Annotated in this window: 49 protein-coding genes (1 of these 49 only partly in view); 32 read left to right on the top strand and 17 right to left on the bottom strand. The window is 54.3% G+C overall.

All coding sequences use genetic code 11. From position 1 onward, the window contains the following. Positions 1 to 624, bottom strand: partial view of a BON domain-containing protein gene (locus AAC086_RS11120; RefSeq protein ID WP_339778735.1) — the 5' portion only. It extends 12 nt beyond the left edge of the window; 624 of the gene's 636 nt are visible here — the first part of the coding sequence; its start codon is at positions 622 to 624; its stop codon lies off the left edge, out of view. 263 nt (positions 625 to 887) lie between these two features. Next, complete coding sequence (gene putA / locus AAC086_RS11115; RefSeq protein WP_339778734.1) at positions 888 to 4,697, bottom strand: bifunctional proline dehydrogenase/L-glutamate gamma-semialdehyde dehydrogenase PutA; 3,810 nt, start codon at positions 4,695 to 4,697, stop codon at positions 888 to 890. 230 nt (positions 4,698 to 4,927) lie between these two features. Between putA and AAC086_RS11110 the strand changes: the two genes are divergently transcribed. From AAC086_RS11110 to AAC086_RS11085, 6 genes are all read left to right on the top strand, one after another. Next, on the top strand, positions 4,928 to 5,401 hold the full coding sequence (locus AAC086_RS11110) for an Lrp/AsnC ligand binding domain-containing protein (RefSeq protein WP_339778733.1): 474 nt from the start codon (positions 4,928 to 4,930) through the stop codon (positions 5,399 to 5,401). Between the two features lie 130 nt (positions 5,402 to 5,531). Further along, positions 5,532 to 6,128, top strand: a complete 597-nt coding sequence (locus AAC086_RS11105; RefSeq protein ID WP_339778732.1) for a 2-hydroxychromene-2-carboxylate isomerase — start codon at positions 5,532 to 5,534, stop codon at positions 6,126 to 6,128. A 459-nt stretch (positions 6,129 to 6,587) separates the two neighbouring features. Next, positions 6,588 to 8,195, top strand: a complete 1,608-nt coding sequence (locus AAC086_RS11100; protein ID WP_339778731.1) for a carboxyl transferase domain-containing protein — start codon at positions 6,588 to 6,590, stop codon at positions 8,193 to 8,195. A gap of 15 nt (positions 8,196 to 8,210) precedes the next feature. Continuing rightward, complete coding sequence (locus AAC086_RS11095; RefSeq protein ID WP_339778730.1) at positions 8,211 to 9,017, top strand: enoyl-CoA hydratase/isomerase family protein; 807 nt, start codon at positions 8,211 to 8,213, stop codon at positions 9,015 to 9,017. A gap of 4 nt (positions 9,018 to 9,021) precedes the next feature. Beyond that, a complete protein-coding gene (locus AAC086_RS11090) occupies positions 9,022 to 11,022 on the top strand; it encodes an acetyl/propionyl/methylcrotonyl-CoA carboxylase subunit alpha (RefSeq protein WP_339778729.1) in 2,001 nt (666 codons plus the stop codon). Positions 11,023 to 11,024: 2 nt separating this feature from the next. Next, positions 11,025 to 11,948: a hydroxymethylglutaryl-CoA lyase gene (locus tag AAC086_RS11085; RefSeq protein ID WP_339778727.1), complete on the top strand. Its 924-nt coding sequence runs from the start codon at positions 11,025 to 11,027 to the stop codon at positions 11,946 to 11,948. Between the two features lie 75 nt (positions 11,949 to 12,023). On the opposite strand, the gene AAC086_RS11080 is transcribed toward AAC086_RS11085, so the two are convergent. Beyond that, positions 12,024 to 13,688 (bottom strand): methyl-accepting chemotaxis protein, encoded by a 1,665-nt coding sequence (locus tag AAC086_RS11080; protein ID WP_339778725.1) that lies wholly within the window; start codon positions 13,686 to 13,688, stop codon positions 12,024 to 12,026. A gap of 588 nt (positions 13,689 to 14,276) precedes the next feature. On the opposite strand from AAC086_RS11080, the gene AAC086_RS11075 reads away from it, so the two are divergent. Then, the gene (locus tag AAC086_RS11075; RefSeq protein WP_339778723.1) at positions 14,277 to 14,711 is read left to right on the top strand and encodes a helix-turn-helix transcriptional regulator; all 435 of its coding nucleotides are present in this window, start codon (positions 14,277 to 14,279) and stop codon (positions 14,709 to 14,711) included. Between the two features lie 924 nt (positions 14,712 to 15,635). Here AAC086_RS11075 and AAC086_RS11070 read toward each other — a convergent pair. The 3 genes from AAC086_RS11070 to AAC086_RS11060 are packed head-to-tail and all read right to left on the bottom strand — an operon-like array spanning position 15,636 to position 18,111. Further along, positions 15,636 to 16,163: a DUF934 domain-containing protein gene (locus AAC086_RS11070; RefSeq protein ID WP_339778721.1), complete on the bottom strand. Its 528-nt coding sequence runs from the start codon at positions 16,161 to 16,163 to the stop codon at positions 15,636 to 15,638. Further along, a complete protein-coding gene (locus AAC086_RS11065; protein ID WP_339778718.1) occupies positions 16,150 to 17,805 on the bottom strand; it encodes a nitrite/sulfite reductase in 1,656 nt (551 codons plus the stop codon). Before AAC086_RS11065 ends, AAC086_RS11070 begins: the two co-directional genes overlap by 14 nt. A 12-nt stretch (positions 17,806 to 17,817) precedes the next feature. Next, the gene (locus AAC086_RS11060) at positions 17,818 to 18,111 is read right to left on the bottom strand and encodes a DUF2849 domain-containing protein (protein ID WP_339778716.1); all 294 of its coding nucleotides are present in this window, start codon (positions 18,109 to 18,111) and stop codon (positions 17,818 to 17,820) included. Between the two features lie 206 nt (positions 18,112 to 18,317). On the opposite strand from AAC086_RS11060, the gene AAC086_RS11055 reads away from it, so the two are divergent. Further along, a complete protein-coding gene (locus tag AAC086_RS11055; protein ID WP_339778714.1) occupies positions 18,318 to 18,734 on the top strand; it encodes a DUF1489 domain-containing protein in 417 nt (138 codons plus the stop codon). Positions 18,735 to 18,786: 52 nt separating this feature from the next. Here the strand turns inward: AAC086_RS11055 and AAC086_RS11050 are convergent, their stop codons facing one another. After that, on the bottom strand, positions 18,787 to 19,746 hold the full coding sequence (locus AAC086_RS11050; RefSeq protein ID WP_339778712.1) for a transcriptional regulator GcvA: 960 nt from the start codon (positions 19,744 to 19,746) through the stop codon (positions 18,787 to 18,789). A 211-nt stretch (positions 19,747 to 19,957) separates the two neighbouring features. Here AAC086_RS11050 and AAC086_RS11045 point away from each other — a divergent pair, with 211 nt between their 5' ends. The 3 genes from AAC086_RS11045 (at position 19,958) to AAC086_RS11035 (ending at position 22,573) form a co-directional block, all read left to right on the top strand. After that, positions 19,958 to 20,239 carry a DUF1127 domain-containing protein gene (locus AAC086_RS11045; RefSeq protein ID WP_339778710.1) on the top strand — a complete coding sequence of 94 codons (282 nt, stop codon included), beginning with the start codon at positions 19,958 to 19,960 and terminating at the stop codon, positions 20,237 to 20,239. A gap of 113 nt (positions 20,240 to 20,352) precedes the next feature. Then, positions 20,353 to 21,522 (top strand): polyphosphate kinase 2, encoded by a 1,170-nt coding sequence (gene ppk2 / locus AAC086_RS11040; protein ID WP_339778708.1) that lies wholly within the window; start codon positions 20,353 to 20,355, stop codon positions 21,520 to 21,522. A gap of 181 nt (positions 21,523 to 21,703) precedes the next feature. Then, on the top strand, positions 21,704 to 22,573 hold the full coding sequence (locus AAC086_RS11035; RefSeq protein WP_339778706.1) for an NAD(P)-dependent oxidoreductase: 870 nt from the start codon (positions 21,704 to 21,706) through the stop codon (positions 22,571 to 22,573). Between the two features lie 142 nt (positions 22,574 to 22,715). Here the strand turns inward: AAC086_RS11035 and AAC086_RS11030 are convergent, their stop codons facing one another. Continuing rightward, entirely contained in the window at positions 22,716 to 24,272 is a 1,557-nt protein-coding gene (locus AAC086_RS11030) for a S41 family peptidase (RefSeq protein WP_339778705.1), read from the bottom strand. Between the two features lie 320 nt (positions 24,273 to 24,592). On the opposite strand from AAC086_RS11030, the gene AAC086_RS11025 reads away from it, so the two are divergent. From AAC086_RS11025 to rsmA, 7 genes are all read left to right on the top strand, one after another. Continuing rightward, complete coding sequence (locus AAC086_RS11025; protein ID WP_339778703.1) at positions 24,593 to 26,407, top strand: acyl-CoA dehydrogenase; 1,815 nt, start codon at positions 24,593 to 24,595, stop codon at positions 26,405 to 26,407. 226 nt (positions 26,408 to 26,633) lie between these two features. After that, a complete protein-coding gene (gene lptF / locus AAC086_RS11020) occupies positions 26,634 to 27,764 on the top strand; it encodes an LPS export ABC transporter permease LptF (protein WP_339778702.1) in 1,131 nt (376 codons plus the stop codon). Then, the gene (lptG, locus tag AAC086_RS11015) at positions 27,761 to 28,864 is read left to right on the top strand and encodes an LPS export ABC transporter permease LptG (protein WP_339778701.1); all 1,104 of its coding nucleotides are present in this window, start codon (positions 27,761 to 27,763) and stop codon (positions 28,862 to 28,864) included. Before lptF ends, lptG begins: the two co-directional genes overlap by 4 nt. 4 nt (positions 28,865 to 28,868) lie before the next feature. Further along, positions 28,869 to 31,103 (top strand): LPS assembly protein LptD, encoded by a 2,235-nt coding sequence (gene lptD, locus AAC086_RS11010; RefSeq protein WP_339778700.1) that lies wholly within the window; start codon positions 28,869 to 28,871, stop codon positions 31,101 to 31,103. Between the two features lie 6 nt (positions 31,104 to 31,109). Then, positions 31,110 to 32,390, top strand: a complete 1,281-nt coding sequence (locus AAC086_RS11005) for a peptidylprolyl isomerase (RefSeq protein ID WP_339778698.1) — start codon at positions 31,110 to 31,112, stop codon at positions 32,388 to 32,390. Between the two features lie 32 nt (positions 32,391 to 32,422). Next, a complete protein-coding gene (gene pdxA, locus AAC086_RS11000) occupies positions 32,423 to 33,484 on the top strand; it encodes a 4-hydroxythreonine-4-phosphate dehydrogenase PdxA (protein ID WP_339778696.1) in 1,062 nt (353 codons plus the stop codon). Next, positions 33,477 to 34,349: a 16S rRNA (adenine(1518)-N(6)/adenine(1519)-N(6))-dimethyltransferase RsmA gene (gene rsmA / locus AAC086_RS10995; RefSeq protein WP_339778694.1), complete on the top strand. Its 873-nt coding sequence runs from the start codon at positions 33,477 to 33,479 to the stop codon at positions 34,347 to 34,349. Before pdxA ends, rsmA begins: the two co-directional genes overlap by 8 nt. 63 nt (positions 34,350 to 34,412) lie before the next feature. Here the strand turns inward: rsmA and gmk are convergent, their stop codons facing one another. Together gmk and AAC086_RS10985 are read right to left on the bottom strand one after the other, a co-directional pair. Further along, on the bottom strand, positions 34,413 to 35,045 hold the full coding sequence (gene gmk / locus AAC086_RS10990) for a guanylate kinase (protein ID WP_339778692.1): 633 nt from the start codon (positions 35,043 to 35,045) through the stop codon (positions 34,413 to 34,415). A 24-nt stretch (positions 35,046 to 35,069) separates the two neighbouring features. Further along, on the bottom strand, positions 35,070 to 35,951 hold the full coding sequence (locus AAC086_RS10985) for a YicC/YloC family endoribonuclease (RefSeq protein ID WP_339778690.1): 882 nt from the start codon (positions 35,949 to 35,951) through the stop codon (positions 35,070 to 35,072). Positions 35,952 to 36,144: 193 nt separating this feature from the next. Between AAC086_RS10985 and AAC086_RS10980 the strand changes: the two genes are divergently transcribed. After that, a complete protein-coding gene (locus AAC086_RS10980) occupies positions 36,145 to 36,915 on the top strand; it encodes an SDR family NAD(P)-dependent oxidoreductase (RefSeq protein ID WP_339778688.1) in 771 nt (256 codons plus the stop codon). Positions 36,916 to 37,101: 186 nt separating this feature from the next. On the opposite strand, the gene mltG is transcribed toward AAC086_RS10980, so the two are convergent. From mltG to AAC086_RS10950, 6 genes are all read right to left on the bottom strand, one after another. After that, on the bottom strand, positions 37,102 to 38,085 hold the full coding sequence (mltG, locus tag AAC086_RS10975) for an endolytic transglycosylase MltG (RefSeq protein ID WP_339778686.1): 984 nt from the start codon (positions 38,083 to 38,085) through the stop codon (positions 37,102 to 37,104). A gap of 20 nt (positions 38,086 to 38,105) precedes the next feature. Continuing rightward, positions 38,106 to 39,365: a beta-ketoacyl-ACP synthase II gene (fabF, locus tag AAC086_RS10970; protein WP_339778684.1), complete on the bottom strand. Its 1,260-nt coding sequence runs from the start codon at positions 39,363 to 39,365 to the stop codon at positions 38,106 to 38,108. Positions 39,366 to 39,451: 86 nt separating this feature from the next. Then, entirely contained in the window at positions 39,452 to 39,688 is a 237-nt protein-coding gene (locus AAC086_RS10965; RefSeq protein ID WP_073956513.1) for an acyl carrier protein, read from the bottom strand. A gap of 167 nt (positions 39,689 to 39,855) precedes the next feature. Then, the gene (fabG, locus tag AAC086_RS10960; RefSeq protein WP_339778680.1) at positions 39,856 to 40,596 is read right to left on the bottom strand and encodes a 3-oxoacyl-[acyl-carrier-protein] reductase; all 741 of its coding nucleotides are present in this window, start codon (positions 40,594 to 40,596) and stop codon (positions 39,856 to 39,858) included. Positions 40,597 to 40,633: 37 nt separating this feature from the next. Further along, positions 40,634 to 41,575: an ACP S-malonyltransferase gene (gene fabD, locus AAC086_RS10955; protein ID WP_339778678.1), complete on the bottom strand. Its 942-nt coding sequence runs from the start codon at positions 41,573 to 41,575 to the stop codon at positions 40,634 to 40,636. A gap of 272 nt (positions 41,576 to 41,847) precedes the next feature. Beyond that, positions 41,848 to 43,641 (bottom strand): chloride channel protein, encoded by a 1,794-nt coding sequence (locus AAC086_RS10950; protein WP_339778677.1) that lies wholly within the window; start codon positions 43,639 to 43,641, stop codon positions 41,848 to 41,850. Positions 43,642 to 44,086: 445 nt separating this feature from the next. Between AAC086_RS10950 and rpsF the strand changes: the two genes are divergently transcribed. The 12 genes from rpsF to AAC086_RS10890 all read left to right on the top strand — a co-directional run bounded on the left by rpsF (position 44,087) and on the right by AAC086_RS10890 (position 55,560). After that, positions 44,087 to 44,455, top strand: coding sequence for a 30S ribosomal protein S6 (gene rpsF / locus AAC086_RS10945; RefSeq protein WP_339778675.1), 369 nt, complete (start codon positions 44,087 to 44,089; stop codon positions 44,453 to 44,455). Positions 44,456 to 44,478: 23 nt separating this feature from the next. Next, the gene (gene rpsR, locus AAC086_RS10940) at positions 44,479 to 44,712 is read left to right on the top strand and encodes a 30S ribosomal protein S18 (protein WP_085583988.1); all 234 of its coding nucleotides are present in this window, start codon (positions 44,479 to 44,481) and stop codon (positions 44,710 to 44,712) included. 104 nt (positions 44,713 to 44,816) lie between these two features. Further along, a complete protein-coding gene (locus AAC086_RS10935; protein ID WP_339778671.1) occupies positions 44,817 to 45,704 on the top strand; it encodes a DUF2232 domain-containing protein in 888 nt (295 codons plus the stop codon). Further along, positions 45,704 to 46,297, top strand: coding sequence for a 50S ribosomal protein L9 (gene rplI, locus AAC086_RS10930; RefSeq protein WP_339778670.1), 594 nt, complete (start codon positions 45,704 to 45,706; stop codon positions 46,295 to 46,297). Before AAC086_RS10935 ends, rplI begins: the two co-directional genes overlap by 1 nt. A 196-nt stretch (positions 46,298 to 46,493) precedes the next feature. Beyond that, complete coding sequence (locus AAC086_RS10925) at positions 46,494 to 48,035, top strand: replicative DNA helicase (RefSeq protein WP_339778668.1); 1,542 nt, start codon at positions 46,494 to 46,496, stop codon at positions 48,033 to 48,035. A gap of 29 nt (positions 48,036 to 48,064) precedes the next feature. Beyond that, positions 48,065 to 49,186: an alanine racemase gene (gene alr, locus AAC086_RS10920; RefSeq protein ID WP_339778666.1), complete on the top strand. Its 1,122-nt coding sequence runs from the start codon at positions 48,065 to 48,067 to the stop codon at positions 49,184 to 49,186. Between the two features lie 58 nt (positions 49,187 to 49,244). Next, the gene (locus tag AAC086_RS10915; RefSeq protein ID WP_339778664.1) at positions 49,245 to 50,018 is read left to right on the top strand and encodes an ABC transporter permease; all 774 of its coding nucleotides are present in this window, start codon (positions 49,245 to 49,247) and stop codon (positions 50,016 to 50,018) included. A 17-nt stretch (positions 50,019 to 50,035) separates the two neighbouring features. Beyond that, positions 50,036 to 50,812, top strand: coding sequence for an ATP-binding cassette domain-containing protein (locus AAC086_RS10910; RefSeq protein ID WP_339778662.1), 777 nt, complete (start codon positions 50,036 to 50,038; stop codon positions 50,810 to 50,812). 123 nt (positions 50,813 to 50,935) lie between these two features. Then, on the top strand, positions 50,936 to 52,348 hold the full coding sequence (radA, locus tag AAC086_RS10905; protein WP_339778661.1) for a DNA repair protein RadA: 1,413 nt from the start codon (positions 50,936 to 50,938) through the stop codon (positions 52,346 to 52,348). Positions 52,349 to 52,462: 114 nt separating this feature from the next. Then, entirely contained in the window at positions 52,463 to 53,149 is a 687-nt protein-coding gene (locus AAC086_RS10900; protein WP_339778659.1) for a CvpA family protein, read from the top strand. A gap of 240 nt (positions 53,150 to 53,389) precedes the next feature. Next, complete coding sequence (gene purF / locus AAC086_RS10895) at positions 53,390 to 54,850, top strand: amidophosphoribosyltransferase (RefSeq protein WP_339778658.1); 1,461 nt, start codon at positions 53,390 to 53,392, stop codon at positions 54,848 to 54,850. Further along, complete coding sequence (locus AAC086_RS10890; protein WP_339778656.1) at positions 54,847 to 55,560, top strand: SDR family NAD(P)-dependent oxidoreductase; 714 nt, start codon at positions 54,847 to 54,849, stop codon at positions 55,558 to 55,560. The genes purF and AAC086_RS10890 overlap by 4 nt, the downstream gene beginning before the upstream one ends. Positions 55,561 to 55,612: 52 nt before the next feature. Here the strand turns inward: AAC086_RS10890 and AAC086_RS10885 are convergent, their stop codons facing one another. Beyond that, positions 55,613 to 56,527 (bottom strand): LysR family transcriptional regulator, encoded by a 915-nt coding sequence (locus AAC086_RS10885; protein ID WP_339778654.1) that lies wholly within the window; start codon positions 56,525 to 56,527, stop codon positions 55,613 to 55,615. A gap of 100 nt (positions 56,528 to 56,627) precedes the next feature. Here AAC086_RS10885 and AAC086_RS10880 point away from each other — a divergent pair, with 100 nt between their 5' ends. After that, positions 56,628 to 57,671: an aldo/keto reductase gene (locus AAC086_RS10880; protein ID WP_339778653.1), complete on the top strand. Its 1,044-nt coding sequence runs from the start codon at positions 56,628 to 56,630 to the stop codon at positions 57,669 to 57,671.

Genomic DNA, 57,671 nt, shown 5'->3' with positions numbered 1-57,671 from the left:
CGAGACATGGCTGACCACTTTGGTCACACCCTTGATCCGGCGAACAATGCTGAGCACCTTGTCATATTCGGTTTTATTGGCCGACTCGCCCATGATGTAGACAACATTGCCAACCGACTGCCAGCGGTAATTAACAGACCGCACGCCCTTTTCTGCCAGCAACAATGCCTTGATCTGGCTTTCGATCCACACATCAGAAACCGATTGCCTGGCCGAATCGGCAGGTACGGCATTCTCTTCGCCATACTTTTTTTCTGCATCGCGATATTCTGCAACTGTCCGGGCATCGGCGATCTGAAGGTGATCGTAGATCTTCTTGATCCGTTTATCCTGCCGGATAATCGACATGACGTCGTAATATTTACCCTTGGAATCAACCATACCGGTCACCATGACCTGCTGTTTCCAAATATCGACGTTCACATCAATCAGATAGCTATGATCGACCTTGGCAAATTCCCCCAAAATCTCGGTTTTGATTTTGGTATCAAGCCATTGATCATCCCCTGCCCGGTTTTCGACCGGCATTTGCAATGGCCCGCAAGCAGCCAGCGGGGCGCTAAAAACAATCCCCAGCGCAACCACCTGCAATGTCCGGCGCCAACCTCGTGAAGTCCTCGTCATCGCGATACTCCTGTTTTACGTGCCTGTGTGGCCGTCAGTCAAATTTGCCAAATATCCAAACAATCCGCCCGGCAGGCCAGTTCGACGTGACCATGTTATTTTTGCTTTCATACCAACACATTATGACAAAATAAGTCCGCGATTATGGCAATTCAAAATATCTTCGGCAATTGTCAGGTTTTTGTAAAATTTTCCAGACAAAAATGCCTGCAACATCGTGTTGCAGGCATTTTTGCCGTTATCGAAAACGGATAATGATGAAATCAGGCTTCTTCCATCGACATCAGCGAGGCATTGCCGCCAGCCGCCGTTGTATTGATCGTGACGGTTTTTTCAGTGGCAAACCGGTGCATGAACATCTCGCCTGGCAAGGCCCCGTCATCTTCAATCCCGCTATCGGAAATCAATGACAGAATCGCCCCGTCACGCCGCGCCAGCACCTGCTTGAACACCGTGACACGGGGCAAGGGTGCCACACAGGACACACCGGCAATTGCGCCACCATACATGGTTGCCAACCCGGCATCATCGCCAACAACCCGCAGCAATGATTTTGGCAGGTCATGTGCCGCAAACTGCTTTTCCAGGCGCGACAGCCATTTATCGTTGCCTGCAAGCAAAACCGCGTTGCCCGCTGCCACCGCCGCCGCAACATGGCGCATCACACGGCCGGGTTCAGCACCTTGATCCGCCTGGACCAGATAAACCCCGCGCCCCAGCAATTCCAGATCATTGGTTTCTCCCGTCGGCCCAGGCAACCGCACTGGTGCCACAAAGCCATTTTGCGAAATTCCGGCAAAATCGGCAAAGTGCTGCGCCCCTTTTGCCAGTTCATCACTGCCTTCGGCCAGCAGCGCCGATGCAAGGTCTTCCAGCATCTTCATGCGTTTATCACCGGGCGTTTCTTGCCATTCAATCTGGCTTTTGGCCAGTTGGCTCAACACGCTGGCCGGGACCGGCGTATTGACAAAAATGGTTTCGCGATCATCGGCCAACGACGCATCACCAACGACCACCTTGCCCTGATCCGCAACCGGTTTGGCAAAGCGGGCAACATAATGCGGCCCACCGGCCTTTGGACCGGTACCTGATTTACCCTGTCCGCCAAACGGCTGCACACCCACCACTGCCCCAATCATGTTGCGGTTAACATAGCAGTTGCCAACACGCAATTTCCGGGCGATGTGGCGTGCGGTGCCATCAATGCGCGAATGCACACCCAGCGTTAAGCCATAGCCCGCATCGTTAATCTGATCCAACACCTTGTCCAACTCGCGCGCCTTGAACCGCACGACATGGACAATCGGGCCAAACACCTCGCGCTCGAGCACATCAAGGCTGGAAATTTCCACACAATGCGGGGCAAAGAACGTGCCTTTACCGGTTTCTGGCAACATCTCGCAGGCATACAGCAATTTTGCCTCGCGTTTCATGCGATCGGCATGTTTTTGCAACATCGCCTGTGCTTTGTCGTCAATTACCGGCCCGACATCAATATCGAGATAGGCCGGGTCGCCAACGCGCAATTCCTTCATCGCGCCAACCAGCATGTGGCATAGTTTATCGGCAATGTCTTCTTGCACAAACAACACCCGCAAGGCTGAACAGCGCTGCCCGGCTGACTGGAAACCCGATATCACCACATCCTGAACCACCTGTTCGGGAAGGGCCGTTGAATCGACAATCATGGCGTTCTGACCACCGGTTTCGGCGATCAGCGGTACCGGCGCACCGGGCCGCCTGGCAAGGTTGCGGTTGATCACCTGGGCGGTTTCGGTCGACCCGGTAAAGGCCACACCGGCCACCCGACGATCATTCATCAGAATATCACCCAGTTTGCGCCCCGACCCTGGCAGCAACTGAAACGCGCTTCCTGGCACACCTGCTGCCAAAATCAGCTCGGCGGCCCTGGCGGCAATCAGTGATGTTTGCTCCGCAGGTTTGGCAATAACGGCATTACCGGCGGCAAGGGCCGCTGTAACCTGGCCCAGGAAAATCGCCAGCGGAAAGTTCCACGGGCTGATGCAAACAAACACCCCGCGCCCTTCCATCACGCTGCCTTCACGGTACAATTCTTCGCACCGATTGGCATAATAACGGCAAAAATCCACGGCCTCGCGCACTTCGGCGACCCCATCGGAATACAGCTTCCCGGCTTCGCGCTGGCACAGCAATATAAACGTATCAAGGTTGTCTTCCAGCAAATCGCCAAGGCGACGCAGGCAGGCCGCCCGTTCGGCGGCGGATGTGGCATTCCAGGCGGGATAACCGGCACTGGCCGCGACAAGGGCGGCTTCGACCTGTTCGGCCCCGGCCATAACCACAGTACCGACCTTTTCGCTGCGATCCACCGGGCTGATCACGTCATGGCTTTCGCCATCCTGCCATTCGCCATTAATCAGCGGAGCGGCGCGCCAGTCATTTTTCGCCAACTCTTTCATATGATCTTCAAGCGGCACCAGCCTGGTCGGGTCGGTCAAATCCATCCCGCGTGAATTGATGCGCCCTGCCCCGTACAAATCAATCGGGGCCGGAATTTTCGGATGCGCCTTGCGCGGCAAGGCCGCCATTTTCTCAACCGGATCGGCAATCATTTCCTCGATCGGCAGTTGATCATCCTGAATACGGTTCACAAAGCTGGTATTGGCCCCGTTTTCAAGCAGACGGCGCACCAGATAGGCCAGCAAATCTTCATGAGTGCCAACCGGGGCATAAACACGACAGGGAATGTTTTCGCCGGTTTTGCCCACAATCTGTTCATACAGGGCCTCGCCCATGCCATGCAGACGCTGAAATTCAAAACTGCGGTCATTGCCCGCCATTGCCAGAATGGCCGCAACAGTGTGGGCATTGTGGCTGGCAAACTGGCAATAAAATGCATCGCGGCGCGACAGCATCAACCGCGCACAGGCAATATAGGACACATCGGTCGCGGCCTTGCGGGTAAAAACCGGGTACCCCTCAAAACCGTTTTCCTGGCTGTTTTTAACTTCGGTATCCCAATAAGCCCCTTTGACCAGACGCACCATCATCTTGCGCCCCACCCGGACTGATAAATCAGCCAGCCATTCCAGCACATGATAAGCACGTTTCTGATAGGCCTGCACCGCCAGACCAAAACCTTCCCAACCATCCAGGTCGGGGTCGGCAAACACCGCCTCAATCACATCAAGCGACAGGTCCAGACGGTTGGCTTCCTCGGCATCGACGGTAAAGCCGATATCGTGTTTTTTCGCCATCATCACCAGCGCCTTCAGACGCGGGACAAGTTCGTCCATCACCCGGTCGCGATTGGCAAAATCATAGCGCGGATGAATGGCCGACAGTTTTACCGAAATACCGGGGCTGTCAATGGGCCCGCGCCCTTTGGCGACCTTGCCAATTTCAGCAATGGCGTCTTCGTAGGATTTAAAATAACGATCGGCATCTTCCATGGTGCGGGCCGCTTCGCCCAGCATGTCATAGGAATAACGATAGCCTTTTTCTTCGTTGGCCCGGGCGCGCTCGGCGGCTTCGGCAATGGTGCGGCCCATCACAAACTGGCGGCCCATTACGCGCATGGCCTGGTTAAAGGCACGGCGGATAACCGGTTCGCCCGAACGGGCGATCATGCGTTTGATCAGGGCGCCGGGGTTGGCACGTTCTTCACGGCCAAAACGGATCACCCGGCCGGTCAGCATCAGCCCCCAGGTCGAGGCATTGACAAAAAAGCTGCCGCTATGGCCCAAATGGCTGTTCCAGTCGGCGTCGTACAATTTGTCCTGGATAAGTTTATCGGCGGTAACCGCGTCTGGCACGCGAAGCAGGGCTTCGGCCAGGCACATCAGAATAACGCCTTCCTTGCTGGTCAGTTCATATTCATGCAGCAATGCGTCAATGCCGGTTTTGCCCGTATCTGCGGCGCGCACGTTCGCCACCAGTTGATAGGCCTTTTCCTGCACCCTTGCCTTGTCATCTAACGACAATGTCGCCTGCTCGATCAGATTATTAACAACGGCTTCTTCATCACACCGGTATGTGGCCCGGATCTGGTCCCGCCGTTTATCGGTTGCAGGCAAAGGGGAACGAAACATCACGCAAAAAACTCCCTGTTCACTAAGACACAGCCCGCAATCAAGCGCATCAATCAGACGAGGCGGTTATCATCCGCATTTTCCCGACAAGGTTGAAACGCTCGGGCCTCTATAATGGCTCCAGAATAATAACGATTTAGAAAAATATGCTGCCATTTTTCCCAAATTTGCGATATATCATCCACATTAACTTCAAAATTGCAGTTTTAAACACTGGCTAGGCGTTATAAATGCAGAAGAATATCAAAAACCTCGATAAGATCGACAAACAGATCCTGCGCGAACTGCAACACGATGGCAGAATGTCCAATGTCGAACTGTCCCGACGTGTCAATCTTAGCCCGACGCCCTGCCTTGAACGTGTCCGCCGCCTTGAACAGCAAGGCTTTATCATCGGCTATATGGCGCGGCTCGACCCTCGCAAACTTGACCAGTCACTGGTGGTGTTTGTCGAAATCACGCTGGATCGCACCACCCCCGATGTTTTTGACAAATTTTCCTCTGCCGTGCGTAAACTGTCCGAAGTCGAAGAATGTCATATGGTTGCTGGTGGCTTCGACTATCTGATGAAATCGCGGGTATCTGATATGTATGCCTACCGCGAATTTCTTGAACGCCTGTCGTCCGTCGAAGGTGTCAGCCAGACCCACACCTATGTGGTGATGGAAGAGGTCAAAGTGCGCCCCGGAATCACAATTATATAGCCGGGCTAATCCGCAATTTCGGCTAAACCAGCCTTGTGAAAATTGCGCACGTGTCATTTTAAAGTAGCATATTTGCCAATAAATCCGTAACGATCAAAGAAAACAAACTGATCAGCAGGGATGGTAAAAAATGCCGGAATTGGATTTTTACTTTGATTTCTCATCACCATACGGCTATCTCGCCAGCGAACGGGTAGATGCATTGGCCGAACGCTGCGGTCTTAGCGTCTATTGGCGACCGTTTCTGATCGGGACGGCCTTCAAGCAAACCGGGCAAAGCCCCCTAACCGAACAACCGATTCGCGGCGATTATTTCCGCCATGATATGGACCGCTGTGCGCGCCTTCAGGGCACACCGTTTAAACTTCCCGAAAAGTTCCCCTACGCGGCAGTGGCCCCGTGCCGGGCTTTCTACTGGATCAACAGCTTTGACCCCAAACTGGCGCAAAAATTCGCCCATGATGTATATCGCGGCTATTTCGCCGATGGCCTGGATATGAGCAACCCGGAAACCGTGATCGCCACGGCCACCCGCCATGGTATCGATGCTGGCAGAATTCGCCACGCCATGACCGACCCGAAATGGAAGCAGCATCTGCGCGAGGTTAACGAACAGGCCATCGAACGGGGCGCTTTTGGCTCGCCGTTCTTTTTCTACAAGAACGAACCCTTTTTCGGCAATGACCGCATGGATCAGCTCGAACTATGGATTAAAAGTCAGGCCTGAAAATCAAACAACGGGCAGAACAAAACACTGCCTGTTTTCTTTTTTGCCGCTGACATAAACCTGATCCCTGCCATCAAACCAACCTGTCGTGCGGCTCTTACGCTCCGTTTATTTACCGGAACATAACCGGTCACAACGCCGGATAACGGCGCTGGTGCAACAGAAAAAACGGGCCGAGACAATCCCCAATTGCTTTCACACGCATCGGATATAGAGATAAATCCTGTTTAAAATCAAATCAGTATCAACAAAATCCTTCCCTTCTTGACGGGAAAATATCACGCGCAGAACCCATATACGTATATTCGGTACTGAAATACCAATTTATGCTTGCCGTTTACGTAAACTTCCGCCATAACAGGCGCATGGCCAACCGGCCAGAACAACATTTATGTGGGCCGCGCCGCCTGCCGCTTGGCTGGCCCGGAACGGTTCGGTTTCGACCCAGCAGGACGGGACATGCAGATAAAATCCGCCATCAATATCCGCACCGAAGATTTTCGCCGCAATGCCGACCAGATGGAAAAACTGGTTGCCGATTTGCGCGATCAGATCAGCAAAATCAAACTGGGTGGCGGCGAACGTGCGCGTGACCGCCATACCGGTCGGGGCAAATTGTTGCCCCGCGAGCGCATTCGCCAGTTGCTAGATGTCGGATCACCCTTTTTAGAGCTATCCCAACTGGCTGCCTGGGGCATGTATGATGACGAAGATGTCCCGGCGGCGGGCATCATCACCGGCATTGGCCGCGTTTCGGGCGTTGAATGCGTCATTGTTGCCAATGATGCCACAGTCAAGGGCGGGTCCTATTACCCGATGACGGTTAAAAAGCATTTGCGCGCCCAGGAAATTGCCCTGGAAAACCACCTGCCCTGTGTTTATCTGGTTGATAGTGGTGGTGCCAACCTGCCCCGACAGGACGATGTTTTTCCCGACCGTGATCATTTTGGCCGCATCTTTTTTAACCAGGCCAATTTATCGGCCAAGGGTATTGCGCAAATTGCTGTGGTTATGGGGTCTTGCACCGCTGGCGGAGCCTATGTGCCTGCCATGTCGGACGAAAGCATTATTGTCCGCGATCAGGGCACAATCTTTTTAGGCGGGCCGCCATTGGTAAAGGCCGCAACCGGCGAAGTTGTGTCCGCCGAAGATCTGGGCGGGGCCGATGTGCATTGCAAAATATCAGGCGTGACCGACCATTACGCCCAGGACGACTCCCACGCCCTGTCGATTGCGCGCACCATTGTCAAAAACCTGAACTGGACCAAAAACCCCGGCATCACCCTGCACGCGCCCGCCGCCCCGGCCTATGACCCGCGCGAGATTTATGGTGTGATCCCGAAGGATGCCAAAAAACCCTATGACGTGCGCGAAATTATCGCCCGCATTGTTGATGGTTCTGACTTTGACGAATTCAAGGCCCTGTATGGGACCACTCTGGTCACCGGCTTTGCCCGGATTTTCGGCTATCCGGTGGGCGTTATTGCCAATAACGGCATCCTGTTTTCTGAAAGCGCGCTTAAGGGGGCGCATTTCATTGAACTATGTGCACAACGCGGCATTCCACTGGTGTTTTTACAAAACATTACCGGCTTTATGATTGGCCAAAAATACGAAAGCGGCGGCATTGCCAAGGATGGCGCCAAACTGGTCACCGCCGTTGCCACCGCCAAAGTCCCCAAATTTACCGTCCTTATCGGCGGGTCATTCGGGGCGGGCAATTATGGTATGTGTGGCCGCGCCTATAGCCCGCGCTTTTTGTGGATGTGGCCCAATGCCCGCATTTCGGTGATGGGCGGGGAACAGGCCGCCAATGTGCTGACCCAAATCAAGACCGACGCCCTGGAAAAACGTGGCGAAACCTGGCCGCAAACCGAACAGGATGCCTTCAAGGCCCCCATTCGCGACCAGTACGAAGAACAAGGCCACCCCTATTACGCCTCTGCCCGTCTGTGGGATGATGGCGTAATTGATCCGGCCGATACCCGCATGGTGCTGGGCCTTGGCCTGTCGGCGGCATTAAACAAACCGGCGGAAGAAACCCGGTTTGGCGTTTTCCGCATGTGATGCAGGGGAAATAACATGTCAAAAGTTAACGGCGACACCAAAGCCCTGATCTGCACCATCGATCAAAACGGTATTGCCCGGGTCACGCTGAACCGCCCCGACATTCACAATGCCTTTGACGATGCCCTGATCCGCGATTTGACTACCACGCTCGCCACCCTTAATGCCGACACTACCGTGCGTGTGGTGCAACTGACCGGGGCGGGCAAAAGTTTTTCCGCCGGAGCCGACCTTAACTGGATGAAACGCATGGCAACCTATAGCCATGCCGAAAATCTGGCAGATTCGCGCCATCTGGCAACGCTGATGAAAACCCTTAATTTCATGGGCAAGCCCACCATTGCCATGGTTAACGGGGCCGCATTTGGCGGCGGTGTTGGCCTCGCGGCCTGTTGCGACATTGTGATTGCCTCGGACCGAGCAAAATTCTGCCTTTCCGAAACCCGCCTAGGGCTGATCCCCGCCGTGATTTCCCCCTACGTAATCGAGGCCATCGGCACGGCACAGGCCCGGCGTTATTTTATCAGTGCCGAACGGTTTGATGCCACAACCGCGCAAAAGATTGGTTTGGTTCATGAAATCACCGATGCCGACGACCTGATCGCCAGGGGCGACGAAATGGCACAATTATTACTGCAAAACAGCCCTGGCGCCATGGCCGCTGCCAAGGACCTGATTTACGCCGTCGCAAATCGCCCGATTGACGACGCCATTATTGAAGAAACCGCCACCCGCATCGCCGATCAACGCGCCAGTATTGACGGCCGCGAAGGGGTTAGTGCCTTTCTTGAAAAACGATCCGCTTTCTGGATTAAGGAATAAACACATGCTGCGCAAACTTCTGATCGCCAATCGCGGTGAAATTGCCTGCCGGGTTATTGCCACTGCCAAACGCATGGGCATGATCACCATTGCCGTTTATTCCGACGCCGATGCCGATGCCCTGCATGTGCAACAGGCCGACGAGGCCTGGCACATTGGCGGTGCCGCCCCGACCGACAGCTATTTGCGAAGCAACCGCTTGCTCGATGTTCTGGCGAAATCCGGTGCCGATGCGGTGCATCCCGGTTATGGATTTCTATCCGAAAATGCCGATTTTGCCGATGCCATCGCCGCCGCCGGTGCTGTTTTTGTGGGTCCACCGGCCAGTGCCATCCGGGCGATGGGATCAAAATCCGAAGCTAAAAAGATCATGGCGAAGGCTGGCGTACCACTGGTGCCGGGCTATCATGGGGCCGATCAGGATGTTGCACTTTTGGCCAACGAGGCCGATAAAATCGGTTATCCGGTGCTGATCAAGGCATCAGCTGGCGGCGGGGGCAAAGGGATGCGCGCGGTTGAAAGTGCTGCCGATTTTGCCGATGCCCTGATCAGTTGCAAACGCGAAGCCCGGTCCAGCTTTGGCGATGACCATTGCCTGATTGAAAAGCTGATCTTGCATCCGCGCCATGTCGAAATTCAGGTGTTTGCCGATGCCCATGGCAATGCGGTTTACCTGTTTGAACGCGATTGCTCGTTGCAGCGCCGCCATCAAAAAGTAATCGAAGAGGCCCCTGCCCCGAATATGCCCGAAGGCCTTCGTGCCCGCATGGGCAAGGCTGCGGTCGATGCCGCGCGCGCCATTGGCTATCAAGGCGCGGGCACGGTGGAGTTTCTGCTTGATGCATCGGGTGCCTTTTATTTCATGGAAATGAATACCCGCCTGCAAGTCGAACATCCGGTGACTGAAATGATCACGGGTGAAGATCTGGTGGAATGGCAATTGCGCGTGGCTGATGGCGAAACCCTGCCTAAAACGCAAGAACAGCTAAAAATCAACGGCCATGCCTTTGAAGTTCGCCTCTATGCCGAAGACCCGCATAATGATTTTCTGCCTGCCACCGGCAAACTGGTTCATATGCATATGCCAAAAACTGGCCCGCATGTGCGCATTGATACCGGGGTTTATCAGGGCGGAGTTGTTTCGATCCATTACGACCCCATGATCGCGAAATTGATCGTCTGGGATCAGGACCGGACATCGGCCTTGCGGCGTTTGTCCAACGCGCTGGATGACGTACAAATTGTGGGGGTAACCACCAATACCGGCTTTTTGGCCAATATCGCCCGCCATCCTGCCTTTGAACGTGCCGAGGTCGAAACCGGGTTTATCCCGACATATCTGACCGATCTGATCACGCTCGCAACACAGCCCGACAATGAAGCATTGTGCTTTGCTGTTCTGGAAATTTTGCACCAGCGTGATTGTGAATCCCGCCTCTATGCCAATGCCGGCACCGACCCGTGGTCACCGTGGCATCACACCAATGGCTGGCGCCTGAATGATGATAACCATCACGATATTATCCTGCGTCACAATGATATTGAGCTGACCGTCAAGGTTCACTATCGCGATTTTGGCTATATTTGCGACCTGCCAGACGGCGGCACCGTGCGCGTGGAACAGGCCCGGCATGACGATGGTAAAGTCAGCGCAACACTGGATGGCATTCGTAAACGCGCCGATATACGCCGGGTTGCCAACAGCCTGACAATTTTTCGCCCCGGCAAGATCGACAGGCTGGAAATTTTTGATCCCGCCCAAAATGCCGGTGCCAATGCGGGCAATGGCAGCAACCTGAACGCCCCTATGCCCGGCAAGATCATTGCGGTTATGGCAAAAACCGGCGATGCTGTATTGGCAGGAGATAAACTGGTAATCATGGAGGCGATGAAAATGGAACATACCATTACGGCCCCCGTTTCAGGAACCGTCCGTGAGGTGTATTTTGCCGTCGGCGACCAGGTGGGCGACGGGAATGAATTGATCGCAATCGAGGAGGCCTGACCATGCCACGACGCACGCTGGGAAATTTGCCCAAACAGGTGAAGATTGTTGAAGTCGGCCCGCGTGACGGTCTGCAAAATGAAAAGGCGATGGTTTCCACCGCCACCAAAATCGAGTTGATCCATCAATTGGGCGAAGCAGGGCTTTCCGTAATAGAGGCCACCGCCTTTGTCAGCCCCAAATGGGTGCCGCAAATGGCCGACGCCCACGATGTGATGACCCGGATCAGCCGCACGGAAGGGGTGACATACCCGGTACTGACCCCCAATCTGAAAGGGCTGGAAGCCGCCATTGCCGCCGGGGCGACCGAAGTTTCGGTTTTTGGCTCGGCCTCGGAAAGTTTTTCGCAAAAAAACATCAATTGTTCCATCGCCGATAGCTTGAAACGGTTTCGCCCGGTGATTGACAAGGCCAGCAAAAACAATGTCGCGGTGCGAGGATATGTTTCATGCGTGCTGGGCTGCCCCTATGAAGGCGATATCGAACCGGCCAAAGTCGCAAGCGTGGCACAGGAACTTTATGACATGGGCTGTTACGAAGTCAGCCTTGGCGATACCATAGGCACCGGAACGCCCGTCAAGGTACAGGATATGATTGCCGCCGTGTCGCAAGATATTCCGATGGAAAAACTGGCCGCCCATTTCCACGATACTTATGGCCAGGCGCTGGCAAACCTGCTGGCCGCATTGCAAATGGGCATCGCCACCATTGACAGCTCGGTGGCCGGGCTGGGCGGTTGCCCCTATGCGCAGGGTGCAAGTGGCAATGTTGCCACCGAAGACGTGGTTTATATGCTCAATGGCCTTGGCATTAAAAGCGGCGTTGACCTGGAAAAGCTGGTGGCAACCGGCCACTGGATTTGCAGCCGGGTTGGCCGACCCTCTGCCTCAAAGGCGCAACTGGCGATATCTGCCCATTTGATGTGATGCTTTAAAACAACGCCACAGCATATTGCCATGCTGCGGCGTTTTCTCTGGCTTCAAGCCCGCGTCATGTGCTGATCAGGCAGACCTTACAGCCTGCAAGAACTCTTCAACCCGGCCCCGCAAGACTTCGGATTGTTGTGAAAGCTCGCCCGATGCCGCCAAAACCTGCTCGGCAGCGGCTCCTGTTGTCGCGGCGGCCTCTGTCACCCCGAGAATATTGTGCGAAACATCACTGGTCCCGTCAGATGCCTGTTGGATATTGCGGGTAATTTCGCCTGTTGCCGCCCCTTGCTGTTCAACGGCACTTGCAATGTTCGCCGCAATTTCGTTGATCTCGGCGATGGTGGCCCCGATCCCCTGAATGGCAGAAACCGCACCACGGGTTTCGTTCTGGATGGCACTGATCTGGTTGGTAATTTCTTCCGTTGCCCGCGCCGTAGCAGATGCCAGATTTTTAACCTCTGCCGCCACAACCGCAAAACCTTTGCCAGCTTCTCCGGCGCGCGCGGCTTCGATCGTTGCGTTAAGCGCCAAAAGGTTGGTCTGGTTGGCGACATCGTTAATCATGTTAACAACATCCCCGATTTTCTGTGCGGCATCGGCCAGCCCCTGAACCTGGCTGTTGGTGTGCTCTGCGTCCTCTACGGCCTTCGATGCTATTTTGGCAGAGTGACTAACCTGATTGCTAATTTCGTCAATCGACGAACTAAGCTCCTCGGTCGCACTGGCAACCGTCTGCACATTTGTTGATGCTTCATCCGCGGCCGCGGCAACCGCCGTTGACTGTCGGCTGGTTTGCTCGGCCGTTGCTGTCATTGACTGGGCTGTCACTTGCATTTCGGTTGCCGCCGAGGCCAGGCCATCGAGAACATCCGCCACATCCTGATCGAACCCTTTGGTTAATCGTTCAATCAACTCGGCACGGTGCTGTCGCAACCGGGTTTGCTCTTTCTCATGTTCAGCCATTTCATCTGCCTTGATCATATTCTCTTTAAAAACAAGTACGGCCTGCGCCATTTCGCCAATTTCATCCCGATGGTCCTGCCCGGGGATCTCAACCGATTTATCCCCACCGGCAAGCATCCGCATTGTATCTGTAATCAACAAAATAGGCCTGGAAATCCCGGTACCAACGATCCACGCCGCGACGACACCAGCAATCAGCGCGGCAACGGAAATAATCGAGACTAAAAAGACAGCATTGCCTATCGCTGCCTCGGCACGCGGGCCGAGTGCATCCTGCTCGGACTTGATGTCAAGTTTCAGTTGCTCCATGTCATCAGCAACCTTTGGACCGATGACGCTCAGTTTTTCCTTGAAAATCTGTTCCCGCTCCACAGCATCAGATGTTCCGACCAGCTTGGCAAAGTTCTGATCATACGCCTTAATGGCGTCACTGCTGTCTTTTGCGACAGTCAGGCGCGCAGGCTCGATCAAAATACCTGCTAACTCGACGTTATATTCATGCGTCGATTTCAACCGCTTGCGCACCTGCTCTGCTGCGTCAGGTGACGCATTTTTCATATATTCAAATACGGCAAGACGGGCCTCAAGCAAATTGGCCTGGACCCGCCCGGCCTGAAGGGACTGCAAGGCAATCTGACGATATCTGGCGAAATTCTCATCTGCCGATCGCAGAGAAAACACTCCAATAAAGGCAACCACCAACAACAAAATCAGCACGAGCCCAAAGCCACCAAAGACCTTCTGCTGGACCGTAATTTTCTTTAGAAAATTCACTATTCGAGACTCCCCTGGTTACCACACGTGATGACGCATGTTCCTTTCCCCCTAAGGGAAAAAAGCCACACAACGTCATCGTCCCCGGCGCACAACGGGCAAAAAAACGAGCCAAACCAAATGGATAATGTTCCAACACAAAGAAACTCATCCAGCCAAACCACTGGAAAAGACGCGTTCTCGAACGTGACTCAAGATCAATCAGGAGGTATCATTAAGTTTGGGATGTGTATCTTCGGTGAAGTAGGTACAAAACTGAGCACACTGGAACAAAGTGCTGCTTGCAACCTTGAAACAGATAAACGCCCCCTCACTTAAATGACATGGCGTAAATTCATTTTACACGCCATGGAGAGCACATACATTTTCGTGATGACCAGTTAACCGAGATTTTTTAACCCCTGAATATTTCTGCCAATTGCAAATCCTGGATCTTTTAAGACCCCCCATAGCCAGAAAGACATCCAAATTTTGGACACCCCAAACAATGGAACATAAAATACCCTTTTTCAAGCGGAAAAAAAAGTTTGACGGTCAAGATTGGTCTAAAAATAGACCAATTTTTGATAAAGGCCGAGTGAGAGCCATATGAGCAGCCGCCTGAGCGACCGCATCCGGGCCGCGCGAAAATACATGGGATTAAGCGCATCTCAGGCAGCAGACCTTACAGGACTGACACGAAAATCCTGGGAACGTTACGAATTGGACAAAAATGAACCACGTGCAACATCTCTGGCCATGCTGGTAGAACATGGAATTGATGGCAATTGGCTGCTGACGGGTAAAGGCAACATGACGACACCAAACCCCCAAAATACGCAGCCTGTGCTGGACCATGACTTACTAAAACTTACCATCAAAGAACTGGAGAACTTTCGCGAACAGAACGGCCCCGACTGGAGCAATGAACAAATCGCCCGCATCATCGCGCTGGGGTATCAGATGCTGGCTGCCGAAAAGCAAAAAGGAAACACACCCGAAGCCGGGAACCTTCGGTTTCTTATGCAGGCGGCACTTTTATAAAACCGCACAGACATTAACCGCCGTTAAAGCACCTTTCCTTTAATATGACCCATTTTGCCAGCTCAGTCTGCCGCCTGGCAAGGAGAAGTCCGCCGGGCGTAATGGGTTTACGGACAAGGATTTCGACGCGGCCAGGCGGCAGACTGCGCTGGCCCACAGGGTTTGATTTTGGCGGTGTTTGGCAGCGTTACACCGCTCGCCCGATGCGCCGCATCGCGCAGCGCGCTGTGCCTAGCCAAACGACACGCCAAAAACAAACAAAATGGCTCATATTAAAGGAAAGGTGCTTTAGAACTTTTTAGGACAGCACAAGAAATGCCGAGCCGCAAAAGCCGCCTCCTTGCCCGCTTCCCTGTCAAAGAGCGCATCCACCATCGCCCACTCTATGCTACCCTAACATTTACCTTGCGAGAAAGGTGACTAAACACCGAAAAAAAGGCAGAAAAACCCCGCAGCATAGCTTAATTTGCGGGGATTGATTGTTCACCTGATTGCGTTACGCGCTTTCGCCAGGCTGCTCTGACGGCCTGTAAGAACCGGCTCAGCCGCAGCAGCCCCTGTCGAGAATGCCGCCTCGGGAACACCAGAAATATTCTGCGAAACCTCGCGAGTACCAGACGATGCCTGTTGCACGTATTTAGCGTATTATTTTTTGTCCTGAATTTCTGTGATGGAGAGACACGACCTTTGAATAGGCTCACCTGGTCGTAATCATGCTTTTCCCCTGAAGCGATCAGTTACAGGTTTCAGTTCCACAAAAGTTCCGCCGGTTCGGGCACAGAAACAGCAAAAAAGGCGCGCGCTGCGGCGCATTGGAGGCGAATCCGACTGCGGCATTCGCCAATATTTCTGCCACAGTCACCCAAAAAAATGGGCACCCAAAGGTGCCCATTCAAAATTCAGTCAGCAATTGATATTGAAATCTCAGGATGCGGAACTATCAAGGGCAGCCCGCCGACGATCGCGCAAAGACCCGGCCGTTACGCGGCCATCACCCGTGGGCTGGTAATACATCGTCATGTCGCCTAAAGCTGCACGCACCTTTGCCAGCGCGATATCGCCATCGTCGGCCAGTTCATAGGCATCAAAGCCGCAACGATGCATATATAAAATCTGGTCGCGCAGCACATCACCAACGGCCCGCATTTCGCCCTGATACCCGTATCTCTCGCGCAAAACACGACCATAGGAATACCCGCGCCCATCGGTATAAGCCGGAAACTTAACGGCGATCAGGGAAAAACGGTTAATGTCGTCGGCCAGATCTTCCGGGGCATCGCCGGGCACCAGCAACACACCCAGCCCGCCATTGCGGGCGATCAGGCTGTCGCGCTCGGCTTTGAACCGGGCCAGACTGACCAGTATGTTGGCATCGCTTTCCGGAATGGGGCTTTCATCATCGAGCGTGACCCATTCATTGTCGATCACGCAATCATTCTTAACGATCGCCATAAAGCACCTCCTTGAACGGGTCCATGCCAACGCGGCGATAGGTATCGATGAAACGTTCGCCCACTATGCGAATGTCAATATAGCGGGTAATCAATGCTTCAATCGCGTCGACCACTTCGACCTCGGAAAAACCGGCACCGGCAATTTTGCCTATCGCAGCATCCTGGCTGGCATCGCCGCCAAGCGTGATCTGATAAAATTCCTTGCCGCGCTTATCAAGTCCCAGAATACCAATATGGCCCACATGATGATGACCACAGGCATTGATGCAGCCCGAAATTTTGATTTTAAGTTCGCCAATATCATATTGACGTTCCAGATCGCCAAACCGTTCGGAAATGCGCTGCGACAGCGGGATTGATCGTGCGGTTGCCAGGGCGCAATAATCCAGCCCCGGGCAGGCAATAATGTCGGTGACAAACCCCAGATTGGCGGTTGCCAGAAGGGCACTGTTCAATTCGGCCCACAGGGCAAACAGATCGGCCTTTTTAACATGCGGCAGAACAAGGTTTTGCTCGTGGGTAACGCGCACATCGCCAAAACTGTATTGATCGGCAAGATCGCCCACCAGTTCCATTTGCTCGGCCGTGGCATCGCCCGGAATACCGCCAATCGGCTTTAATGAAATATTGGCAATGGCATAGCCGGGCTGTTTGTGCGCAATCACGTTGGATCGCACCCAGGCCGCAAAATCGGGATGGGCCTGTTTGCGGCGTTCAAATTCAGGGTCGTTATCGGGCACCTGTTCAAACGCAGGCGGGGCAAATTGCGCAATATATTGCGCAATTTCTTCATCACGAACGCGCAATGACCCGTCTTTGATTTTGGCCCATTCTTCTTCGACCTGCACACGGATGTCATCAATGCCAACTTCATGCACCAGAATTTTGATCCGCGCCTTGTATTTGTTATCGCGGCGGCCAAACCGGTTATAAACCCGTAAAATGGCTTCCAGATACGAGAACAGGTCGTTCTTGCCGATAAAATCGCGCACGGTTTTGCCAACAAAAGGCGTGCGGCCCAGACCACCGCCAACAATGACCTCGAACCCGGTTTCGCCCGCATCGTTTTTGTGCATCCGCAGGCCAATATCATGCACGCGCACCGCCGCACGGTCATTGGGCGACCCGGTAACCGCAATTTTGAACTTGCGCGGCAAATAGGTGAATTCCGGGTGGAAGGTCGACCATTGGCGGATCAGTTCGCAATAAGGACGCGGATCTTCAATTTCGTCGGCAGCCGCACCGGCATACTGGTCGGTCGTGGTATTGCGAATGCAGTTGCCCGATGTCTGAATGGCATGCATCTCAACCTGCGCCAAATCTTTCAGCGCATCGGGAATTTCGTTCAGTTTGGGCCAGTTATACTGGATATTCTGGCGCGTGGTGAAATGGCCATAACCCTTGTCATACTTGCGCGCAATATATCCCAGCTTGCGCATCTGTTCGCCGTTCATCGTGCCATAGGGCACGGCAACGCGCAGCATATAGGCATGCAACTGCAAATAGACACCATTCATCAGGCGCAGCGGCTTGAACTGGTCTTCGGTCAACTCGCCCGAAATACGCCGGGCAACCTGATCGCGAAACTGTTCGGTACGTTCAGCAAGAAGCTGGCGGTCAAAATCGTCATAACGATACATATTGTATCCTCCTTATCCCGCCTGATAACCAAGATCGGTTCGGACACTTGGCCCCAACGTGCGCAGGACTTCGCGGTATTTGGTGGGCACCAGCGCACCGTCGACCTTTGCAACATCAATCAGATACGCACCAACAACAGTAACCTGCTGTGCCGCCGTGTTCGCGCGTGCCAGCAAGACTTCTGCTTGCGTCGCATCTGTTGCGCAAACAGCATCGCCGATGTCGGTACTCCATCCGTCATCAGCGGTCATAAACACCGCCAGACCATCATCAAGCCGGTTTGCCGTAACAACTTGCAAGGACATTGAGTTCTCTCAGACAGTAAATCTCTCATGGGTGCCCGCATTGAACCGGGCTTTTGTTATGTAGAATTTGGCCGATAACGCGTTATTGGTCAAGTTTTTTTGTGAAATACCTTAAATAACATTTATTTTATGTGTTATTTTGTGAAACTTGACGTTCTCCGCCCCCTCGGCTAGGTCATCAGTTACAAATTACAACAGATCGAACCATGCCCCAGAACCTGATCAAGTTAAGTGTCGGCACCGAAAGCCCCGAAACATTGCGCCAGTGGCAGGAATATATGCGCCAGACCTATGGCCGCATTTATCACACCACCCGCATGACGCCAAAACGTCGGGACGAGGTGATTGATGGTGGTTCTATTTATTGGGTCATCAAAGGGGCCATCCGCTGTCGCCAGCGTGTGATCGATCTCGAAGAATTTACCGACGAAGCCGGTATCAAGCATTGCGCCATCGTGCTCGATGACAACCTGATCGAAACTGCCGCCTATCCGCATCGCGCCTTTCAGGGCTGGCGTTACCTGGCTGCTGACAAAACCCCGCCCGATGCCAAAACCGGCGGTAACAGTGATGCCCTGCCCGAAGACATGGCAATGGAACTGCGCGACCTTGGCCTGATCTGAATTCACAATCGGCGGCCATGTCAGCGAAATGGCCCTTATTGCGACGAACCAGTTACCCAACTGTTTTTTGCGTGCCGGAAAGACCGGGCTGATTTTCCTCAATGTCTTTCAGGGTGGCGGCGACTTCCTTTTTAAGCCAGCGAATAAAGGCGGTCACGCGGGGCCGGTTCAGGTTCTCTTCCGGGCAGGTCACATAATAGGCATAACTTGATACCACCTTTTGCGAAAACGGGCGCACCAGCAACCCGGCCTTTAAATCCTGTGCGGCCAGCGATGTGCGCGCCACCCCAATGCCCTGCCCCATCAAGGCCGCCTGAATCACCATATCGCCACTGTTAAACCGCAACCCCCGACGCAGATCGATACCGTCAACCCCGACTCCATCAAGCCAGAATTGCCAGTCGGCTGCGCGGGGCATCCCGGCATCTGACGTCGCATCATGCAATAACTGGTGCCCTGCAATATCTTGCGGCACGCGCAAGGGCGGGTTTGCCGCCAGATAATCCGGGCTGCAAACCGGAAAAACCTCGTCGCGCATCAAGCGTTCGGTATGCAGGTTGGGATAATGCCCGCGACCAAACCGCACAGCCAGATCAATGCCTTCGGTGCGAAAATCAACCAGGCGGTCGTCGGCATGAATGCGGACATCAATTTCGGGATGTTCGGTGCGAAAATGCCCCAAACGCGGGATCAGCCACTTTACCGCAAAGGATTGCAATACACTGACCGTCACCACCCCGGCCTCTTCCACGGCCAGCAGGCTTTCAATTTCACCGGCAATGCGGGTGAAACCTTCGCTGGTGGCCCGTGCCAGCCGCTCCCCCTCATCGGTCAGCACCAAACGGCGCGGCAACCGGAAAAACAACCGAAACCCCAGATATTCCTCAAGCTGGCGAATTTGCTGACTAACCGCCCCCTGGGTCACAAAAAGCTCCTCGGCGGCACGGGTGAAATTCAAATGCCGGGCGGCGGCATCAAAGGCCCGCAGGGCCTGCAACGGGGGTAATCTCACTCTCGGACTCTCCGGTTAAAACGCCATCGGGCGCGCAACACGCCCAAACGAACCTGCAATGCGATCGCTGCAGCCCGTTACTGCCGTCATTAGCTCAGCTAATATCTAGACAGAGAATGTATGATTTGTCATCTGCTGTTTTCTGGTCGAAAAACAATCCAGCAAACAAGCCATTTCAACGTGGTAAACAGTTTTCCCGGAGAACCACAACATGACCAGTCGCACCTCGATTACCCACACTGCCAATAATACCGCACCGGCCGCGCCCACAACCATCGACCTCAAACAAAGACTGGACCGGCTTCTTGACGCTGTGAACAGCTTTTTCGATCGCCTGTCGCAGCGGCTGACATGGCAACAGCCAAGGAAAAACCGTTCCCTGCCCGTTAAATACATGACCGACCGCCAGTTGGCCGACATCGGTTTGCGCCGGGCCGACATCCATAACAGCGATGGAAAATCATATCATTGGCACATTAACTGGAAGAATTGATCTGTCTCCTTGCGGTTATGTAAAAAGAGTCCGTATCTTGTCATCTTAAATTCACATCCGGCAGGGCAACGTTGGCGCCCGCCTGCGTCTTGTCTATGGGAAAGGGATTGAACATGGCTAAAAAGCAGAAACCGACGCCGGAAAATACACCAAAAAACAAGGAAAATGGTGAGTCCCTGATGAAAAAGGCGCTTCATAAAACGCAGCACAGCCGCAGCCATGCCAATAAGAACCCCGAATTATCTGAACTGGACAGCGAAACCCGCGACCACATGCTCTTGGATGCCGAGAGCCTGACCATGGAACGTCTGGACGATGGAGAGGGTAATGATCATCACCCGGCAAAATCCGACGTGGCCGAAACAGCCAAAAATACCAAAGAACAACGCAAGAACGACGTAGAAATGGCCCGTAAAGACACCAAAAAACACGAAAAAGAAGTTACCACCGTCGCGAAACGTGTGACACATACCGTCCAGAAAGGGTCTGGCACGCCCCCGGACCTGCCAAAATCCCCCGATGAGTCTCTCAAAAACATTAAAACCAAACAATATCTGGAATTGATCGCGCCGCTGCATATCGAGCTTCTGAAATTCCAGAACTGGGTCAAAAGTGAAAAGGTCAAAGCCCTGGTCATTTTTGAGGGCCGCGATGCGGCGGGTAAAGGCGGCACCATCAAACGCTTTACCGAACATTTAAACCCGCGCGGTGCCCGTGTCGTCGCACTTGACAAGCCCAATGATCGCGAAGTCACCCAATGGTATTTTCAGCGTTATATGCAGCATCTGCCGTCCGGCGGCGAAATTGTTCTGTTTGACCGTTCCTGGTACAACCGGGCAATGGTTGAACGGGTAATGGGCTTTTGCACCCGGTTTGAAGTCAGCGAATTTTTACAATCGGTGCCAGAGCTTGAACGCATGTTGCTGCGCTCGCACACATCGATGATCAAGTTCTATTTTTCGGTCAGCAAGGATGAACAGGCGCGCCGCTTTGCCCAACGCCAGAAAGACCCGCTAAAACAGTGGAAACTAAGCCCGGTTGATCTGGCATCGCAAAATCTGTGGGATGAATATACCCAGGCCAAGGAAGAAATGTTCTATGCAACATCGACCCAGGCCTGCCCGTGGGTGATCATTAAATCAGATGATAAAAAACGCGCCCGAATCAATGCCATCCGCTATTTCCTGTCGCAATTCGATTATCAGGGAAAACTGCCCGACCTGCTGCAATATGACCGGCGTATTGTGCGTAATGTCGATCAGGAACTTGGCATCGACGACTAGAACCTGCCTTGTGCCGGGTCTAGACGGATTAAAACCACGCATGGCCCGGCATCTCATATTGCCAAGTACACAATTGGCTCGCATCAACAGTTGCACATTCAAAACAGCACGGATTGACAAGCCCCCGCCCCCCGGCCTTTATAAGGAACAGGAAAAACCTTAAAAAACGGGAGGTCGCAGCATGGCCAAATGTACATTTATCGGTCTGGGTGTGATGGGATATCCGATGGCCGGCCATCTTCAAAAATCGGGTCACAGCGTTACGGTCTATAACCGCACCACTGCCAAGGCGGAAAAATGGGCGGCTGAATTTGGCGGCGCGTTTGCTCCAACACCTGCGAAAGCCGCCGAGGGTGCGGAATTTGTTTTTTGCTGTGTTGGCAATGATGACGATTTGCGCAGTGTCATTACCGGGCCGGATGGCGCCTTGGCCGGAATGGCTGCTGGCACCCTTCTGATTGACCACACCACGGCATCGGCCGATGTCGCACGCGAACTTTATGAACTGGCGGCCAAACAGGGTGTATCGCTGATCGACGCGCCGGTTTCTGGCGGACAGGCCGGAGCCGAGAACGGTGTTTTAACCGTGATGTGCGGCGGCGAACAGGCCGCCTTTGACAAGGCAGCCCCGATCATTGATGCCTTTGCCCGGTCCTGTAAACTGATGGGCGACAGCGGCAGCGGACAATTGACCAAAATGGTCAATCAGATTTGCATCGCCGGTCTGGTTCAGGGCCTGGCGGAAGCCATGAATTTTGGCAACAAGGCCGGTCTGGATATGACCAAAGTGATCGATGTGATTTCCAAAGGGGCCGCCGGAAGCTGGCAAATGGAAAATCGCGGTCAGACCATGGTGGATGGCAAATTTGATTTTGGTTTTGCCGTTGACTGGATGCGCAAGGATCTGGGGATTTGCCTCGACGAAGCCGGTCGCAACGGTGCGCGTTTGCCCGTTACCGCCCTTATTGACCAGTTTTATGCCCAAATTCAGGGCCGTGGTGGCAATCGCTGGGATACATCAAGCCTGATTGACCTGCTGGCCAAGGACTGATCACGCCCTTTGCTGCACCCGCCCCTGATGAAGCGGGCAAGGTGATAACACCTTAAAGCACTTTGATAATGAAAAAGGCGGCGTTCGAAAATGCCGCCTTTTTCAAGGGGTCTTTGCCGGGCTTTCACCCGACAATCAATCCTTATAAACCCGCGCGCAACAAGGGTTCTACCTGCGGGCGATACTGGGCCAACATACCATTATCAAAATAGCCAACTGCACATTCAAGGACCTCGTCATGCGGCGTTTCACCTTTGTCAGCCTTGGCACCGTCAGCCGTTTTGTCGCCATTTTGCGGTTCGGCTTCATCCGTCTGCGGGTTCGGGGCCTGGTCTTCGGTATGAAAACCGCCACTGCCCAACCGTTCAATGTCGATATTGGCCGCACACTTGTCGGCATCAACGGTGGCAATTGTTTTGCGTGGATCGCGGCGCCGGGGTGGCAAGGCATGGGCCAGATCAATTTCGCGATCAAACTCTTCGGCATCTTTTAACTTGATGTCAATATCAGGCACCACGCCATTGCCTTGCACAATGTGGTTTTCAGGGGTGGTGTAATAACCGGTGGTGATTTTCACCCCGCCACCGCCCGAAAGCGGCATGATCCGCTGCATCGAGCCTTTGCCAAACGACCGTTCGCCAATAATGATCCCACGCCCGTTTTCACGCAGGGCAGCCGCCATCAGCTCCGCCCCCGACGCCGACCCGCGATCAAGCAGGATGACCATGGGCGTGCCCTCAAAATAACTGCTGCGATCCGCTTCATAGGTCCGCATTTTGCGTTCGCCGCGCCCTTCTGTGGCAACAATCAGGCCCTTGGTCAGGAACTGATCGGCCATATCGGCAGCGGAATCCAGCAAGCCGCCGGGATTACGTCGCAAATCAACGATAATTCCGCGCGGGTTGCGTATTTTCTGTTTTAATTCCTGCAAATATTCCCGGGTTTGTTCCAGCGTATTGGCATCAAACCGCGACACCCGCACATAAGGAATATCGTGGTCAATAATCGATGCGGTAACAGACGGCACCTCGATCTTGGCACGCTTGATCGTGACATCGAAGTTCTTTTCCTTGCGCAGAATACCCAACGTCACCGGCTCGCCAACGCGCCCTCGCATCAGCCGCACGGCTTCCGCAATCGGCTGATCTTTCATATCGTGATCATCGATCCGGGTGATGCGGTCGTTGGGTTGTAAACCGGCACGGGCGGCCGGGGTGTCATCAATCGGTGATACAATGCGGATCTGTTTGTTCTCGTCCTGTGCGATGACAATACCAACCCCGGCAAAGCTGCCTTCGGTACTTTCCTGCAGGCGTTTGAACATGTCTTCCGACATATATGCGCTGTGCGGGTCCAGGTCGTGGAGGCTTTGATCAAGGGCCTCGCCCACAATATTGGTAGGGGAATGGTCTTTGGTTTCAAGTTTGGGCAATGCCGCGATGGCATCGTCAACGAATTTTGCCGTATCGACATCGAAAACATATGTTTCGCGCAAAACCTGCACCGTTTCGACAAACAGATTATCGGCCCGGTCCAACTGGTCTTCCGTCGCGTTTTCGTCAACATATTCACGATAGGCATCAAGGAAACGTTGCTCATCCTGATTAGCCCATACCGGGCCGGCACAGGCCACCAATCGCGTTCCGGCAAAAGCAATGATAATCCCGAAAACGATTGGCAAAATTCCCTTTCGCAGCACCGCCTGCTCCTTGCTCTTAAATTCAAATATGATCAGACATTATATCCCTGACCGCCTAAACGCGACCCGGAACCTGACATTTTAAAGACAAATATACCCTAATTGCCGCATGGCAATACACAGAGATGATATATAGGAGCGTAAAACCGATAATGCATGGCATCTGCCGGTTTTTTCATCCCGATGCACACGCGCCTGCAATATGGACTCGAAATCCGGTTGCAGCTTGATTATGCTGGGTCCAACAATTGATGCTGCGGCAAAACAGACCACAGCACATCCGAGCGGGCGGCTCACTTACTCAGGAGACGTCATTATTCATGACTGACTATTCGCCGCCAATCGACGATATCCGCTTTATCCTTCGCCATATTGTCGATCTTGAAACTGTTTCCGCGTTACCGGGCTTTGCCGATGCCACGCCCGATACAGTCGATGCCATTCTTGACGAGGCAGGCAAACTGGCCGCCAGTCACCTTGCCCCGCTTAATCGCAGCGGCGACATGCAGGGCGCACAGCTTTTAGGCGACGGCACAGTAAAAACCGCCGATGGCTGGAAGGAAGCCTATCGCCAGTTTCAGGAAGGCGGCTGGCAGGGCATTGCCGCCGATGCCGAACATGGCGGTATGGGGTTGCCCTTGCTGGTTGGCGCTTGCGTGGCCGAATTCTGGCATTCCGCCAATATGGCTTTTGCCCTGTGCCCAATGTTAACGGCAGGTGCCATCGAACTGCTTGGCGCGCACGGGTCAGACGCCCAGAAAGACCTGTATCTGACCCGGATGATTTCCGGCGAATGGACAGGGACAATGAACCTGACCGAACCACAAGCCGGGTCCGACCTTGCCCAGATACGCACCCGGGCGGTACCCGATGGCAATGGCAACTGGCGCATTCACGGACAAAAAATTTTCATCACCTATGGCGAGCATGACCTGACCGAAAATATCGTTCATCTGGTGTTGGCCCGTACACCCGATGCCCCTACTGGCGTGCGCGGCATCTCGCTGTTTATCGTGCCTAAATTTCTGACCGACGATCAGGGCACCATCGGTGCGCGTAATGATGTGAATACCGTGTCTCTCGAACATAAACTGGGCATTCATGCCAGCCCAACGGCGGTCTTGTCATTCGGGGATGATGGCGGTGCGCTTGGCTATCGGGTCGGCGAAGAAGGCAAAGGCCTGGCCGCGATGTTTACAATGATGAACAATGCCCGCCTTGCCGTGGGGCAACAGGGCATTGCCATTGGCGAGCGCGCCTATCAGCAAGCACTGGATTATGCCAGAAACCGCATTCAGGGCCGGGATGCCGCAACAGGTGCGCCCTGCCCCATCCTGCACCATCCCGACATTGCCAGAATGCTTTTGCGTATGCGCTCTGGCACCGAGGCCGCACGGGTCCTGGCCCTTTATACCGCCAGTCAGATGGACATCGCCCATCATCACAGCAACGCCGACCACCGGCGAAACGCCCAGGATCGTGCCGATTTGCTGATCCCGATGGTCAAGGCATGGTCAACTGATCTTGGTGTTGAAAATGCCTCTCTTGGCATTCAGGTGCATGGCGGTATGGGTTTTATCGAGGAAACAGGTGCCGCCCAACATTTGCGCGACGCCCGGATCGCCCCGATTTACGAAGGCACCAATGGCATTCAGGCATTGGACCTGATCGGTCGAAAAGTGCTGCGCGATCAGGGGAATGCCGCCCTGCAACTGATTGAAGAGATCAAAACCGAAGGTGCAGTCATTGCCAAAAACAACGCAGATCTGGCACCTGCCCTGTCGGGCTTTCAACAGGCAATCACCCGGCTTGCGACCTGCACCGGAAACATTCTGGATCAGTGCACATCCGACCCCGACAGCGCACAGGCCGTTGCCAGCCCCTATCTGCGCCTTTTTGCAACTGTTTGCGGCGGCTGGCTGATGTGCAAGTCACATGTGGCAGCCCAGGATGCACCACAGGGTTTTTCCGAAGCATTTCTGGCGCGCAAAACGGCATCAACCGCTTTTTACCTGACGCAGATCATTCCAGAATGCGCGATGCTGGCAACACAGGTTGAAAACTGCCTCGATCCGACACTACCTGCGGCATTTCGTAGCGCCATAATGGCATCCCGGCACAGCTTTGCCGAATAATGCCCGCCCGACGACCTGTTGCCCACCACGACAACTGTGACATCCTTTGATCATGGCTTATTCGTGGCGGGCAATCATGGTTTTGCCGGTAAAATCAAATTATGTCGGCTTGCAAACCAGCCCGAAACCACGAGGCAAGCCTTCAATTGCACAAATACGAAAAAATACGGAAATTTTCGGCCAATTTCCTGTTTCTGTTTTTATCGGCTTGTCTATAATCCGCCCGATGAATCGCTTAACCCGATATATGCTCAAACAGCAGCTTATCATGATGGTTTTTGTGACACTGGGTTTGCTCTGTGTCATTTGGCTGTCGCAAAGCCTGCGTTTTGTTGAAATGATTGTAAACCGGGGTCTGTCGATTTCGGTCTTTTTGCATTTGACCGCGCTTTTGCTCCCCAGTTTCCTGACCATCATCCTGCCGATCGCCTTGTTTTTTGTGGTGGTTTTTACTTACAACAAGCTCATTCAGGACCGGGAATTGATCGTCATGCGGTCTGCCGGGCTTAGTCAGTGGGCGCTGGCGAAACCGGCCATCATTCTGTCGGTGGCCGTGGCAGCCACGGGTTATTTTTTAACGCTCTATTATCTTCCCTACAGTTATCGTCAATTCAAGGAACTGCAATATACGATCCGGAATGACTATTCCTCGGTCCTGTTGCAGGAAGGCAGCTTCACCGATATTGACGGATTGACGATTTATGTGCGTGAAGTCGGGCAGGATAACGAACTGATGGGCATTCTTGTTCATGATGCGCGCAATCCCAAATCGCAAAGCACAATGATGGCCAAAAATGGCGCACTGGTCCGGACCGATAAAGGCCCGCGCATTGTACTGCTTGATGGGAACCGGCAGGAGGTCAATACCGTCGACGGCACGATGTCGATTCTGTATTTTGATCGTTATGCCGTCGATATTGCCGAAGATGTTACGGATCCGTCCTTACGCTATCTTGAAGCGCGCGAACGCAGCGTTGGCAATTTACTTACCGCCGATCCGCCTGATATTCAGCCACAGGATATTAACAAATACCGGGCCGAGGGCCATGATCGGCTGATTTCACCGCTTTATGCGGTGGGTTTTGCCTCTCTTGCATTGGCGGTTCTGGTATCGGGAAGCTTTTCACGCCGGACCCAGCATTCCCGGTTGCTGATCGCCATTGCCCTGATGATCGGGTGTGAAGCCATGTCGATTGCGCTTAAAAATATTGCCGCAAAAAACCCGGCCCTCATTGTCCTGATGTATCTGAACGTATTGCTGCCGATTGTTGGTGGCCTTTACTGGACATTCCGCGGCCCGAAAATCACACTGGCGCGCAAAGACAGCGAAGACCGTGAAGAAGGGTCCCGCGCATGAGGATCTCGCCAATTCTGACATGGTATTTCGGCCGCCATGTGCTGTTTGCCATTCTGGCCATTCTGCTGCTGCTGGTCGGGTTGATTTTTATTGGCGATGTGATTGAACTGCTACGCCGTGCCAGCAGCCGCCCCGATGCCACCATGAGCATCATTTTGCAAATGGCGATGGCCCGCATTCCCTATATGACCGAAAAGGTTTTGCCGTTCGGGGTGCTGTTTGGTTCGATGTATTCGTTCTGGAAACTGACCGGCAATCAGGAACTGGTTGTGACCCGGGCCGCCGGGGTGTCTGTATGGCAGTTTTTGCTCCCGCCCCTTATGTGTGCCTTCCTGCTTGGCACCCTCCAGATCACAGCCTTAAACCCGCTTTCGTCTATCTTGTTGCAAAAATACGAAAAACTGGATGCACGCTATCTTAAAGGCGTATCGAGCGTCATGAACCTGTCGTCAAGCGGATTGTGGTTGCGGCAAGGGACGCAAAACGGCCAAGCCGTTATTTATGCTCGCACCGTTCAGTCGCAGGAAGAAGAGCGCATTGACTTGCGCGACGTAACGATTTTCCGGTTTGAGAATCTTGACGATTTTACATCGCGCATAGATGCCGCCCGGGCGGTTCTGGAACCCGGCCTTTGGCATTTTTACGATGCCTGGAGCTTCGTTCCCGGCCAGAAAAGCACCTTTACCAAGAATATGGATCTGCCGACAAACTTAACGGCGCGGAAAATCCAGGATAGCTTTGCCTCGCCAGACACCATGTCTTTCTGGGATCTGAAACCCTTCATCAACTTGCTTGAACGCGCGGGTTTCAACGCCAAACGGCATCGCATCCATTTTAACAGCCTGCTGTCCCGACCGCTGCTGTTATGCGCAATGGTTTTGATTGCAGCAGCGTTTTGTCTTAAATTCTCTCGACGGCGCAGGGTATCTCTTGTTATCGGTGGTGGTGTTGCCACGGGATTTCTGTTGTATTTCTTTACCGACGTAGCCTCTGCACTGGGTGTTTCGGGTGGATTACCCCCGGCATTGGCAGCTTGGGCACCAGCGGGTATTTCCGCACTATTGGGAATATCAACATTGTTACATCTGGAGGATGGCTAACTAGATGGCGGACTTGTCAGGGGGAAGTCTGAAAGCACTGGCTGTATGGGGCATGATCGGGGGCATTGTTTCAATGACCGCTCCTGTTATCGCACATGCGCAAGGCACAGACACAGCGAAGCCAACCGTAAAAACCAGCGCCCAGAACGGTAGCAATGGTGAAAAGACCAACCCGGCAGAGAAAAAGGAAAACCAATTGCTTTTTTCTGCCGACGAGGTTGATTACAGTGATGATATGAAAACAGTTACCGCGCGCGGCAATGTTGAAATATCGCGCGACAACCGGGTTTTAATGGCTGATACCGTCAGCTATGACATGACAAACGACGTGCTTTCGGCCACCGGAAATGTCAAACTGCTTGAACCGACGGGCGAAGTCATGTTCGCCAACTATGTCGAACTGACCGGTGATTTCAAAGACGGTATCATCAAGGATATCTATATCCTGCTAGATGATCACACCCGTTTGGCCGGTGTTGGCGCGCGCCGCAGTGAAGGGAACTTTACCGAGCTGGCAAAAGCGGTTTATTCCCCGTGTAATGTCTGTGTTGACGACCCTGAAGAACCGCCCCTTTGGCGCATTCGTGCCGCGCGGGTCATTCATGACCAAAAAAACCAAAGCGTTGAATATAAGGATGCGCGCCTTGAATTTGAAGGCATCCCGATTTTGTACAGCCCCTATTTCAGTCACCCCGACCCGACAGTCAAGCGCCGGTCAGGTATCCTGGCACCGACCTTTGGCAGCACCAGCTATGTCGGCAGCCGATTCGAACTGCCCTATTACTGGGCCATCGATAAATCCAGCGACTTAACGCTCCGTCCCATTGTAACCGCCAACAAAGGCCCGGTTCTGGCGTCGCAGTACCGGCAGAAATTTGACACGGGTAATCTCGAAATTCTCGATAGCTTTACCGACGGCGGAGATAACGGCTGGCAGGGGCATATTGATGCCACCGGCAAATTTGACATCAATGACAAATGGCGCTGGGGTTTTGATGCCGAACAGGCAACAAGCAAAACCTACATGTCGCGTTACGGCTTTGGTTCCCCGTCCGTTCTGACCTCGGATGTCTTTGGTGAACGTTTTACCGATCAGAGCTATGGCCGCATTGAGGGGTATTATTTCCAGGGACTAAAAGAAGAAGACAGTCGCGCAACCAGTCCGCTTGTTTTACCACATGCCCAGTATCATGGTCGCAGCGCCACCAACCCGAACGGCTCCTATACAACCTTTGATCTCGACGCACTGTCACTTTCGCGGCGGACCGGGGCTGATTCCAATCGTTTGTCGGGTAAGGTTGGTTGGGAACTGCCACATATTGGCACCTATGGCGATGTCACCAAGCTTACACTTTCCATGCGTGGTGACAGCTACATGGTCAACAATGTCAGCCGCTCGGGGCAATCTGATTATACCGGTTATGTGGGCCGAACCGTTCCGGTGGTTGCTGTCGATTGGAACATGCCGTTTGTGCGCGACGAAGGTGGCTATCATCAGGTTATCAAACCCATCGCGATGGTTGCCTGGTCGCCTAATGGCGGCAATCCCGACGAGATTCCCAACGAGGACGCCCAGTCATTTGAATTTGATGACATCAACCTGTTTTCCCATGACCGGTATGGCGGGCTGGACAAAACCGAAGACGGGCTTCGCGCCAGTTATGGTCTGGAATGGGGCGTCTATGGTCAGAATGGCGGCTATACCAATGCGCTGTTTGGTCAAAGCTACCGCCTTGCCGACAACGGTACTTTCGCCGAAGGCTCTGGCCTTGACAAACATCTTTCCGACTATGTCGGTCGCATAACAGTTTCCCCGAACCAGTTTGTTGACCTGACATATCGGTTCCGACTGGATAACAACGACTTTTCGCCGCGCAGAAACCAATTGGCCGCCGGATTGGGTGAAGAACGGACCCTTCGCCTTGATCTAAGTTATTTGCAGCTGTCGGAAAATGCCGGATCGGATGAATTTAACGACCGCGAAGAGCTATATTTCAGGGCGCGACACCGCTTTAACGACAATTGGTCGGGTAGCGGTTATGGTCGTTTCGATATGGATCGAAACAACACCCCTCTTGAATACGGCATCGGCTTTGAGTACGAAGACGAGTGCTTTCTCTTTGACGGACGTGTCCGCCGGACATTTTACCAGGACGAAGACCTTGGGCAGTCCGACGAAATCATCTTCCGTCTTGTCTTTAAGACATTGGGCGAATTTGCCTCGCAAGCAGGACTTTAACAGAATATGAGACCTTACATTTCCAGACCCCTTCGGCTTTGCATAATGCTTTTTGGCATTGTTCTGTTGACCTTGCCCGGTGGTCCCGCACGCGCCCAATCGACCACCATCGGACTGGCTGCCGTCGTCAACGATCAGCCCATTTCCGTGGTTGACGTGATAGACCGGCTAAACCTCGTCGCGGCAACATCCAATATTCAGTTAACCGACGATCGTCGCCGCGAAATGATTCCGCAGATTTTGCGCCAGTTGATCGATGAAACCCTGCAAATGCAGGAGGCCAAACGCCGTGGATTCACCGTTTCTGACAACGATATGGAACGGGCAACTGCCGCCATCGAACAAAATTCAGGTATGCAGCCAGGCGGCCTGGAACGGTATTTACAGCAAAACAAAATTCCGCTTGAAAGCCTTCAGGATCAGCTTCGCCCGCAAATTGCATGGCAAAAAATACTGGGGTCCATGCGCCGTGATATCGAGATTTCCGACAGCGAAATTGACGATGTTCTCGATCGCATCAAACGCAACCAGGACAAGCCGCGCACCAAAGCCCAGGAAATTTTTCTTCCTATCGACAATCCGCAGGAAGAAGGGAAAGTCCTTGATAATGCACGCAAAATCATAAGTGCTTTGCGTAATGGCGCCAGCTTCGAGGGCCTCGCCCGCCAGTTTTCCGCCAATGCCAGTGCTGCCAATGGCGGCGATCTGGGTTGGATGTCATCGGGCGAAATGGATAAAACCCTGGAAGATGCGCTTAGCAATATGGCACCGGGGCAAATCAGTGCGCCAATCCGCACTGTTCGCGGGTTTTACATTTTAAAACTGCTTGATCGGGCACAGGGTGACACCAACGCAGATCGCGAAGTGAAGCTGGATCTTTATCAGCTTTTTATTCCGATTGCGCAAAATGCCACGGATGACGAAATCAAGACCAAGGTCGGCATTTTGCAAAATGCGCGCGCCACAGCGAAAAGCTGCGAGGACATGGCAAACATTGCGGTCGATCTGGGATCAGACCTGAGCGGACGAACCAAGGGTATTTCCCCGCAAGAACTGTCTTCGACAGTTGCAAGTGCCGTGAGCCAGCTTAAAGAAGGCGAAACGACAAATGTCCTTAAAGTGGATGGCGGCGCATTGGTCGTCATGCTGTGTGGTCAAACTGTAAAAAGCACCCTTCCCGACCGTGAAACCATTCGCAACCGTCTGATGATGGACCGGCTGGAAATCACCGCCCGTCGGAAATTGCGCGAACTGCGCCGCGAAGCCTTTATCGATATTCGTATCTGATAAAGCGCCCCTAACAGCATGTGAGATTGCCGATGGCAAACCAACAGCCACACCCGCTGGCAATGACAATCGGGGACCCTGGCGGCATTGGGCCGGAACTGGCCTTAAAGGCCTGGCTGGCCCAAACCACCGAACACACCGCCACGAACAAACAGGGCAGCACCATGCTGCCCTTTTGCCTGATCGGGCCGTCGCGTGTTCTGCGTCAATACGCAGAGCTGCTTGACCTGCCTGTTCCCATTGTCAGCATTGATAATGCCGCCAGGGCAGCAGATGTTTTCGCCCGCGCCCTGCCCGTTTATGAAATTGCTGACAACAACGCCCCCGTGATACCTGGCGTGGCTTCAGCGGCAACCGCCCCCATGGTCATCAACAGCATTGAAACCGCCGTTAACCTGACACGGCAGGGCATCACATCGGCTGTTGTCACCAATCCGATCCAGAAAAGTGCGCTTTATCAGGCCGGTTTTTCCCATCCGGGCCATACCGAATTCCTGGCAGAGCTGGCAGGCCCCGGCACCGTTCCTGTAATGATGTTGGCCAACAGCAAGCTGCGCGTGGTCCCCATGACCATTCACATCGCCCTGTCGCAGGTCCCGCACGACCTGACACCCGACCTGATTGTGACCTTGTCCAAAATTACCGCAGCGGCACTGACACGCGATTTTGGCCTGCCCCACCCGCGACTGGCAATTGCCGGGCTTAACCCCCATGCCGGTGAAGACGGGGCAATGGGCACCGAAGAACAAACCATTATTGCACCGGCTATTGCCCGGTTACGCGCCGAAGGCTATGACGTGGCAGGCCCTTTGCCTGCCGATACCATGTTTCACGAAGAAGCCCGTTCGACCTATGATGTTGCCTTGTGCCCCTATCACGATCAGGCCCTGATCCCGGTCAAGACACTGGATTTTCACGGCGGCGTCAATGTCACGCTGGGCCTGCCCTTTATTCGCACATCGCCAGACCACGGCACGGCCTTAAACATTGCCGGTCAGGGTGTTGCCCGGGTCGACAGCTTGCTGGCCGCCCTTAACATGGCGGGTCAAATGGCCTTTAACCGACTTTCACCGGAAACCCCATCGCATGAGTGATCACCCCCGGGCCGCAGAACAGGATGCAGGCAAAATGGCCAATGATGGCCTGCCACCTCTGCGTGATGTCATTGCCCAGAACGATCTGTCGGCCAAAAAGAAATTTGGTCAGAACTTTCTGTTCGACCTGAACCTGACGGGCCGCATTGCCCGTGCTGCTGCTCCGCTTGAGGACGCCACGGTTATCGAAATCGGTCCCGGCCCCGGGGGCCTTACCCGCGCCTTGCTGTTTCATGGTGCGAAAAACCTGTCCGTGATCGAACGCGACCCGCGCTGCCAACCCGTTCTTCGCCAGATCAGCGACCATTATCCTGGTTGTCTGCACGTTATTGACGGTGATGCGCTGGAAGTAGATGTCACGACACTGGGTGCCGCCCCGCGCAAGATTGTCGCCAATCTTCCCTATAATATCGGCACATTATTATTGATCGGCTGGCTGGAAAAAATTGACGAATTTGCCAGCCTGACCCTGATGTTTCAAAAAGAAGTGGCCGAACGGGTTGTCGCAAAGCCTAAAACCAAGGCGTATGGTCGGCTCTCTGTTCTGTGCCAGTATCTTTGCCACTGCGATATTCTGTTTGACGTTCATCGCAGCGCCTTTACCCCGCCGCCCAAGGTAACATCGGCCGTTGTGCAACTTATCCCCAAGGCAGATCGCGGCACCGACATAAACATCAAAAGTCTGGCGAAGGTGACACAGGCCGCTTTTGGGCAACGCCGCAAAATGCTGCGCGCCAGCCTGAAAAGTCTGGATATAAACGTGCTGGAACTTTTGGGAAAGGCTGGCATCGCCGAAACATCGCGGGCCGAAGAACTAAGTGTTGCCGATTTCGTCCGCCTCACACAGCTTTACGACGCCCTGTAAGCAGCAGGCATCGGCATATAAAATCCCCCTGATGCAACTTAATGCACAGGGGGATTTGCATTTTTAGTCTGTCAGCAGCTTTTTGACAAAAGCACTCAGCTCCAACTGCCGCTCGCGTTTGACACGCTCAGCACCGATAATATGCTCAACAGAGGCCAGGCACTGTTGCAGGTCATCATTGACCAGAACATAGTCAAACTCTTCCCAGTGGCTGATTTCAGCCCCGGCCTTGGCCATTCGTTTCATAATAACATCGTCGGCATCCTGCCCACGATCGCGCAACCGGCGTTCAAGCTCCGCCGAAGACGGTGGCAAGACAAAAATCGACACCACATCATCACCGCCCTTTTCGCGCAACTGGCGGGCCCCTTGCCAGTCAATGTCGAACAAAACATCGCGCCCGTCAGACAGCGCCTGTTCCACAGGCTGGCGCGGTGTGCCGTAATAATTGCCAAAAACTTCCGCCCATTCGAGCAACTCGTCATCGGCGATCATGTGTTTGAACCCGTCCACCGATTTGAAAAAATAGTGAACGGCTTCATCTTCGCCGGGCCGGGCTTCGCGCGTTGTTGCCGAAACGGACAATGATATTTGACTGTCTTTTTCCAGCAACTGCCGGGTGATAGTGGTTTTTCCGGCCCCGGACGGCGCACAAAATACCAGCATCACGCCGCGACGTTTATGTGAATCAATCATGGTTCCGTCCTTTACGACACACAGTTATTCGACGTTTTGCACCTGCTCGCGCAACTGGTCGATAATCACTTTCAAATCCATGCCGCAGCTGGTCAATTCAATGTCATTGGCTTTCGAGCACAATGTATTGGCTTCGCGGTTAAATTCCTGGCACAGAAAATCCAGCTTGCGACCAATGGCGCCGCCTTTTGTCATCATGCTGCGTGCTGCCGCAATATGGGCTTTAAGGCGGTCAATTTCTTCACGCACGTCAACTTTGGTCGCCAACAATGCCGCTTCCTGATGCAAACGATCCGCATCAAATTGTCCGGCATCCATCAATTCGCCAATCTGGCGCTGCAACCGGGCCCGAATAGCTTCCGCCCGCGCCCCGGCACAGCTTTCGGCCTTAACAACCGTCTGGTCGATCCGGTCAATATGGCCAACCATCATTTCATGCAGTTTGACACCTTCGGCATCGCGATTTTCGGCCAACTGGGCAATTGCCACGTCCAGCGTACCCATCATCTTGCTTTCACGGGCCTCGCGGCTGGTGTCGTCTTCGGTATGCTCAACGGCTTCAAGAACGCCGCGAACATTTAGCAAATCGGCAATACTGCCAACATCAAGCTGACTCGTCCCGTGAAACTCCTCGGCCAACCCGATAAGATCAGCCAGCAATTCACGATTGATACGATAGCTGGAGTCTTCACCTGGCCGGGTAACGGTCAGCGTAACACCAATATTGCCCCGCTTGAAGGTTTTGGAAACAGCATCGCGCACCGGCGCTTCCAGGCGTTCAGCACCATTAAGGCGCGCCCGCACGTCAAGTCCCTTGCCATTTACACTGCGAAGTTCCCAGACCCAGGAAAATCCATTGCCCGCCTCTTCGGCGCGGCCAAAGCCGGTCATGCTTGAAACGGTCATGTTGCTGTCCATTCTGTTATAATATGTGGGGTTTTATAACGTTGCGCAGCGATCCCGCCAAGGAATACTCGCCGCATTTACAAATTCATGAATATAACGGTCATTCATATTGATGCCCCAATCCTCAGGCAGTGTTGCCACCGGGTAAAACAACCTGATCATACCATCCCGATAAAATGGAACACATCCACGCATGTCTTTGCAATATAACGCAATTTTGATCACTGGTGCCAGTTCGGGCATAGGTGCGGCCCTGGCCCGATATTATGCTTGCTCGGGCGTGACACTGTTTATCAGTGGTCGGAACCAGACGCGCCTTAAACTGGTTGAAAATGACTGTCGCAAGGCCGGTGCCAATGTTTTTGCCGATATTCTGGATGTGACAGACAAAAGCGTGATGGTTGAATATGTCAGCAAATGCCACAGCATTATGCCGTTAAGCCTGGTCATTGCCAATGCCGGTATTTCAGCGGGCAGCGGCGATGACGGCGAAACGCCGGATCAGGCCCGCCATATTCTGGCAACCAACATCGATGGTGTCCTTAACACCATCGACCCGGCAATTGCCGTTATGAAACAACAACGCCGCGGTCAAATCGCCATCATGTCATCGCAGGCATCCTGGCGGGGGCTGCCTTCGGCCCCGGCCTATTGCGCCAGCAAGGCTGCGGTGCGCATTTACGGCGAAGCCCTGCGCGGCAACCTGGCACAGGACGGAATAAAGGTGAATGTCATTTGTCCGGGCTTTGTCAAAAGCCGCATCACCGATGCCAACACATTCCGCATGCCCTTTTTGATGGAAGCCGGCAAAGCCGCAAAAATCATTGACCGTGGCCTGATCCGCAACAAGGCGATTATTGCCTTTCCCTGGCAAATGAACATGGCGACCAGCCTGTTAAAACATTTGCCCGGCGCACTATTCGACCGTTTGGCGCGCAAACTCCCCAAAAAATCGGCACTGTAAAACAGCGACGGCAGGTATCATCACTCAACATATTAAAACGGGATATCGGCGCTCAGGGCCGTAAAGGGATACATCCTTAAGGCGCGATGCATAAAACCGCTGAAGGCCGAAAAAAGGACGGAACACTTATATTGACGGCAAGCGGTCAACGAGCCCCGCAAACGGCAAGCGGGCTCGACGAAGCCCTTAATTGTCGTTGGTCGCAGCGCGCAATTTACGCCACCGGGCAACATTGCGGTTATGCTCGTCCAACGTGCGGGCAAAAGCGTGGCCGCCGGTACCATCGGCCACAAAATAAACTTCGTCAGTCAATGCAGGGTGCAACACAGCGTAAATCGCCTCGCGCCCCGGATTGGTAATGGGGGCTGGCGGAAGCCCGGTGACAACATAGGTGTTATACGGGCTTTCGAATTTAAGATCGGCGCGGCTTAACGGCCGATCCAGCGGCAGATCAGGGCTAACGGCATAGGCCACCGTCGGATCAGACTGCAACCGCATATTCTGGCGCAAACGATTAACGAAAACTCCGGCCACACGGGCACGTTCGGCAGCAATGCCGGTTTCACGCTCGACAATGGATGCCAGGGTCAAGGCTTGCAACCGGGTATCATACGGCAAATCCGACGCGCGATCCGGCCACAGTTTTTCCACAAGATCGGTTTGCGCCTGACTCATACGATCCAGAACGCCCTGTTTGCTGTCGCCATAAGAAAACTGATAGGTTTCGGGCAATAACGTACCGTCATCAGGAACGGCAGCAATCGTGCCAACCAACCCGTCAACACGGTCAAGCCGCTTGACGATTTCAACACTGCGCAACCCTTCGGGAATAGTCACAAACCGTTTAACGGTTTCCCCCGACGCCAGAATTTCAGCCGCCTGACGCGGGCTCACCCGGGCGGGAAAATGATATTCCCCGGCCTGCAATGCATGATCCAGCCGGGCAACCCGCACACCAGCAAGAAAGATCAGCGGATCAGACACGATTTTCTGCCGGGCCAAAATGGCGCCGATCTGACGCACACCAGTGCCCTGAGGAATGACAAGGTCAATCCCCTGGGCCAGGCGACTAGGTGATGTATAGGCAGCATATACATACACCGCCGCGCCCCCAATAACGACCGCAGCGGTGATGCATAAAGTACCAAGTAAGAGCAGAAAACGCCGCAATGCGTTCTCCTACTGACTTGTTATACCGATTTGAACACCAGCGATGCGTTGGTGCCCCCGAAGCCGAACGAGTTCGACAATGCGTAATTGACCTTGCGCTGTTTGGCTTCCAGCGGAACCAGATCAATCCCGAGGCACGCCTCGGACGGATTGTTAAGGTTCAAGGTCGGCGGCACGACGCTTTCGTGGATGGCTAAAACCGAGAACACAGCCTCAATCGCGCCAGCAGCCCCCAAAAGGTGCCCGGTCGCCGACTTGGTCGAAGACATCGACACATCGTTGATGGCGTCACCAAACAGGCGCTTGACCGCACCCAGTTCAATTTCGTCCCCCAACGGGGTCGATGTGCCATGCGCGTTGACATAGTCAACCTGCCCGGGCGTAACACCGGCGTTGCGCAAGGCATTGCGCATGGACCGGAACCCGCCATTGCCATCGGCCGCAGGTGCGGTGATGTGATAAGCGTCGCCCGACATGCCATAGCCAACAACTTCGGCGTAAATACGCGCACCGCGCGCCTTGGCATGTTCATATTCTTCAAGAACGACACAACCGGCACCTTCCCCCATCACAAAGCCGTCACGGCCCTGATCCCACGGGCGGGATGCTTCGGTCGGTGTATCATTATACCCTGTCGACAATGCACGCGCAGCGGCAAAACCAGCCATGCCCAAACGGCAAACGGCGGCTTCGGCACCACCGGCAACCATCACGTCGGCATCCCCCAGCATGATCATGCGCGAGGCATCGCCAATCGCGTGCGCACCGGTTGAACATGCGGTCACAACAGCATGGTTCGGCCCTTTAAGGCCATGCTTGATCGACACCTGGCCAGAAACCAGATTGATCAGACAGGATGGAATAAAGAAAGGACTGATACGGCGAATTTTGCCGTCGGCAAGCAGCTGTGCTGATTCAGCAATACGCGGAAGACCGCCAATCCCCGAACCAATCATCACCCCGGTCGCCTCCTGGTCTTCTTCCGTTTCCGGAACCCAGCCAGAATCTGCCAGCGCCTGATCAGCCGCAGCGATGCCAAAGATGATGAACTCGTCCATCTTTTTCATGTCTTTGACAGAAACATGGTCTTCGGCATTGAACTGGCCTGCGCCAGTTCCACGCGGAACCATACCCGCAATTTTCGCGGGGATATCAGACACATCAAAGTTATCGATGGCCCTGATGCCCGATTTTCCGTCCAGCAACCCCTGCCATGTGGCCTGGGCACCGTTTGCGACAGGCGTGACTGCGCCAACACCGGTTACTACTACGCGTCTCATCCCGCTTTACGCCTTTATTTTATGAAAATTGCAAAGACGAAAAGGGCGCCCGAGAATGCCTCTGGCGCCCGCGTCAAACAGCAAAATCAGCCGTTTGCCTTTTCGATGAAGTCAATCGCGTCTTTGACGGTCAGAATCTTTTCAGCAGCATCGTCAGGAATTTCAACGCCGAACTCTTCTTCAAACGCCATAACCAGCTCGACGGTGTCCAGGCTGTCAGCGCCCAGATCGTCGATGAAGCTGGCGTTTTCCGTGACCTTGTCTTCTTCAACACCGAGGTGCTCGACAACGATCTTCTTCACGCGATCTGCGACATCACTCATAGCTTAAATCCTTCAATAGGTTCTTTGTCAGTTAGTTTAGCTTGCCCCTGACGTTCGCCTTTTCAAGGTGCGAACCGGGACCATGGAACCGGCGACCGCAATTGCCGGTTCCGGTGATTTGGTATAACGGCCCCTTTTAAACAGAAAAGCAGGAAACCCGCAACGGGTTAAATCATCGCCATTCCGCCATTTACATGCAAAGTCTGACCGGTCACATATCCAGCCTCGGTGCTGGCAAGGTACAAAACCGCCGCAGCGATTTCCGCACTATCACCCATACGCCCTGCCGGAATGCCGCCCAAAAGCTTTTCTTTCTGGGCATCTGTCAGTTCATCGGTCATTGCCGTGGTGATAAAACCAGGGGCCACGCAGTTTACCGTAATGCCGCGCACAGCAACTTCCTGGGCCAGTGATTTTGACCAGCCAATCATGCCTGCTTTTGCGGCCGCATAGTTGGTTTGGCCCGGATTCCCTGTCACCCCGACGATCGAGGTAATGTTGATAATCCGACCAAAACGGCGTTTCATCATGCCGCGCAACGAATTGCGCGCCAGCTTGAACGCGGCGGTCAGGTTCACATCAAGCACGGCCTGCCAGTCTTCGTCTTTCAAGCGCACCGCCAGCTGATCGCGCGTGATCCCGGCATTATTAACCAGAATGTCCAGCTGCCCGCCAAGGGCTTCTTCGGCCTGCTTGATCAGACCATCAACCGATGCGCTGTCAGAAAGATTACCCGGCACAACAACGGCATTTTCGCCAATTTCGGCGGCAACGGCTTCAAGGCGTTCGGCACGGGTCCCCGAAAGGGCAACCTTTGCACCGGCCTTTGCCAACATTTTGGCAATTTCACCACCGATGCCACCGGTTGCACCGGTTACCAGTGCTGTTTTACCTGTCAGATCAAACATTTGTTTCTTCCCTGTCGCAATTTAAACCGGTGCCGCTTCACAGCGTCCCCAGAAAGGCTTCAATATCGGCAGGACCATTAATCGCGGTCCCTGTCATGTCACGGTCAATACGGCGCACCATCCCGCTTAAAACTTTTCCAGCGCCAAGTTCCACCAGAGTATCAACACCCTGTTCCTTCATATACAAAACAGACTCGCGCCAGCGCACGGTGCCGCAAACCTGCTTGACCAGCAAATCACGGATCGCATCGGCGTCCTGAACCTGTTGTGCCGTCACATTGGCGACCAGCGGCACACGAGGCGCATGCATCGCAACGTCGCCAAGGGCTTCGGCCATGCGCGCCGCAGCAGGCTGCATCAATGCGCAATGAAACGGGGCGGATACCGGCAGCAACACCGCGCGCTTGGCTCCTTTTTCCCTGGCAATTTCAATCGCGCGCTCAACCGCGGCCTTGTGACCCGACACAACAACCTGCCCATTGGCATTATCGTTGGCAGCCGCACAAACATCGCCCTGGGCGGCCAATTCGGCCACAGCAGCGGCTTCGGCGTAATCAAGCCCTAACAAGGCCGCCATGGCACCAACCCCTACTGGCACAGCAGCCTGCATGGCCTGACCGCGAATTTTAAGCAGCCGGGCGGCATCAGGGATGCTGAACGTGCCTGCGGCAGCCAGGGCCGAATATTCGCCCAACGAATGACCGGCAACCAGCGCGCATTTATCGGTCAGGGTAAAGCCCCCTTGCTGCTCGAGCACACGGGTTACCGCAAGACTAACCGCCATCAGGGCGGGCTGCGCATTTTCCGTCAGCGTCAAATCGCCTTCCGGGCCATCAAACATCAATGTGCTGAGCTTCTGAGACAGTGCTTCATCCACTTCCTGAAACACTTCACGTGCCAAAGGATAGGCTTCGGCCAATTCCTTGCCCATACCAACGGCTTGCGATCCCTGACCGGGAAATACAAATGCGCGTGTCATTATTGATAAAACACCTTTGTCTGCGTTTATGCCGTCCGATCACCCGGACCCAACATTTATAAAGGCCCCTTGATAACGCCCCCGCCAGCCCTGTCAAGACCGGACACCACTGCGACGTCGCTCAAAAAAGCGATATTGCCCTCAAAGGTGGCGCAGAAATAAATGATTGCAAGAAAAAAGGCAGCAGACCCTATGAGTTGGGCTGCTGCCTTTTAATCGTTAAATCGCGGCCGGTTAAATAACAAGGGTTTCCTACGGCCTAAAATTCCGCGCTATTCAAGATAGTTTTGCATACTTGAAACCACGCTGTCGGCGATATGCGATTTCGTAATCACACCACGCACATCGGACTGGCGCGGCAACCCGCGACAGGGCTGGACCACAACCGCGGCCCGTGCATTACGGCGATGCATCCGCTTGATCACATCAAACAGGGTGGTTTTGTCCACAACAACAACAAAGTCCTCGTCGACAACATCACCAAGCGTTGCAGCCCCCTGATCGCGCGCAATGGCAAACAGCTGATCAATATCGGGCAACACGCCAACAATCCTGTCGCCAGCAACCACCACAATCGAAGCCACCTTGGGCTTGGGCGTGATTTTTTCAACGGCTTCGGAAACCCGCATCGCAGCATCAAGAAAGATCGGCGCCCGGTCCATCACTTCATGGGCAGGATGCACCATGAACATGTTGCTATGACGTTCTTTGGGAATATGCAACCCCCGCAACACCAGTTTCGACGTATAGATGGTTTCGCTGATCAGCATACGACGCACACCCAGCGCAATGGCCACGGCCACCACCAGCGGCACGACAATATTATAATCGCGGGTCATTTCGAAAATCATGATGATCGCGGTCATGGCCGCACCGGTACCGGCCGCAACAACACCGCCCATGCCCACAAGGGCAAATTCGGCCGGGTTAATGCCCGCATCCGGGAAAATCATGGTGCCGATAACACCAACAGCACCGCCCATGGTCGCCCCGACAAACAGCGAGGGCGAAAACACACCGCCCGATGCCCCCGAACCAATACTGACCGATGTTGCATACATCTTGGCGAAAAACAGGATAACCAGCAACGGAAGCGATGTCATCCCCCCCCGCAGAATGGCCTGAATGGTCCCATAGCCAACACCGTCGACATAATAGTTGCCTGCCGTCAGGAACAACACATACATCAGCAAGCCAACCGACAACATGCCAACGGCATGGCGGGTGTAGTCATTGCCCGGCATTTTCTTGAAAAACTTGTCGGCAATCAACATCGACCGGATCAGCATCCATGCGGCGACACCACAAAAAACACCCAGGGCCACATAAATGACCAAGGCTTCAAGGTCGATCGCAGAAACCTGGGGAATGGCCGCCAGCGGCACTTCAAATGCCGGTGCCAGACCAAACGAGATCCGTCCGATATAGGTGGCCGCACCGGTTGCAATCACAACCGGCAAAAATGTCCGGGTCGATACTTCGGGCATCATCAGTTCGATGGCAAACAACACAGCCCCCAGCGGGGTGTTGAATGTTGCGGCAATACCGGCCCCCGCCCCTGCGGCCAGCAACGTAATACGCTGCCCGGTCGGCAGGTTGCGAAGCTGCGCAATACTGGAGCCCAGCGACGAGCCGATCTGAATAATCGGCCCTTCACGACCAACAGCAGCCCCCGTCCCGATCGACAGGGCGGATGCAACGGACTTGATCACTGCCACCAGGGGCCGAATACGACCCTGATTAAAATAGATGGCATTCATCACTTCCGGCACGCCGTGGCCCTTGGCCTCGGGCGCAAAATTATTGACCAGAAAAACAACCAGCATCCCGCCAATCACAGGGACAAGAATAAAAAAAGGTCCCCACGCCGAGGGCTCGGTCAGCATGTTGGCATCATAGTTCAGCGTAAAAGTGCCATAAAACGCCAAATTATGAATAATCGCGACAAGGGCGCGAAACGCAACCGCGCCATAGCCGGTCACGATGCCGACAATCAACGAAAAGAAACATAAAGTAAGAAGTGTCACGCGCCGGGAAGGCACGCCGTCAACCTGGGATTTAACCATCACCAAACCATGTTAATTCTAAGTATAACCCGGTCTAGCGCCCAATAACATGAAATCCCTGCCCCGCTATTTTTATTGTCAGTGGGGGTGGCCGGGAAAATGTGCAATAAAGAGAGGTCGACCGGTTCAACGGATGGCCCTAACAACTACCTGCAGCCCCTTTGCAAATCAAGGGAATATCAGGTTTTGCATAGCGGCTCCTAAAAAAGCGCAACGCTTTTATGACAAAAATACTGCCGCGCGCACCAGCAAACAATTGTGCAAACCTGCCTTGCAAAAACGGACACCTCGAATCCTTTGAATATCGCGGCATTTGCCGTTGCACCCGATGACGAAAAGTGTATATTCGCCCGCTCACGGCTCCTTGCCGGGAATGCCCGGCTATGCCTGTGCGACACGAGGTCGCCCAGGAAGAGATAAGCCACAAGGGGTGATTAGGAGAATTATGAGCAAGTACGAAAGCGTGTATATTGCACGTCAGGACTTCTCGACCGCACAGGTCGAAGCCCTGAACGAAAAACTGAACGAAATCCTCGTCGGCCTCGGCGCTACTGTTGCCAAGACCGAATACTGGGGCTTGCGTTCCCTGACCTACCGGGTCAAGAAAAACCGCAAGGGTCACTATACCCTCTTCCAGATCGACGCCGACAAGGACGCGATTGCGGAATATGAACGTCAGATGCGCTTCAATGAAGACGTGCTGCGTCAGATGACCGTAAAAGTTGACGCGTTCGAAGAAGAACAGTCAGCTATTCTGCGTAACCGCGACGAGCGCGGCAGCCGTGGCCCGCGCCGCAGCGGCCCGCGTCAGTAATCGAGTAACGAGGAGGATATACTATGGCTGGACGTCGTCTGTTTTTCCGTCGCCGCAAAACCTGCCCGTTCTCGGGTGCGGATGCGCCGAAGATCGACTACAAAGATGTCAAACTGTTGCAGCGTTTCGTTTCCGAACGCGGCAAGATCGTTCCGAGCCGTATCACGGCCGTTTCGGCCAAGAAACAGCGTGAGCTTTCAAAAGCCATCAAACGCGCTCGTTTCCTGGCGCTGCTGCCCTACTCAGACCAGGTCTGAGGCAGTCGGCAAGAGACTTTGTTTTGCGGTCTCGGCCAACGGAGTAGCTGATGTCTTCGCGTGATACCCTAACGTCAATCGGAGCAGGACTGGGCAGTGCGCTTTTGTTTTTGCTGGTGTTGACCGGAAATCCGCTAGCGCTGCTGCTTTCCTATTTCGGGCACCTGCCCCTTTTCGTTATCGGATTGTGGCGTGGACCCAAAAGCCTGCTGGTTGCGGCAATTGCGGCATGTGTCGCCCTTCTTCTTTTAGGGGGCGTTCTGCCGTTCACGGTCTTTTTGGTCGTGATCGCCGGACCAGCGACGATGTTGACCCGCGTGGCGCTTATAATGCGGGCTGACGACTCCGGGAAACCGGCGTTTATTCAGCCTGGGATCATTTTGGCCGCCATGGCCCTGGCCGTTTCTGTGATGATGATTGTCATCCTGGCAACTGTTGCGGCGGATGGTCTGGATATTCAGGGAGTGATCGCTCACTTCCTCTCGACAATGTATACTGAGATGGGCGTTCCGCTAACGCCGGATGTTCAGCAGATCATTGTGATGTTCCAGACATACTTCCCGGCGATTGCGGCGTTGTCCTGGTATCTGATGGTGCTGGTCAATGTCATGATTGCACAGGCAATTCTGGTGCGCGCAGGGAAAAACCTGCGCCCGACGCCCAGCTTGGCGTCACTGAGTTTACCTGGCTGGTCAATGTTTGTGTTTGCCCTGGCCGGGGCATCCATCGCGTTTAGCGATGGCAACCTGGCCTATATGGCACGCAACGTCGCGGTTGTACTGGCGGTGCCGTTCCTGTTTCAGGGATTGGCGCTGGTGCACGGGCAGGCAGCCCGATGGCCGCAAAAACGTATGATTCTGACGGTGTTCTACATCGTCGCGGTTCTGTCTAGTTGGTCGTTTGTTGCGATCACCGGACTTGGAATTGTTGAGCATTTAATCAGGCTGCGGGGGAAAGAACCGATGACCCGTAGCAATGAGGAGGATCGGTGATGGAAGTTATTCTGCTCCAGCGGGTAGAAAAACTCGGCCAGATGGGTGACGTTGTCACCGTAAAGCCGGGCCACGCCCGCAACCGCCTGCTGCCCCAGGGCATGGCCCTGCGTGCAAACAAGGCAAATCTTGCTGTTTTCGAAGCACAGAAAGCACAGCTTGAAGCTGACAACCTGGAACGCCGTTCGGAAGCCCAGGCTGTTGCTGACAAGCTTGGCAATCTGGCTGTGACCCTGGTTCGCCAGGCTTCTGACGTTGGTCATCTGTACGGCTCGGTTACCGCACGCGATATCGCGGCTGCCGTTACCGCATCAGGTTGCACCGTTTCACGTAGCCAGGTTCGCCTGGAAACCCCGATCAAGTCTTTGGGCCTGCATGACGTTGCCGTCGCACTGCACCCGGAAGTCCTGATCACGGTTACCGCCAACGTCGCCCGTACCGAAGAAGATGCCGCAGAGCAGATTCGTAAAGGTGCGGCTGTTCTTGGCACCATCGAAGAGATGGAAGAAGAAGAAGCCCTCGCTGAAGAAGAAGCATCCGAAGAAGAACTGGAAGCTCAAGGCGAAGAAGAAGCAGCAGAAGCCAACGCCTGATTGGTGTTGCCAAACCTGTTTTGTGAAAACGGCGCGTCCTTGCGGATGCGCCGTTTTCTTTTTGCCCGATCAACACTTTAATGCGTCCATGTAAAAAACACCCTGTATCCCAACCATTGCGGTTACGGTATACCCGCTATGACCACGATGGTTTTACACTTTCAGCTCAACAGGATGACTGGTACGCTCCGCCATCATGAATGATCCCCAGCTTGATGCCCTGTTTGCGCCAATGGATGCAGACGACGGTTCCAACCATCATCTTCCGCTTGAACGTATGCCGCCTCACAATTTCGAGGCGGAGGCTGCGCTTTTGGGAGCCATTCTCAACAATAATGCCGCCTATGAGCGCGTTTCGGATATCCTGCGCCCCGAACATTTTGCCGATGCCCGTCACGGACGCATCTTTGAAGCCTGTGGCAAGCTGATCGAACGCGGACAATTAGCCAACCCGGTCACCCTGTCGGCCTTTTTTCGTCAGGATGAACACCTGGCCGAAATTGGCGGCGCGCAATATCTGGCCGAACTTTCCAACAACATGGTTTCGGTCATTAATGCCGGGGACTATGGCAAGCTGGTCTATGACCTGTATTTGCGCCGCGAACTGATTGACATTGGCGAGTCCGTTGTCAACGAAGCCTATCAGTACGAACTTGAAGCCGATGCGGGCAACCAGATTGAAAATGCCGAACAACGCCTGTTTTCGTTAGCCACAGCTGGCGCGGCTGAATCAGGTTTTATCGGCTTTGGCGCGGCCCTGACCCGGGCCGTTGAAAATGTCGAACACGCCTATAAAAATGCCGGCAAGGTGGTTGGTGTTACCACCGGCCTTCGCGATATCGACCGCAAACTGGGCGGCCTGCATCCCTCGGACCTTTTGATTTTGGCCGGGCGCCCGTCAATGGGTAAAACCGCCCTTGCCATGAACGTTGCGTTTAACGCCGCCATCTCGTCGCACAAAACCCGGGCGAGCGGCGAAGACCAGTTTGACGAACTTCGCACCGGCGCGATTGCCGTTTTCTCGCTTGAAATGGCGGCCGAACAGCTTGCCGGGCGTCTGCTTTCGCAGGCCGCCGAGGTTTCGGGCGATAATATGCGCCGTGGTGATCTGAACGAGGACGATTTTGAACGTCTTGTCATTGCCTCGCGCGAATTAAACACGGTCCCGCTTTATATCGACGATACGCCAGCACTACCGGTGTCAACCTTGCGCACACGCTGTCGTCGGCTGAAACGCCAGCACGGCCTTGCCATGATCGTCGTCGATTACCTTCAGCTGCTGGCCCCGCCAACCAACTTTCGCGGCGATGGCCGTGTTCAGGAAGTTTCGGAAATCACCCGTTCGCTCAAAGCGATCGCCAAGGAACTGGGCTGCCCGGTTTTGGCCCTGTCACAGCTTTCGCGTGCGGTTGAGCAACGTGACGATAAACGCCCGCAATTGTCGGACTTGCGTGAATCCGGCTCGATCGAGCAGGACGCCGACGTGGTAATGTTTATCTATCGTGAACAATATTATCTCGAACGCGCTGAACCGGCACAGAAGCCTGAAGAATCGACCGACAAATTTGGCGAACGCTATTCCCAGTGGCAAGATCGCCTGAACCAGGTTTACAACACCGCCGAAGTTATTGTTGCCAAGCAGCGACATGGCCCGGTTGGCAATGTCCGGCTGTTCTTTGACGGCAACTTTACCAAGTTTGGCGATCTTGACCATATCGCCGAAGACCTAGACGAATAAGCCACTATGCAGATAACGGGGTTTAGCCAATGAGCGTCCTACCCGCCCCCGGCCGTGCAGCAGATTGCGCACAGCTGGAGATCAATCTCAGAGCAATCGCTGAAAATTATCAGCGTCTGCAAAAAGAATATACCGGCCGCACCATGGGGGCTGTCGTCAAGGCTGACGCCTATGGGCTGGGTGCCAGGGCCATTGTCCCGGTGTTGAAAAAACAAGGCTGCCGCCTGTTCTTTGTGGCCCATGCCAACGAAGCCGCCGACCTGTTTCCGCTGTTGCGCGGCGGCGGGCGCATTGCTGTTTTTAACGGCCTGATGCCCGGTGACGAAGAATTTTTCATCGAAAACGATGTTATCCCGGTTCTCAATGATCTCGGCCAGATCGAACGCTGGTCCAACCTGTGCCGCGAATATGAACGCCCGGCACCGGCCTTTATCCATCTTGATACCGGTATGAACCGAACCGGCCTGTCACCGCGCGACATGCAGGACCTGGTCGAAAGACGGTCCCAATTGCTTTATGGCTTTGAAAAAGCAGGCTATATGACCCATCCGGTCGCCGCTGACGAAGCCGAAAGTCCGATTACCCGTGAGCAATATAATCTGTTCATGAAATGGTATCGTCGCCTGCCGCCTGCCCCGCGTGGATTTTGCAATTCATCGGCCATTTTCCGGCATACAGATTATCACCTGGAATTTTGCCGTCCCGGTTATGCCCTGTGGGGGGGCAACCCGACACCGGAAAAAACCAATCCCATGCGATCTGTGGTCACGTTAACAGCCAAGGTCTTGCAATTGCGTCAGATTGACACCGGAGAGTCGGTCGGATACGGTGCGTCCTGGCGCGCCGAACGGCCGTCGCGGATTGCGACCGTCGCGGCAGGTTATGCCGATGGCTGGTTGCGCCACCTTTCCAATGCCGGGAAACTTAAAATCGGCGGCATTCAAACGCCAATGGTGGGTCGTGTTTCGATGGATGCCTTTGGCATGGATGTGACCGATGTGCCGGAAGACAAACTGAAAGCTGGCGATGATGTAACCTTGCTGGGTAAAGACTGCACTGTTGATGATATTGGCACCATGTCCGGTACCATCGGCTACGAAATCCTGACCTCGCTGGGTCATCGTTATCAGCGGGTTTACACCGAAGGTTGATCTGGATCGGCACTGCGCCCCGCCAGACATCGCCCAAAACAAGGGAATAACACCCCAGATGCCGATCTTAGCGCCGATAGGCCGGATATTTCTTGCATTTCTGGCTGTCGTCGGCCGGGTTACGGTTTTTGCTGTCAGAACGCTTTTTCATTGTGTGACGCCGCGCTTCTATTTCCGGCTGATCCTGAAACAAATGTGCGAAATCGGCTATTTCTCGCTGCCTGTGGTGGCGATGACAACGCTTTTTGCGGGCATGGTTCTGGCCTTGCAAAGTTATTCAGGGTTTTCACGGTTTTCGGCCGAAAGTGCCGTTGCCACCGTGGTTGTTATTTCCATAACCCGTGAATTGGGGCCGGTTCTGGCCGGGCTGATGGTTGCGGGCCGCGTTGGGGCCGCCATTGCCGCTGAAATTGGCACCATGCGCGTCACCGAACAAATTGACGCCCTGGTAACCCTGTCGACCAACCCGTTTAAATATCTGGTGGTACCGCGTGTTATCGCCGGGATTGTTACCCTGCCCATTCTGGTTTTTATCGGTGACATCCTCGGTGTATTGGGTGGATATATGGTTGGGGTGAACAAACTTTCGTTTAATTCCGGCGCTTATATCCAGAACACCTTCCAGTATCTTGAAACGCTTGATGTGGTCTCTGGGCTGGTCAAGGCGACGATATTTGGCTTTCTGATTACCTTGATGGGGTGCTATCACGGTTATTATTCACGTGGCGGTGCCCAGGGCGTTGGCCAGGCAACCACCAATGCCGTGGTCTCAAGTTCCATCCTGATCCTGATTGCCAATTACATCGTGACCGAACTGTTTTTTGTTCGCTAATTCAGGGCCGCAAACCTATGTCAAACAGCCCGAAAATCAGCCTGCACGACCTTCACAAGGGGTTTGGTGCCAAGAAGGTCCTGCAAGGGATCAATCTCGATGTTGCTGCTGGCGAATCGGTGGCCATTATCGGCGGATCGGGAACAGGCAAATCCGTTACCCTGAAATGCATTCTGGGGTTACTGACCCCGGACAGTGGCTCGATCAAAATTGACGGTGTTGAAATGATCGGTGCCAACCGCAGTGCACAGGACGCGATGCTGGCAAAAACCGGCATGCTGTTTCAGGGTGCTGCCCTGTTTGATTCCCTGCCCGTTTGGGAAAATGTCGCCTTTGGCCTGATCGAAGGACAGGGCATGGACCGTAAAAAGGCCTATGACATTGCCATTGCCCGTCTGGCCGATGTTGGGCTGGGCGCGGAAATGGCGAATGTTTCACCGGCATCGCTTTCTGGCGGCATGCAAAAACGGGTTGGCCTTGCCCGCGCCATTGCGACCGAACCTGAAATTCTGTTTTTTGACGAACCCACCACCGGCATTGATCCGATCATGGGCGACATCATTAACGATCTGATTGTCAAATGCACCCGCGACCTTGGTGCCTGCGCGCTGACCATCACCCATGATATGACCAGTGCCCGCAAAATTGCCGATCGCATTGCTTTTCTCTATCAGGGCAAAATCATATGGGATGGTCCTGTTGCCGATGTCGAACACAGCGACAATCCCTATCTGGCGCAATTTATATCGGGTAACATCGAAGGCCCGCTTGAACTGGATTTAAAGCATCTTTAATCCGGTCCGTTCTTTGGTTTAAGGTCAAAGCGTAGCGGTACGGCCTACGATATCAGATCGCCTGCACGGTACCAAACCGATCATGCCTTGCCAGCCCAGTCATTTCAGTCAGCGGAGCTTTTTGTGGCAAAAACCCAAAGCCGATTCATCTGCCAGAATTGCGGTGCTGAATACCGGAAATGGACCGGGCATTGCGATGCCTGTGATTCATGGAACACCATCGAAGAAGAACGGGTTGAAACCGGCCCTAAAGCCACCGGTGCCATCACCACCGGCCCGCGCGGCAAACCGCTGGATTTTGTCGCCCTTGAGGGAACAAGTGCGCGCCCGCCCCGCATCATCACCGGCATTGCCGAACTGGACCGGGCCTGCGGCGGCGGGTTGGTCCCGGGATCGGCCCTGCTGGTGGGCGGTGACCCGGGTATTGGTAAATCCACTATCCTGTTACAGGCCGTTGGCGTGCTGGCTGCCCGGCATAAATGCGCCTATATATCGGGCGAAGAAGCGGTTGATCAGGTGCGTATGCGCGCCGCGCGCCTGGGGTTGGAAAAATCCAAGGTCGATTTTGCCGCCGCCACCAGCCTGCGCGACATTATCGCCACCCTGGAGCAAAGCAGCCACGAAGTCGTGATTATCGATTCTATTCAAACCATGTATGCCGACACCCTTGATAGCGCGCCAGGCACCGTCTCCCAGGTGCGCGCCTGTGCGCTGGAGCTGATCCGGCTGGCCAAACGCAAGGGTTTTGCCGTTATTCTGGTCGGTCATGTCACCAAGGAAGGGCAAATTGCCGGCCCCCGCGTACTGGAACATATGGTCGACACGGTTTTGTATTTTGAAGGCGAACGCGGCCATCAGTTCCGCATTTTGCGCGCGGTAAAAAACCGTTTTGGCGCGACCGACGAAATTGGCGTGTTTGAAATGGGCGATGCCGGGCTGGTCGAAGTGCCCAATCCCTCGGCCCTGTTTTTGGCGGATCGCGATGCCCCCGTCAGTGGCACAGCCGTTTTCGCCGGGCTTGAAGGAACGCGCCCGATGCTGGTGGAAATTCAGGCACTGGTGGCACAATCGGCATTGGCCACCCCGCGCCGGGCGGTTGTTGGCTGGGATTCGGCCCGCATGAACATGATTTTAGCCGTGCTTGACGCCCGGTGCGGGCTGCCGCTTAGCCAGTTTGATGTTTACCTGAACGTTGCCGGTGGCCTGCGCGTGGGCGAACCCGCCGCCGACCTGGCCGTGGCCGCCGCGCTGATTTCCGCCGTGGCCGACACGCCAGTCCCCGCCGAAACCGTCATTGTCGGCGAAGTTGGCCTGTCTGGCGAAGTCCGGCCCGTCGGCCAAACAGAAGCCCGCTTAAAAGAGGCCGCCAAACTGGGCTTTGTTAATGGTTATGTCCCCCGACAGGGCCAAACGGCAAAAAAGAAACTGACCGTCAAGGGCTTAAAACAGATCGAAATCGTCCATCTTCAGGATTTGGTAAATTTATTCGGGCAAGATGTGCGTGAAAAGGTGCGTCCGCGCGAAGGCATGTATTAAATCGTCTGTTCGCCCCGACGGGCGTATCACCCTTGCCTTGCACGTTAACACCCCCTATTCCGACCCTTTGGCGCAGGAATTGCCCGCGCAAAGCCATAACAGGATCTGCACAGAATGGATTTTTCCTTCCTCTCCGAATTGGGGGCCAGAGACGTCTTTGATCTGGTGGTTGTCGCCATTGTGCTGCTATCGGGGCTGTTTGCGTTTTTTCGCGGCTTTGTGCATGAAAGCCTGTCTATGCTGGGCTGGGTCGGTGCCGGGGTGACGGCCCTTTATGGTTATCCGGTTGCACGCCCCTATGTGCGCGAATTGATCCCCTCCCAACTGATCGCCGATCTGGCCACGGGCATTGGCCTGTTTTTAATCGCGTTTCTGATTTTTTCCTTTATCAGTGGCAGGATTGCCAAGGCCGTGCAAAACTCAGGTCTGGATAGCCTCGATAGCACGCTGGGTTTTGTGTTTGGTCTGGTGCGCGGCGCTTTGGTGGTGTGCATCGCCTATATCGCTCTGTCATGGTTAATGCCACCCAGCCAGCAACCGATGTGGGTGCAAACGGCCCGCACCCGCCCTGTCTTGCAGGAGGGTGCCTATTTGATCAAGGCTGCCATGCCCGATGCGCTGTTTGATACCACCAGCGAAGAAATAGCCCGCGCCCAGCGCGAGGCCGATGCGCGCGATGACACCTATCGCAAATTGCTGGGGCCGACGCCAAAAGGTAAGGAATCGGCGCAGATCAAAGGCTATACCCAGGAAGAAATCGACGCAAAAAACCGCCTGATCGATGCTGTTACGCAGCAATGATGGATTGTAACGCAGCCGTTTTATGATACACCAAAACAGTTATAAATTTCATTGCCGCAGGCCTAACCGCCCCCGGAGCCATAAAAGGTTCTGGACCAAAACCTCAAAAGCGTTATAAAACGCCCACGCGCGAAGATATGGATTGCCCCTGGTGGCGATCCCCAACGAGTGAGGCGTCGGGATTTCGTTAACGCGCGCGGCATCCAACAGGCGCCACCGGCGAGAGAGCGGAACCCACTCATGCTGACCACCAATCCATTCGATGACGACAAGCTACGCGAAGAGTGTGGCGTTTTTGGCGTTTTTGGCTCGCCCGATGCGGCGGCCTTAACGGCCCTTGGCCTGCATGCCCTTCAGCATCGCGGGCAAGAAGCGGCGGGTATTGTTTCTTACGACGGATCTGACTTTCCCGCCCATCGGGCGTCAGGCCAGGTTGGCGACATTTTCGGGTCCCAGGACGTCATTAAAAGCCTGCAAGGGCACCGGGCCGTTGGCCATGTGCGCTATTCCACCGCAGGCGGCAAGGGCCTTCGTAACGTTCAACCCCTGTTCGCCGATTTTGAATTTGGCGGCCTGGCCATTGCCCATAACGGCAATCTGACCAATGCCCTTGCCGTGCGTGACCGCCTGGTACGCCGTGGTTCTATTTTCCAGTCTACCGCCGATACCGAGGTGTTCATTCACCTGATCGCCACCAGCCTGTATGAAAAGATCGTCGATCGCCTGATCGATGCCTTGCGTCAGGTTGAGGGGGCCTACAGCCTGGTCGTGATGACCCAGAAAAAACTGATCGGCGTGCGGGACCCGTTAGGCGTGCGTCCGCTGGTGCTGGGCAAGCTCAACGACTCGTACATATTCTCATCTGAAACCGTTGGCCTCGACATTGTCGGTGCCGAGTTCATTCGCGATGTTGAACCGGGCGAAATTGTTGAAATCACCGATTCCGGTATCCGGTCGACCAAACCGTTCAAACCGGTCAAATCGCGCTTTTGCATTTTTGAACATGTCTATTTCGCCCGCCCCGACAGCATTGTCGAAGGCTCCAGCGTTTATGACGTGCGCAAAAGCATTGGCCGCGAACTGGCCCGTGAATCGTCGGTCGAGGCCGATGTGGTGGTGCCAATTCCCGATTCCGGCGTGCCGCCCGCACTGGGCTATGCCGAAGAATCCGGCATCCCGTTTGAACTGGGCATTATCCGAAACCATTATGTGGGCCGGACCTTTATCGAGCCGACCGATCAGATCCGCCATCTTGGTGTGAAGCTGAAACATAACGCCAACCCCGGCAAGCTAAAGGGCAAACGCGTTATTCTGGTGGACGATTCCATCGTACGCGGCACCACATCGACCAAGATCGTCGAACTGGTCCGCGCGGCGGGTGCCGCCGAAGTGCATATGCGGATCACCAGCCCGCCCACCGCAAATCCCTGTTTTTACGGCGTTGATACCCCGTCAAAAGAAAAGCTGATGGCAGCCAATTACGACATTGAAACAATGGCGAAAATGATTGGCGTCGACAGCCTGGCCTTTGTCAGCATCGACGGCTTGTATCGTGCCACCGGCCTGCCTGGCCGCGATGCCGCAAACCCGGCATTCTGCGATGCCTGCTTTACCGGCGACTATCCCATTCGTCTGGTTGACCATCAGGCGGAAAACAAGGATCGGAAATTGTCGCAATTGGTCGAAAGGCAGTCCGCATGAGCGTCCCAAAACGCCTTGAAGGCAAAGTTGCGCTGGTAACCGGGGCATCGCATGGCATTGGCCGTGCGATTGCCAAACGGTTTGCCGCCGAAGGGGCCGAAGTCATCGCCCTGGGCCGCAATGTTGGTGCCCTTGAAGAACTTGATGACGAAATCCGGGCGGAAGGCGGCAAAGCCGTTTTATTACCGCTTGATTTAACCATGTATGAAAAAATTGACGCCATGGGGGCGTCGATTTACGAACGGTTTGGCAAGCTTGACATCGTGGTTGGCAATGCTGGCGTTTTAGGTGAACTGGCCCCGGTGGGGCATATTGATACGCAAATGTTTGAAAATACCCTTGCTGTCAATGTCACCGCCAATTTCCGCCTGATCCGCAGTGTTGATAAATTGCTGCGCCTTGCCGATGCCGGACGGGCCATTTTCGTCACATCGGGCGCGTCGGCCAAGGGCCGCGCCTATTGGGGCCTTTATGCCGCCACCAAGGCCGCACTTGAGGCGTTGGTGCTATCTTATGCCCAGGAAATGGATGACAGCACGGTAAAGGTCAATCTGGTTAATCCCGGCCGCATCCGCACCACCATGCGGGCCGCCGCCTATCCTGGTGAAAACCCCGAAACATTGCCCACCCCCGAAAGCATCACCGATGTTTTCGTTGATCTGGCCGTCGAGGACTGCACCCGGCACGGTGAAATCGTCACCGCGAGCTAAGTCAGTTCACATAAGAATCAAAGCCGGGCCGCCAAATATCGGCCCGGCTTTTTTATTCCAGCGGCATATTTTCGCTGCAAAAATCCAGAAATGCTCGCACACGCGCGGGCAAGTGCCCCCCACCTCCGATGTAAACGGCATTAATTTCCACCCCGCCGCAGGCATTACCGGGATAATAATCCGCCAAAATTTCCACCAGCCGACCGGCCTTTACATCCTGTTCAACATGAAAACGGGCCAAACGCGCAACGCCGCCCCCGGCTATGGCAAGATGGCGTGCACTTTCTGCATCGCCAACATCCATAATGCCGCCCGGCATCACCGTTTCCATCATTCCATCCACCTTGAACGGCCATTCCGCCTTGGCACGCATAAAATTATACCCGATCAAAACATGATCCCGAAGGTCCGCCACCGTTTTCGGGCATCCATATCGTGTCAAATAATCGGATGCCGCGACAATCGCCATCCGGCAAAGACCCAATTTTCGCGCAATCAACCCTGATGACGGCATCGGTCCACTGCGAATGGCAATATCGGCACGCTCCTCATAGAGATCGACCACCTTGTCACTCACCGTCACATCAAGGGTGATTTCAGGATAGGCGCGCTGAAATGCGGGCAGCAAAGGCAACAAACGATGCAGGCCGACCGGCATATTAACGCTGATTCGCAATCGCCCCCGGGGGCATAAGGCAAGGGCCGCGTCCTGTTCGGCATCATCAAGATCGGCGATCACGGATACAGCACGTTGATAAAACCGCTTCCCTTCCGGGGTTAAATGCAACTTGCGTGTCGACCGGTTAAACAACCGCACCCGTAACCGGTCTTCCAACCGACCAACCAGCTTGCTTACCGCCGAAGGGGTCATGTTAAAATCGCGGGCAGCGGCAGAAAAACCATTCCTTTCAACCACGCGAATAAAGACCTCCATCTCGCCAGACCGGTTGGTGTCAAGTCGTCCCATGTGAATTCAGCTCACAAATAATTTTCCTGATTTACCGATAGTTGAAAATCATTGTGATGTCCATAGTTGCGCCAAATACATATTATGGATGGAGATTTCGATGGAATACAGGCAACTGGGCCAATCTGGTCTACGCGTTCCCGCCCTGAGCTTTGGCGCGGGTACCTTTGGCGGACAAGGCCCGCTTTTTTCCGCGTGGGGCACCACCGATGTAAAAGAAGCGACCCGCTTGATTGATATTTGCCTTGAGGCAGGCCTGAACATGTTTGACAGCGCAGATGTCTATTCAAACGGCGCCTCAGAGCAAATCCTGGGCGAGGCCATCAGGGGGCGTCGGGACAAAATCATTCTGTCAACCAAACTGGCGCTGCCAATGGGAGACGGCCCCAATGATTACGGCACATCGCGCCACCGCTTGATTGGCGCGGTCGAAGCCGCGTTGAAACGGCTGGGGACTGATTATATCGACCTGTTACAGCTTCATGCCTTTGATGCCTTTACCCCCGCAGAAGAGGTTATGGAAACGCTTGATACTTTACGAAAAGTCGGAAAAATACGTTATAGCGGCGTTTCAAATTTTGCCAGTTGGCAAATTATGAAATCACAAGGGACGGCCCAATTGCGCGGCTATAGCCGCCATGTTGCCCATCAGGTTTATTATTCCCTGATCGGGCGGGATTATGAATGGGACCTGATGCCGATGGCACGGGATCAGGGGATTGGCGCTATTGTTTGGAGCCCGCTTGGTTGGGGCCGCCTGACGGGAAAAATACGGCGCAGTTCCCCCATACCGGCAGGCAGCCGTTTACACGAAACGGCACAATATGGCCCCCCGGTTGATAACAACATGCTCTATGACATTATTGACGTGCTAGACGAGATCGCAGAGGAAACCAGCAAGTCAGTACCACAAATCGCCCTTAACTGGTTATTGCAACGCCCAACCGTCTCGTCCGTCATTATTGGTGCGCGCAACGAGCAACAATTGCGCGACAACCTGGGGGCTGCTGGATGGGCCTTAAGTGCAGATCACATCCGCCGCCTGGACACCGTCAGCAAACGCCAGCCGCCCTATCCCCATTACCCCTATTACATACAGGAAGGGTTTGCGCGCCTCAACCCGCCGTTAATCCCCGCGACCTGA

The sequence above is a fragment of the uncultured Thalassospira sp. genome, assembly GCF_963976115.1.
Lineage (GTDB): Bacteria > Pseudomonadota > Alphaproteobacteria > Rhodospirillales > Thalassospiraceae > Thalassospira.
The sequence above is the reverse complement of the archived record's forward strand: the minus strand, read 5'-3'. Positions and strand labels throughout refer to the sequence as shown.

Coding starts and splice junctions, on each gene's coding strand:
- putA (WP_339778734.1), bottom strand. CDS start 4,697: ATGTTTCGTTCCCCTTTGCCTGCAACCGATAAACGGCGGGACCAGATC.
- AAC086_RS11110 (WP_339778733.1), top strand. CDS start 4,928: ATGCAGAAGAATATCAAAAACCTCGATAAGATCGACAAACAGATCCTG.
- AAC086_RS11105 (WP_339778732.1), top strand. CDS start 5,532: ATGCCGGAATTGGATTTTTACTTTGATTTCTCATCACCATACGGCTAT.
- AAC086_RS11100 (WP_339778731.1), top strand. CDS start 6,588: ATGCAGATAAAATCCGCCATCAATATCCGCACCGAAGATTTTCGCCGC.
- AAC086_RS11095 (WP_339778730.1), top strand. CDS start 8,211: ATGTCAAAAGTTAACGGCGACACCAAAGCCCTGATCTGCACCATCGAT.
- AAC086_RS11090 (WP_339778729.1), top strand. CDS start 9,022: ATGCTGCGCAAACTTCTGATCGCCAATCGCGGTGAAATTGCCTGCCGG.
- AAC086_RS11085 (WP_339778727.1), top strand. CDS start 11,025: ATGCCACGACGCACGCTGGGAAATTTGCCCAAACAGGTGAAGATTGTT.
- AAC086_RS11075 (WP_339778723.1), top strand. CDS start 14,277: ATGAGCAGCCGCCTGAGCGACCGCATCCGGGCCGCGCGAAAATACATG.
- AAC086_RS11070 (WP_339778721.1), bottom strand. CDS start 16,163: ATGGCGATCGTTAAGAATGATTGCGTGATCGACAATGAATGGGTCACG.
- AAC086_RS11065 (WP_339778718.1), bottom strand. CDS start 17,805: ATGTATCGTTATGACGATTTTGACCGCCAGCTTCTTGCTGAACGTACC.
- AAC086_RS11060 (WP_339778716.1), bottom strand. CDS start 18,111: ATGTCCTTGCAAGTTGTTACGGCAAACCGGCTTGATGATGGTCTGGCG.
- AAC086_RS11055 (WP_339778714.1), top strand. CDS start 18,318: ATGCCCCAGAACCTGATCAAGTTAAGTGTCGGCACCGAAAGCCCCGAA.
- AAC086_RS11045 (WP_339778710.1), top strand. CDS start 19,958: ATGACCAGTCGCACCTCGATTACCCACACTGCCAATAATACCGCACCG.
- ppk2 (WP_339778708.1), top strand. CDS start 20,353: ATGGCTAAAAAGCAGAAACCGACGCCGGAAAATACACCAAAAAACAAG.
- AAC086_RS11035 (WP_339778706.1), top strand. CDS start 21,704: ATGGCCAAATGTACATTTATCGGTCTGGGTGTGATGGGATATCCGATG.
- AAC086_RS11025 (WP_339778703.1), top strand. CDS start 24,593: ATGACTGACTATTCGCCGCCAATCGACGATATCCGCTTTATCCTTCGC.
- lptF (WP_339778702.1), top strand. CDS start 26,634: ATGAATCGCTTAACCCGATATATGCTCAAACAGCAGCTTATCATGATG.
- lptG (WP_339778701.1), top strand. CDS start 27,761: ATGAGGATCTCGCCAATTCTGACATGGTATTTCGGCCGCCATGTGCTG.
- lptD (WP_339778700.1), top strand. CDS start 28,869: ATGGCGGACTTGTCAGGGGGAAGTCTGAAAGCACTGGCTGTATGGGGC.
- AAC086_RS11005 (WP_339778698.1), top strand. CDS start 31,110: ATGAGACCTTACATTTCCAGACCCCTTCGGCTTTGCATAATGCTTTTT.
- pdxA (WP_339778696.1), top strand. CDS start 32,423: ATGGCAAACCAACAGCCACACCCGCTGGCAATGACAATCGGGGACCCT.
- rsmA (WP_339778694.1), top strand. CDS start 33,477: ATGAGTGATCACCCCCGGGCCGCAGAACAGGATGCAGGCAAAATGGCC.
- gmk (WP_339778692.1), bottom strand. CDS start 35,045: ATGATTGATTCACATAAACGTCGCGGCGTGATGCTGGTATTTTGTGCG.
- AAC086_RS10985 (WP_339778690.1), bottom strand. CDS start 35,951: ATGACCGTTTCAAGCATGACCGGCTTTGGCCGCGCCGAAGAGGCGGGC.
- AAC086_RS10980 (WP_339778688.1), top strand. CDS start 36,145: ATGTCTTTGCAATATAACGCAATTTTGATCACTGGTGCCAGTTCGGGC.
- fabF (WP_339778684.1), bottom strand. CDS start 39,365: ATGAGACGCGTAGTAGTAACCGGTGTTGGCGCAGTCACGCCTGTCGCA.
- AAC086_RS10965 (WP_073956513.1), bottom strand. CDS start 39,688: ATGAGTGATGTCGCAGATCGCGTGAAGAAGATCGTTGTCGAGCACCTC.
- fabG (WP_339778680.1), bottom strand. CDS start 40,596: ATGTTTGATCTGACAGGTAAAACAGCACTGGTAACCGGTGCAACCGGT.
- fabD (WP_339778678.1), bottom strand. CDS start 41,575: ATGACACGCGCATTTGTATTTCCCGGTCAGGGATCGCAAGCCGTTGGT.
- AAC086_RS10950 (WP_339778677.1), bottom strand. CDS start 43,641: ATGGTTAAATCCCAGGTTGACGGCGTGCCTTCCCGGCGCGTGACACTT.
- rpsF (WP_339778675.1), top strand. CDS start 44,087: ATGAGCAAGTACGAAAGCGTGTATATTGCACGTCAGGACTTCTCGACC.
- rpsR (WP_085583988.1), top strand. CDS start 44,479: ATGGCTGGACGTCGTCTGTTTTTCCGTCGCCGCAAAACCTGCCCGTTC.
- rplI (WP_339778670.1), top strand. CDS start 45,704: ATGGAAGTTATTCTGCTCCAGCGGGTAGAAAAACTCGGCCAGATGGGT.
- AAC086_RS10925 (WP_339778668.1), top strand. CDS start 46,494: ATGAATGATCCCCAGCTTGATGCCCTGTTTGCGCCAATGGATGCAGAC.
- alr (WP_339778666.1), top strand. CDS start 48,065: ATGAGCGTCCTACCCGCCCCCGGCCGTGCAGCAGATTGCGCACAGCTG.
- AAC086_RS10915 (WP_339778664.1), top strand. CDS start 49,245: ATGCCGATCTTAGCGCCGATAGGCCGGATATTTCTTGCATTTCTGGCT.
- AAC086_RS10910 (WP_339778662.1), top strand. CDS start 50,036: ATGTCAAACAGCCCGAAAATCAGCCTGCACGACCTTCACAAGGGGTTT.
- AAC086_RS10900 (WP_339778659.1), top strand. CDS start 52,463: ATGGATTTTTCCTTCCTCTCCGAATTGGGGGCCAGAGACGTCTTTGAT.
- purF (WP_339778658.1), top strand. CDS start 53,390: ATGCTGACCACCAATCCATTCGATGACGACAAGCTACGCGAAGAGTGT.
- AAC086_RS10890 (WP_339778656.1), top strand. CDS start 54,847: ATGAGCGTCCCAAAACGCCTTGAAGGCAAAGTTGCGCTGGTAACCGGG.
- AAC086_RS10885 (WP_339778654.1), bottom strand. CDS start 56,527: ATGGGACGACTTGACACCAACCGGTCTGGCGAGATGGAGGTCTTTATT.
- AAC086_RS10880 (WP_339778653.1), top strand. CDS start 56,628: ATGGAATACAGGCAACTGGGCCAATCTGGTCTACGCGTTCCCGCCCTG.